Below are 57,671 nucleotides of genomic sequence, written 5' to 3' on the forward strand. Positions count from 1 at the left end.
GTTCGTTCTTAATTCCTCCGGAGATTTTTTTTTGTAGCCATTTTATGGGTTTTTAAAAGGTTAATGAAAACAAAGTTAATGAAACGGCGAATGGGAAAAGCTACCGGAGGTTTAGTTCAACCAGCTTTTCTCAGAATCGAAGAGGCATTTACCGCATCTTTTTCCGATGGAAAAACGGCTTTTATTCTATATTTCATGATTTCAATATTTTGACTTGGTGGAAGTTATGCTCTACCTACTAAAGCAAAAACCATGACAGTTTGCATTTGTTCAAAGATTTTGTGAGCATTTTAACGAAACAGTCAGAATTGGAACATTGTTTTTAAGTGCCGATCAGAGCGATTTTTAGATAGATGCAGAAATGGGTGTTAATCAAAATAGAGAATCGCTCCAAAAGTGGATTTGGAGCGATTCTGTGGAAGATATTTGAGTCAGGTTATTTTTTTATGAATTTACTGGTTGAAATGATTCCATTCCTGTCTGTCAATTCAATAATATAGTTACCTGATGTTAATTTTTCGGCATTGATTTTTTTGTCCGCAGATATACCTTCTGCCATCAATTGACCAGCCGCATTGAAAATGCGGTATCCTAATGCTCCGGTTTCATTACTCTGGATGTTCAATACATCTTTTACAGGGTTTGGATAAATCGCCGTTTTTGTTGTACTGTTTTCAGAAACAGCTAATTGTGTATTTTTAAGATTCAAGCTATAATCTTCAATTTGGCCGTATGAGATTGATGTACAGGCATTTGTTGGAACGGAGCTGAATTTCAGAATTACTCGCATTCTAACTGTTCCCGTAATCGCGGAAGCTGGAATTGTAATTGAACCTGAAACAGGTGAGGTTGTGGAACCAGACTTCGTCCAGGCTGTTTCTCCTGCATCGGTAAACACCCCATTATTATTCCAGTCTATAAACACTGCATATGCTTCGCTGTAATTGGTGCCCGGCCATTCCGGAGTAATTGTGATGGTATATGCCTGTCCTTTTGTGAGGTCTGTACTGATGTAGGAGAAGTCTTCGTAGCCATCAGTTCCGGTGCTGGTATTGTCAATCGTTCCGAATTGTACTCTCTTAATCCGTTCGTCGGCGGTACTGTTTGAATTGATATTGCAATAATTTGGAACATTCATAGTTGTGACATCTATCGCGTTGCTTGCTGCTGAAATATTGCTGTAAGGATCTTCCGCTTTAACAAAGAAGTTGTAAGTCGTATTTGGAGTAAGTCCGGACACTTTGTAACTGGTTTTATTTCCTGGCACGGAGCCTAACAAGATGTTGTCTTTGTAGATGGAATATTTCTCTATATCGTTTTCGTCATAGGAAGCGGTCCAGCTCAGAAGGGTTTGACTTCCGGTGGTATTAGAAGCGGAGAGGTTAGTTGGCACAGTAGGTGCAGTAGTATCCGGATTCGCCAAATATTTCGCCCCTAAACCAACTGCGTAAAATGCATCCTGAGTGGCTATTGCCTCCGCTGATTTTGCGCCAAACAGATCAATTGCAGACTGGATTCCAAAGTTTCGTGCAGCCATAAAGTCGGAATTTGCACCCAGGTAAGAGGTTTCCATGCGGTAAGCTATTTTCGCTGCTTTCTCCAGGGTGATCCCAGTGACACTATAACTTTTGCCCAAATCGTTGACTCCGGTTTTTCCTTCCGAAAGGATATAGAACCAGTGATTGATCACGCCGCTGTTTCTGTGTACCCCACAGTTGTCATTTGTGCTACTGTTCGGAGTTGCACAACCTTCTGCGGCGGTCGCAGGATACCAGTTAATTCCACGGTAGGTATCTGGCTGCGGAGTAAGCCCCGATTTTGGATTGCTCATTGATCTAAGATATTGTGGGGCAATCTTCACAATTTCCTCTCCGATTAACCAACGTTGTTTTGATGGCGCATAAGTATATTCCACGGCTGCTCCCCAAATATCAGAAAGTGCTTCATTCAATGCACCCGATTCTCTTTGATAAAGCAAATTTGCCGAACTGGAACAAACTCCGTGTCCCAATTCATGGCCGGTAACATCTAGAGCGGTGAGTGGTCGGAAAGTGCTTGCGCCGTCGCCGTAAATCATTTCTGATCCGGTCCAGCCTGCATTTTCGTAAGCATTGCTGTAATGAACATAGCTTCGCAGTAATGTCCCGTTATTGTCGTAACTGTTTCGGTTAAAGGTGTTTTTAAAATAATCGTATGTCTTTTCTACTCCCCAATGCGCGTCCAATGCGGCATTATCAAAAGCGGCATTATCAAATTCTGCAGCTGTCCAATTATTATCATTGTCGGTAAAATCAACACCATTGCTTAGCGTGGTGCCTTTTTTCATATTATAGGTTCTCACTCCATTTCCTCGAGTGGTATCCTGCAAAATGTAATTGGAACCGGAAAGAGTGGTTTCAATATTTTGATTTCCGCTGTATCTGGTCGCAGCTGTGCCCGCCACCAAAATTCGGGGAGCATTTGCTATGTTCTGATAGGGCTCAATAGTGATCGTTGATTTGGATTGATTGTCTGTGGAAGTATGGTTTGCATGCTTCATGATGGGATCCTTGGCTGCAATTTTACCACTCAATGCATCTACATAAATATATTCCCGGCTGATTGGGGTTATTGCATAAATATCGAATTTATAAACCAGCATCAAATTAAATTTTCCATCATCCTGTAAAATCGGAAGATAAACCAATTCTCCAGGTGGCTTTTTATATGCGTTATTGGCCATATAACCTGCGTCTTCCCACATGTATTTTTGGGCACCCACACTTTGAACTGCTAAGTTGAATGCGTCAGAAGCGGATATTTCCGGGCTCGAAGGAGCAGTATCACTGTGGTAGATTTCGCCATTCATACTAACCAGAGTTCCGTTTTTGAAATGCACATTATAAATTCCACCCTCTACCTTGATGTTTTTGAAATACAGCTGGTATTTCTCGTCACTGAATTTACCTGTAAAATCGGTATCAGATTGGATGAGTTTTAATTCTTGGTTTGCTTTAAGATGGAGGATTTCCGCGAAAAGGCTTTTGGTGGAAGACGGAGTAAGTCCCGAATTTGATTTAAAAACAACAAGGCTTGGCGTTCCGTCCTGGTTATTAATTTGCTTTTCTATTAACTGCTGCGCTGCGATTTGCCCATAAAATCCCAGCAAAATCCCTGCGACTCCCAGACTTAGTAATTGTTTTTTCATAAGGATTAATTATTAATTAGGTAAAATTAATAAAAAATGTGACCCTAATTTTCTATTTCAAAAATAATTTAATGAAAAACACATAAAATTGATAGTTGAAACGCTTTAATTACCCAAGTGATTGAGTCAGTATCTATAATTTGCTTTGGTCGAAAGTGTTGGTTTTATCTTCGATTTTGTAGCCTAATGCCTTTGCCAAAACCATGATGTGGTCTAGATTTTCCATCAGTTGTTTTTTGGCATCTGCCTTCAGTTTGGCTTGATCAACGGATTTGTAAGCGATGTCTTTGGCATTTTGCGTAATTCTTTTAAGTTCCTGTTCGTCAAAGCGGTTGAAGAACGAATCGTCCATTGAGTTGATCTCAACACTCGGTAGAATTTTGATTTCGGGATTCGGAAGTTCTCTGATAATCAGTTTTTTGTTCACAGAATCGACATCAATTTTCATTTTGTTCAGATCATAAGAAACTTGCGCAGTAGTTTTGGTGAAAGTAATGATGTTTTTTTCCGAAACGGGCAGGTGTGGACTTCCGAGCAACTGTGAGGTAATTTTAGTTTTCTGCATGTTTGAAAAGTCCTGTTCCAAAACTACCATTTTATTCATTTTCCGGATTTGGTTCATGATGATGTACACATCACTCTGAACTTTTTCATCATTTTTTTTGATGACGGTATTCCAAATGAAGAATAGAAACAGCATTGCAACTGCTCCTAAGAAGAATGTTTTAATAGATGCTCTGTTTTTCACTTATTTTAAGAGGTCCTTCAATGAAGCATTGTCTTTCTGCACAATTTCAAGCAAATCGCGCTCGAGCCAACCGGATTTTGGACTTTCAATAATCCTACCAATTTCCTTGCCGTATTTCTGTAAGATGATGGTGGGAACTTTCTGTATATTGAAAACGCCTTCCTCGCCGCTTGGAGATTCTTTTTTCCTGTTTACCGCGATGATGGTCATCCGTTTTTCAGGATATTTCAGTTCTTCCAATATTTTCATGAGTCTGGGAACTTCGCGGTGGCTGTCATCACACCATGTTCCCATCACCAAAGTGATGCTATAGGAACCGAGCTTTTTCTTTCTCAATTCAGAAAGTGCTTTTTGGTCAATGGCGTATTCATCATGTTCTTTCACATACCAGTCACTGTATGGAGCCTTCAAAAGTTGATTTTTTGTTTGGATTCCGAGTAACATTTTTCCATCATTGGTGGTGTCAACTTCGCGGTTAACGACTACTTTTTTTGCTTCACAAGATGACAGGATTAATAGAATTGCGGAAGCCGAAAAAATGGCTATGAAAATTTTCTTCATGATTGGCGTGGGTTGGACTTGTTAAATATGATCTAAAATAGACTTTAAATCTGCAGGGGAGTAGTGTATGTTTTTTAAAACTTTGTAATCTGACTTTCTGTGTACATTAATTTTTTTTCCAGAAACTTCCGATAATGCTTCAATTCCTTTTTCCTTATAGAACGCAATGGTTTCATCAGCTTCTTTTTGATTGGAGCAAGCTTTAGACATATTTGATCGTTGTACCTCATTAAAAAGTTCCTCGAATTTTTCGCCCAAACCGAATTCCAAAACTGCACCGCTCAAAACATATTGCAAATCACATAATGCATCTGCAACTTCCACGATGTCTTTGTCTGCGATGGCAAGCCTCAATTCATTTAATTCTTCTTGAAGGAGTGATACCCGCAATTCACACCTTTCTTTAGAAGGAATTTGTGGGGTTTCCAAAATCGGAGCGTTAAAGGTTTTGTGAAATTCTGCGACCTGATTCAGTGAATCTATCTTTTCCATTAAAAACTAAATTTAGGCAAATATAGAAAAATCGAATTAGAAGTGGCTGTGTAATCTTTTTGAAATCTTCTGATTCTGTATTCATTTAAAAAGTCACTCCAAAAAAGTTTTGGGATGGATTGTTTGTTAACAATCATAAATAGAAAAAGCACCGAAAATTTTCGATGCTCTTTCTTATGTCTTGACTGAACTTATTTCGAAATTTCCCTTCCAATTACTAATTTCTGAATTTCTGAAGTTCCTTCACCGATGGTGCAAAGCTTGGAATCTCGGTAATATTTTTCTGCAGGAAAATCTTTGGTGTAACCATATCCTCCAAAAATTTGAACCGCATTATTAGCAATTCTCACGCAAGCTTCTGATGCATATAGTTTCGCCATCGCGCCTTCTTTAGTCATTTTTTGTTTCGCATTTTTCAGGGTAGAAGCTCTGTGAATCAATAATTCAGCCGCATCAATTTCGGTAGCCATGTCTGCAAGCATAAAGTTGATCGCCTGAAATTGATTGATGGGTCTTCCGAACTGTTGTCTTTCCAAAGAATATTTCAGTGCAGCTTTATAGGCTCCTTTTGCAATTCCAAGACTCAATGCTGCAATGGAAATTCTTCCGCCGTCCAAAATTTTCATGGCCTGCTTGAAACCTTCACCAACTTCTCCTAAACGGTGGGAATCTGGAACCCGCACGTTATCAAAGATGAGTTCCGCGGTTTCCGAAGCGCGCATTCCTAATTTGTTCTCTTTTTTTCCGGAAGTGAAACCGGGCATTCCTTTTTCCAAAACGAATGCTGTAGAGTTATTTTTTGCACCTTTTTCCCCGGTTCTGGTCATCACCACGGCGATGTCTCCTGAAATTGCGTGGGTGATGAAGTTTTTAGCACCATTCAGAATCCATTCCTCACCATCTTTCACAGCAGTGGTGCTCATTCCGCCAGAATCGGATCCGGTGTTGTGTTCGGTGAGTCCCCATGCGCCGATCACTTTTCCTGTAGCTAATTGTGGAAGCCACTTGTTGCGCTGTTCTTCATTTCCAAATTCATAAATGTGATTGGTGCAAAGCGAATTATGTGCCGCCAAAGAAAGTCCTATAGAGGGATCAACTTGGGAGATTTCGTCCAGAATTGTAACATATTCATGATAGCTTAGTCCAGAACCACCATATTGCTCGGGAATTACAACTCCCATAAAACCCATTTCACCCAACTGGTGGAAGAGTTTCACCGGAAAAGTCTGACTTTCATCCCATTCCATAATGTGTGGGCGAATGTTTTTTTCCGCAAAATCACGTGCAGTATCTGCAATCATATCAAGGTTTTGGAGGGTATTGCTATTCATATTTATAATTTGGCTTCAAAGATAAATAAAATGTGGAAAAAAGTGGTTAATTGTTTGGCTGATTTTCGAATCAGTAATTTTTTAAGTATGAACGATTTCCGATTATGTTAAATTTAATTTAATTTTAAGTTATTCGTCAGAGTTAAGTTGTAATTTAGCGGCGAAAAAAACTTTAGTAATGAGAAAAGTTCTATATTTTATTTTTTTAATCCCTTTATTGGGGTTTTCTCAAATTCCTGCAGGGTATTATGATGGTACAGCAGGTTTAGCCGGTTATGCACTGAAATCCAAATTGCACGATATCATTTCCGCACATCAGATTAGTTGGCATTACAGTGATTTGCCAAGTATTTATAATCAGACAGATATTGATAGGTACTACGATTTTGATGCTTCTAACAATACCTATCTTTTGGATATTTATTCCTGCAATCCAGGCGGAACTACTGCTTATCATTATACCAATCAGCAGATGATCGGTTCGGCGAATGCTGAAGGTTTGGGTTGGAATCGGGAACACCAAATGCCGCAAAGTTCTTTCAACAGTAATTATCCGATGTATTCCGACCTGTTTTATGTGATCCCGACGGATGCCAGAATCAATCAATTGAGAAGTAATTACCCTTATGGAATTGGAGTTACAAGTCCCCCGTCGCAGGTTTATTATACGTTTACTAATGGCTCAAAACAAGCAAAAAACGCAACTCCAAATTCACCTTACACGGGGCGAGTTTATGAACCGCACAACGCTTTTAAAGGGGATATTGCGAGGAGTCTGCTTTATTATGTAGTGAGATATGAAGGGAAATTAAACTCCTTTAATTATTACAACGGTACTTCACCTGCAAACGACACCTCTCCTTTAGATGGGACCGAGGAAAAGGCTTATGAGGATTGGTACATTGCAATGCTTCTGCAATGGCATAACCAGGATCCGGTTTCCCAACGTGAGATTGACCGAAACAATAATGTTTATGCAGTGCAGGGAAACAGAAACCCATTTATTGACCATCCGGAATGGGTGAGTTTAATTTGGAATCAGACCCCGAGTACTGTTGCACCACAAGCGATTGCCGATCTGAACATTGCCCAAACGAGTGCCTATTTTGTAAAGCTCAATTGGACGCCTCTGTCGGATCCATCGGTTTTGGGATACAAAGTATATCAAAACGGAACTTATATCGGATACAGTAAAGGAAACTCATTTTATCCAGATCGATTGACCCCAGGAACTCTGTATAATTTCACGGTTAAAGCATACAATAATAATTATATGGAAGCTGCGGATAGTAATTTGGTTTCTGCCACTACTTTAGATACAGATATTTATGCGAAAGACTTGATGATTACCAAATATCTTGAAGGAACTTCAGATAACAAAGCCCTGGAAATCACAAATAAGACTGGACATCCAGTGAATTTAGATAATTACAGACTAAGCATCCAGTTTTATAGCGGAACTAACTACTATTTCCCGGCACCTTTTGAATTGGAAGGAGTTGTAGAAAACAATTCCACTTTTGTGGTATTGAATCCAAGGTCAACTTTCAGTTGCATCACCAATAGTCAGGCAAGATTCGTAACCGCGGCTCCACAGCTGACTTTTGATGGAAGTAATTATGTGGAGCTTCGCTACAAATCATCAACAGTAGATGCTGTGGGGACTTCTGGAGTCAATAATTTTTCCACATTAGGAAATCGTTCACTTTACCGAAATTCCACAGTAACTAATCCAGCGACATCATTTGATCTTACTGAGTGGACGCAATATCCCGTGAATTACTGTGATGGAATAGGGATTCTAGCAGTTTCCGATTCCAATCCTTCTGCAAAGAATGATATTAATGTTTATCCGAACCCGGTTGTAGGTTCCCAACTTTATTTGAATGGGAATCAGCTTTCATCCGTTCAAAAGGTGACCATACTTGATCTTTCTGGAAAAATTCTGAGACAGGAATCAAACCCTTTCAAAAATAAGAATTCCATCAGTGTGGAAGGTTTAGGTTCGGGGATCTACATTTTGAAAGTTGATGAAAATGCTTTCAAGTTTATCAAAAAATAAACTTCCAAACTTTTATACTGGTCAGCTTCTTCGGAAGCTGATTTTATTTTAGATAAAGTCGCATTTTGGCTTCATATTCAGGTTTTACTTTCATCGATCTGAAAAACTTGTTCTCGTTGGTGTAGGATATACGGTAATAGATGATTTTATCCGCATAGTATTTAAAGTAGGGGTGGCTTTTCAACCAAGATTCAGGCGCATCCATTAAACTGTATTTCTGAACCTGGTCTGTGTTCAGAGGGGATTGATTTACAAGCTTTTGCGCCAAATCCCTGTCGATATTGTAGGTTTCCAGAATCTGGTCCTTGTTGACAAAACCACCCAGTTTATTTCGGAAACCGATGAGACTCGCCGCAGATTTTTCGTCAAAGCCAAATTCAACCAATTGTTTGAAGGTGATTTCATTTAAGTTTGTTTTTGAGAAATCGGTTTTTTGATCGGTAGATTTGGTGGTGAAATTGTTGTTTGTACCGCTTGAAGAAGTTGGTTGAGCAATCATGCTTTCACTTTTCAAGACAATATATGGCTTCATTTCCTGAAACTTTTCACTGGAGATCACAAAACATCGCTCGATGTCATCCAAAGTTTTAAAACTTCCGCGCAAATTTCGATCCCGATAATTGATGATGACTTGTGCCTGTTTTTCAGAAAAGCCCAAATTTTTCCAGCCTTCCAAATCCGTTGTGTTCGGATCAAAGTTTTGGTAGATGATTTGTGCTTTTGCCGGCTTGAAATCAGGCTTTTGATAATTTGGTTTGGTAATGGCGAAGTTTTCCGGGGTTTTTCTGGGCAAAATCAAAAAGGGCTCCATCTTTTTGTAATTCTCGTCACTGATGATGAAGCAGGCTTTGAACTTTTCTTTGCTTATGAAACTTCCGCCCAGATAATTTCTGTAATTCAAGATTGCAATGGACTGATTCTCCGTGAAACCCATTTTCACAAAATCATCAACAGTAAAAAGATCGGGATTAAATTTACCGGGAATCCTTAATTCTTTTCTCGAATAGCGAGTTTTGTTGGAAGAATTGTCGTAATAATTTTTAGCATTAGCATTTGATTGGTGATGGCCATTGAAAGAAGGTGCAGTCTCAGGAAGTAGGATAAAAGCTTCAATTTCTGCGAATTTCTGCTCAGAAATAGCATAGCATTTCTTCAGTTGCTGCTTCGAAACAAAATTTCCTCCAACAATTGATTTGTATTTCAGGATGGTGGCGACTTGCCTGTCAGAGAAACCCATCGACTTCCATTCTGCTTCAGAGAGATTGTTTGGATTGAAATTTTTTAGCGTGACTTTTTCTGCCTCCAAATAGTTTATAGGTGCGGCATTTTCTTGCGGTTCTTCGGTCTTTTCGGCTTTGTTAAAATAGACCAATCCAGCAAAAAGAATCGCGCCGGAAGTTGCAAATCCGAAAAAGTAATTTTTAACAGCTGAAATTTGGAAATTGAGATTCATCGTAATAAGTTTTTACAAACTTATTTCAAAACTTAAAGATAATGAGTAGTGAAAACACCTTTTTCAAGTAGTGAAAACACTTATTTTTAAGGGGTGAAAACACTTATTTTTAAGGGGTGAAAACACGGATTGCTTTGCGCTAAAACACCTACTCCGGTTTTTCCACAAGGGAGTCTTTTAATTTTTGAAGCTCTGCCTTCACGAATTCCAGGCGGTCAATCATCGTGATGGTTTCGGAAATTTTCGAATTGGTCGTCAAAGCAATTCTGGCACCATCCAAGGTATAGCCTTTTTCTTTGACTAAATGGTAAATCATTTGGAGGTTTTTCAAATCTTCTGGTGTGAAATACCGGTTTCCTTTTTTATTTTTTTTGGGCTTAATGATCGGGAATTCCTGCTCCCAATACCGAATGAGCGAAGCATTTACATTAAACGCTTTTGCTACTTCACCGATAGAATAATAAAGTTTGTCCGGTAAATCGATTCTCACTTTCTGCCTTTAAAATTTGAAATTCAAAGATAGAAAATTTTGATCAAATTTTTCAGAATTTCTCTATCGATCAAAATCTAATCGAAATGTGTGGTAACTCAAATATTTTCAGTATTTTTGCACCACTTTTTGTGGGAGTATTTGGCAAAGCTTAAAACCTTAACAATTAACATCTTCCGTATTTTTCGAAAACCACATTCAGCCAATCATCGAAAAAGAAGGAATACAAATTTTTTATTTTATGTCTGAAACGACACACAAAGAAGAGGTTCTTTTGAACCAAAACGTAGCTCCAGAACAGTTTGACTGGGATTCTTTCGAATCTGGTCTAGATGCGGATGCAAGAAAAGAAAAAAGCGACCTGGAAGAAATCTACAACGGGTCACTGAAAAACTTGCATGACAACGATGTGCTTGTAGGAAAAGTGGTAAGACTTACCGACAAAGAAGCAATCGTGGACATCAACTTTAAATCTGAAGGAGTGATCTCTCTTAACGAATTCCGTTACAACCAAGGTTTAGCTGTTGGTGATGAGGTGGAAGTAATGGTGGACAGAAGAGAAGACAAATCCGGTCAGCTTCAGCTTTCCCACAAAAAAGCAAGAACGCTTAAAGCCTGGGATAAAGTGAATGAACTTCATGAAACAGGTGAAATCGTGAACGGATTCGTGAAATCTAGAACCAAAGGTGGTATGATCGTAGATGTACACGGAATCGAGGCTTTCTTGCCAGGTTCTCAAATCGACGTGAAGCCAATCAAAGATTACGATCAGTTTGTAGGAAAAACAATGGAATTCAAAGTGGTGAAAATCAACCCGGAATTCAAAAACGTTGTAGTTTCTCACAAGGCATTGATCGAAGCAGACTTAGAAGGTCAGAAAAAAGAAATTATCGCTCAGCTTGAAAAAGGTCAGGTTCTAGAGGGAACTGTGAAAAACATTACTTCTTACGGGGTGTTCATCGATTTAGGAGGTGTTGATGGTCTGATCCACATTACCGATCTTTCTTGGTCCAGAGTAAACCATCCATCAGAAATCCTTGAAGACGGACAGACTGTGAAAGTGGTTATTCTTGATTTCGATGATGAGAAAACAAGAATCCAATTGGGTATGAAGCAGCTGGAAGCACATCCGTGGGATGCACTTTCTGCTGATTTGAAAGTGGGTGACAAAGTAAAAGGGAAAGTAGTGGTTCTTGCTGATTACGGTGCTTTCGTAGAGGTTGCTCCAGGTGTGGAAGGATTGGTACACGTTTCTGAAATGTCTTGGTCAACCCACTTGAGAAGTGCGGGTGATTTCGTGAAAGTAGGAGATGAAATCGAAGCAGAAGTATTGACTTTGGATAGAGAAGACAGAAAAATTTCTTTGGGAATGAAGCAACTTACCCAAGATCCATGGGCAAATATCGAAACCAAATATCCAGTTGGTTCTAAACATGTTGGAACCGTAAGAAACTTTACCAACTTTGGAGTTTTCGTGGAATTGGAAGAAGGAATCGATGGTTTGATCTATATCTCTGATCTTTCTTGGACTAAGAAAATCAAGCATCCATCTGAATTTTGTGCGGTTGGTGATAAGTTAGATGTAGTGGTTCTAGAATTGGATACTGCTGCAAGAAGACTTTCATTGGGTCACAAACAGCTTCAAGAAAATCCTTGGGATAAATTTGAAACCAAATATGCTGAAGGAACAGTTCATGCAGGAAAAGCAACCGAAGTTTTCGACAAAGGAGCTCAGGTTCAGTTTGAAGATGTTGAGGTAGAAGCTTTCTGTCCTGCAAGATTGTTGGAAAAAGAAGACGGTTCCAAAATCAAAAAAGGAGAAGAAGCGAACTTCAAAGTGATCGAATTCAACAAGGAGTTCAAGAGAGTAGTGGTTTCACACACCGGAACTTTCAGAGACGAAGAAAAAAGAAATGTCAAAGAAGCAACGTCTAAACCGGCGGCAACTTCTGGCGAAGAAAAAACCACACTTGGTGACATCGACGCTTTGGCAGAACTGAAAAAGAAAATGGAAGGGAATTAAGTCCGGAAATTTTTAAAATAATGAGTCCACCATTGAAAAATGGTGGATTTTTTATTGCCTAATGTTGAGCTCTCAACCCAAAAATTCCTGATTATATCGTTTTCAATACCATATTTTCGGCGACCAATATTGCCAATTCAGAGTAATGCAACTTTTTCTGTTTTTTTAGTGTTAAAAATTCAAAAGATGTCAAAATAATTTATATATTCGAAGCCAAATAATTTATATACATGAGAAATAGAAATTTACCTTTGAAAATAGCAGCAGCCTGCTTTTTGTTTTCGATCGGAAATGCCAATGCGCAAGATTTCAAGTCTATTCTTCAGGGCCATCTTTCTGCGAAGAGCGGCATCCTGAAATCAGATTTGAAAGATTTTGAGATCACCAATGTTGATTATTCAGAATCGATGAAAGGAAATGTAATCGACTTCCAACAGTCTTATCAAGGAATTCCGATTTACAACGCTACCGGGAAATCATTGATCAAAAAAGACCAGATTTTTTATATTACTGAAGCTTTTGCCAAAACCTATGCCAATGTTTCATCTCCTAGCTCCGCGAGACCCGCTCAGGAAGTCTTCACGAAAATGGCTTCAAAGATCAACCTTAAAAACAGTTCGAGCTACACCGTACTCGGAATTAAGGATGCAGATTTAGACACTCCTTTCGTGAAAACCAGACCGATTTATTTTCAGACTGAAAATAATGACTTGAGGTTAGCTCAGGAGTTCGTTTTTCCTGAAACAGGAAGCAGTGCATACTGGCATATTCTGGCAGACGCAGTTACAGGAGAGATCTTAAGTAAAGAAAACTTGACGATTTCGTGTAGCTTTAGACATGATGCTTATCACCATGATTACTCTTCACACAATCCTGAAGGTTTCACGGTAGATTTTGCACATCAGTCCGCTCCAGAAATTTCTGCTCCAAAAGCTGCCACAGCTGCAGCTGCTTTAGATGCAACATACAGAGTTTTTCCATTGCCTGTTGAAAGTCCTATTCATGGCAATAGATCTTTGCTGACAAATCCATGGACTGATGTAGGAATTGTACCAAACGCGGTTACAGACGGTTGGCACACCGTTTCCGGAGGTTCCTTTGCGGGTTCCTATAATACTACCCGTGGAAATAATGTAATGGCTTATGAAGATAAGGCAAACATCAATGCTCCCGGTGCATATGCAGATGGTGGGGCAAACCGGCTTTTTGATTTTCCATTTGTGGCAAATGATACTGCCGGAAATCTTAATGCTGCCATTACCAATCTATTCTACATGAATAATAAAATGCACGACATTTTTTATTCATTGGGATTCACCGAAACCGCCAAAAACTTTCAGGCATTTAACTTCGGAAGAGGAGGTGCTCAGAATGACTACGTGATGGCGGAAGCTCAAGACGGAGGAGGAACAGATAATGCCAACTTCTCTACGCCAGCTGATGGTTCCAGAGGAAGAATGCAGATGTATCTTTGGAATCCATCCGTGATCCAAAGATTGTATTATAATACTCCAGCCGAAGCTGTCGGCAGAGAAACTGAAGCTTTAATCTCTACAACATTTGGACCGCAATTAACTGCGACTGGTGTTACGGCAGATGTAAAACTTTCTCCGGTACTTGATGCATGTTCACCACTTCCTGCAGGTTCACTTGCCGGTAAAATTGGATTAATTGAGAGAGGAACATGTGAATTCCAGGCAAAAGTGCAAGCAGCTCAAAATGCAGGTGCTGTTGCTGCGATTATCTACAGCTTGCCAGACTCTACTCCAACTTCGGGAATGGGTGGAACCAATCCTAATATCACAATCCCTTCTGTATTGATTCCAAATTCTGAAGGACTATATATGAAAGGACTCGTTAATGGTGGAACCACTGTAAATGTGACCTTGAAGTATGACCCAGCCGCTCAAAAATTCAGAGACGGAGATTTCGATAATGGAATCGTGGCACACGAGTATGGTCACGGAATTTCAACCAGACTGGTTGGATCTCTTAGCTCAAGTGCAAATAAAGAGCAAATGGGAGAGGGATGGTCTGATTTCTTTGCCTTAATGCTTACAAACAGACCTGGAGATAATGCTTCCGTTCCTAGAGGAATTGGTACTTATGCGATTTCAGAGCCAATTACTGGTGGTGGAATTCGCCCTGCACCTTATTCACCGGATCCTGGAGTAAATAACTATACTTATGATGATACCAACGGAATGGAGTACACCAACACATTGGGTCAGATTGTACCGGATGTACACTCTATTGGATTTGTTTGGGCTACAATGCTTTGGGATCTTCATTGGAAATATGTTGAAAAATATGGTTACGCATCCAATGTGATGGCCAACAAAAACAGTGGTAGCTATAAAGTATTGGAGCTGGTAACCAACGCACTGAAACTGACTCCAACTAACCCCGGATTCATTCAGGGAAGAAATGCGATCCTAGCTGCAGAAGCTGCAATTGCAGGAGTTCCGGGTGCTCCAACAGCTCCTGGTAATTTTGATCCTTTCGGTTTACATGGTGGACCAGATAAATGTATGATCATCAACGTGTTTGCGAAAAGAGGTTTAGGACTAAATGCTTCTGCAGGTTCGCCAACCAATATCAATGACCAGGTGGCAGATTTTGCAGAGGTTGATCCTAATGATCAGTCCATCTGTAAAGATTACACCTTGGCAACTGCTGAAACTGCTGTGAAAGATGCGATGAATATCTATCCAAACCCAGCTAAAAATGAATTCTTTATCAAAACTGGTAAAAATATTTCTGGTAAAGTATCCGTAGAAATCTATGACGCTTCCGGAAAACTGGTTTCAAATCAAAGAATCAATCCAACTGACGCAGTAAATACCCAGAATTTGACAAACGGGGTTTACATGGTGAAAGTTTCAGGAATGGGCGTGAACTATTCTTCCAAACTGATGATTAAAAAATAATTTTTAATTCATAACTTTATGACCGTCCAGTTTTCCTGGGCGGTTTTTTTATGGTAGATTTCAAAATAACAGCTGATGGGGTAGTCTCCAAGCAATTTCTTGATTTGAATATTGCGGCTTTTTCGGAAGCATCCATTTTTGTACAAAAATTACCCTACAAAAGAAATCAAAACAAAAATGACAGACTCTGTGTTTTTAAGGACAATGGCGGAACATGCGGCACCAAACACGCTTTGCTGAAAACATTGGCAAACGAAAACGGAGTGAAAGAATTAAAGCTATTTCTAGGAATTTTTAAAATGAACGCTTTGAACACTCCAAAAATATCCTGGGTTTTGGGGAAATATCATCTTTATGAAATGCCCGAAGCCCACAATTATTTAAAGTATAACAATGAAATCTTAGACTTCACCCGAAAAAACTCAAAACCTGAAGATTTCATTTCAGAATTCATAGAAGAGGTAGAAATTGAACCTGAACAGATTTCTGATTTCAAGGTGAAATACCATCAAATATTCATCGAAAGATATTTGAGCGAAAATCCTCAGATTCCGTTTGATATGTGGCGGTTCTGGGATATCCGGGAAGAATGTATTGAGGCGCTCCAAAAATGAAAAACCCACCAAATAAATCCGGTGGGTTTCTCTATTGTTGTTGTCTGAATTCTTATTTGTAAGAAGCGTCTTTGATTCTCGCTTTTTTACCTCTAAGGTTTCTGAAATAGTAGATTCTCGCTCTTCTCACTTTACCTCTTCTATCCACCACAATTTTCTGCAAAGCAGGCATGTTGATCGGGAAAACTCTCTCTACACCCACATCTCCGCTCATTTTTCTGATGGTGAAAGTTTTGGTAGCACCAGTTCCTCTCAACTGAATCACCACTCCTTTGAAGAACTGGGTTCTAGTTTTCTGGCCTTCTTTAATTTCGTAATACACGGTGATGGTGTCACCGGCTTTGAATTCTGGGAATTCGTTTTTCGTAATGTACTTGTCTTGTACGTACTTTAATAAATCCATTTTTTTATAAAAAATATTGGTCAAGCTAAGCAACATTCACGTCCTTCGTCAGAGGTTGGTTAACGGTCTGCAAAAATAAAACAATTTTTTCTCATGCACAACAACCGGGTAAAATTTTTCTTCCGTAATTGTCATTACGAAGATGAACAGTGAAGAAATCCCAAAAACGAACCGATCTTTTGAATTATCCACTATCATCAGAAAATCACTAAACCACTCCTTAATTCTCCCATACTCCAACCGATCATCGCGTGTCCCTCTCCATCGCTTAGCAAAAGCATGCTGATCTTTCCAGCCGCTCGGGTCGGGCTTTCCACTACAACAGCTCGTTCTACCCCCTAAAATCAGCGCTATTGCGGGGTTTCCATTTCAATCCCTCACGCTCGAAAACTGCATTAAATCAAGATCTTAGCATCAAGTCAAAGATTCCAAAAAAATCATTAAATTTAATAGCGAAAAAATTAAACAAAAAATGATCGATAAGAGAGTAAAAAACGCCGAAGAAGCCATCGCAGATATCAAAGACGGACAAACGCTCATGCTGGGTGGTTTTGGACTTTGCGGTATTCCTGAAAATTGCATCAACGCATTGGTAGCCAAGGAATTGAAGAATCTTACCTGTATTTCCAACAACGCCGGAGTTGACGATTTCGGACTAGGATTATTGTTGAAAAAACATCAGATCAAGAAAATGATCGCTTCCTACGTGGGCGAAAACGCTGAATTCGAAAGGCAGATGCTCACCGGCGAAATGGAAGTGGAACTCACACCGCAGGGAACTTTAGCAGAAAAATGCCGCGCCGCACAAGCCGGAATCCCTGCATTCTACACCCCAACAGGTTACGGAACTGAAGTCGCGGAAGGTAAAGAAGCCAGAGAATTCCATGGTAAAATGCATATATTGGAACATGCTTTTGATGCCGATTTCTCCATCGTAAAAGCATGGAAAGGTGACTACACCGGAAATTTGATCTTCAAAGGAACTGCAAGAAATTTTAACCTTCCAATGGCCGGAGCTGCAAAAATCACCATAGCTGAAGTGGAGGAACTAGTGGAACCAGGCGAACTGGATCCAAACGAAATCCACATTCCAGGAATTATGGTTCAGCGAATTTTCCAGGGTGAAAAATATGAGAAACGAATCGAGCGTGTAACCACAAGAAAAAGAGCAGAATAATGTTAACAAAAGAACAAATCGCGCAGCGAATTTCAAAAGAAGTCAAAGACCGTTACTATGTAAACCTCGGTATCGGAATTCCGACCCTGGTCGCAAACTATATCCCAGAAAACCTCTCAGTAGAGTTTCAAAGTGAAAACGGAATCCTTGGAATGGGGCCATTTCCTTACGAAGGTGAGGAAGATGCCGATCTCATTAATGCCGGAAAACAAACCATTACTTCACTTCCGGGAGCATCTTTTTTCGATTCTGCATTTAGTTTTGGGATGATCAGAAGCCAAAAAGTGGACTTAACTATTTTAGGCGCCATGGAGGTTTCAGAGCACGGCGATATTGCAAGCTGGAAAATTCCGGGAAAAATGGTGAAAGGAATGGGCGGAGCAATGGATTTGGTGGCTTCAGCACAAAACATTATCGTCGCAATGATGCATACCAATAAAGCAGGGGAGAGCAAAGTGTTGAAAAGCTGTACACTACCATTGACAGGGGTGAGATGCGTAAAAAAAATTGTTTCAGATTTGGCAGTCATGGAGGTAACCGAAAACGGACTGAAGCTTTTGGAAAGAGCACCGGGAGTTTCAGTGGAAGAGATCATCAAAGCAACGGAAGCAGAATTAATTATTCAGGGAGAGATTCCTGAAATGCAGCTATAGAAACAATCAAATCAAAATATATCCGATCCTTCTCAATTTTTTTGGGAAGGATTTTTTCTTTTTTCCGAAATTGTCTTAAGATAAAAAATAACCCGAAAGTGGTATTGTATAGTACTGAATCTTATGCGAATTTTGTTTTGTTGTAATAATATGATCACTAAAAATTTAAATTATGAAAAAAGTATTTTTTTTGCTGTCCATTATTTTTATCGTTTCGATGGTGAATGTCAGCTGTTTTGAAGACCTTTTCGGCAGAGATGATGAAGAAGTAAGTGCTCCTACTTCCACACAACTTCCGGGATATAATTTTACCTTTACTTGTCCTGCCGGATCCTCAAACACTGTTCCAATCCCAGCTGGAACCGCAAAATGTCAGAAGGCATATGAGTATTTCGCTAAAGTTTACGGCTGTAATGAGGCTGATTATTTTAATGCAGCTAACTGCAAAATGTGCAATGATTGTGGCATTGCAAATTATTGCACGGTCTGTAAATAGTGGAATTCACGAAATACCAAATCAAAATACAGAGTAATCCTTTCCAATTATTTGGAGAGGATTTTTTTTTTTGAAATTTTCTTGTCAGATCAGATAATTGTTATATCTTTATGATATCAAAATAATATCAATTAAAAAATAGAATCATGGAAAAAATCTTGAAACCAATGTCGGGATATCTCGCTTTAGTAATCTGCTTATTGCTTTTCGTGGCGGGGTTGTATTTCTTTATTAATGGAGTGGATCAAAACGCAACATTCGTTATTTTAGGAATTATATGCTTTGTTGCATTTGCCTTTTTTATAAAAGGTTTGATGATCATTAATCCGAATCACTCCCGAGTTCTTACATTTTTTGGAAAATATGTCGGCTCGGTGAAGGAAAATGGGTTGTTTTTCATCAACCCGTTTTACAGCTCGCTGAAAATTTCGCTGCGATCTGAAAACTTACAGGGGCAGACTTTAAAGGTGAACGACAAGATGGGAAACCCGATTGAAATTGGAGTCGTAATCGTGTGGAAAGTTGGCGATACTTACAAAGCCGCGTTTGATGTGGAGCGCTATATCGATTTCGTGAAAATGCAGAGCGAAGCGGCGGTTCGTCATTTGGCGATGAGTTTCCCTTATGACAATTTGGAAGACGATCACGCACCAATCACCTTAAGGGAAGGCGGTGAAAAAATCAATCAAATCTTGGAGAATGAATTGACAGAACGACTCAATAAAGCGGGAATTGTGATCCAAGAAGCCAGAATATCACATCTTGCATATGCATCTGAAATAGCGGGAGCAATGCTTCAAAGACAGCAAGCAACTGCGATTGTAGCGGCCAGAATCAAAATTGTGGAAGGTGCAGTCGGAATGGTAGATTTGGCTCTGAAAAAATTATCCCAGGAAAACATTGTGGAACTCGATGATGAGAGAAAGGCCGCGATGGTTTCCAACTTGATGGTCGTTCTTTGCGGTGAAAAAGCGGCGCAACCCATTTTGAACACAGGAACTTTGTATAATTAATAAATAATAGGGAAGAAGTGAGAATTCGGTGATCGCAAATTTGGAAATTTTTAATTTATTTTAAAATGTTTGCAGCTCCAAATTAATTTTCAAATCTTCATGCCTAATTAAATAGAACATTTTGGCAAAAAAAAGTTTTGTTTTACGGATTGACGAATCTACTTTCAAACTTTTGGAAAAGTGGGCAAATGATGAATTTCGCTCTGTAAATGGGCAAATCGAGTATCTTTTGCATGAAAACCTTGTAAGCTCCGGAAGAAAAAAGAAAGAAGTTCCAAAACAGGAACCCAAGAAAGAAAAATAATCAACGGCAGGAATCTCCTGCTGTTTTTTGTTATTTTTGATTCATGAAAAAATACAAAATCCAAAAATCACCTTTTGTGGTGCCTACCACAGACGGAAAACTTATCGAGGAAATCTGGGGAAATTCTACCGGAAACTCCAATATTTCCATTGCGCACATGGTTGCGCCAGCAAAATGGAGTGAACCATACCAAACTCCCGAATTTGACGAGTTCACCTATATCATCAAAGGAAAAAAGCAGTTTGAAATCGATGGTGAAATCATCACCCTGGAAAAAGGTCAAAGTATTTTGATCGAAAAAGGTGCGCGAATCCGCTATAGTAATCCGTTTTCAGAGGATTGTGAATACCTGGCGATTTGTATGCCGGCATTTTCCATGGATTTGGTGAATCGGGATGAAAATAAAGATTAGTTCCTTTCCATCAAAGTTATTCCCTTGTTGGCGACTTCGCGTTCAGTACGTTCAATTTTCTAATCATATTGCGGAATAGGCATAAACTTAATGCTCGAAATTTTTCGGATATACTGTGGTTATTTTTTCAGACAGATGGCAGTTTCGGTATCACCGTCCATTGAGAGGCAGATACAGAATTTGACCCCTAAAATGCTAGTTGCAAAATTTTTGTCCATTCCGTCAAAATTCCAGTCCCAGATTTCTCAAATCAGATTTCAAATTTCCGTTTTCGGTGACGTGCACGGTGGTAAAGCCAAGCGTTTTTGCCACCTCTATATTCTTGGCATTGTCGTCGATGAACACAGATTCTTCTGCTTTCAAATCATATCTTTTCATCAATACTGCCCAAATTTTTGGATCAGGTTTAATGAGTTTTTCAGCTCCTGAAACTACAATTTTGCCATTAAAAATCTTAAAGAAATCATAGTTTTCCAAAGCATAGGGAAAAGTTTCGGCTGACCAATTGGTTAATCCAAAAAGTTCATATCTGGAATTTTGCAGCATGCGCAGAACTTCTACATTTTTGGGCAGATCACTTCTTAGCATGGTAGTCCAGTTGTCATAGTAAGCACGTATTTCCCTTTCCCATTCAGGGAATTCCGCCACCAGAATTTCAGTTCCTTCCGCCAAACTTCTTCCGCGGTCCTGTTCGGCGTTCCATTCATCTGTTGCGATATTATTCAGGAAATATTCCATTTTTTCATCATCAGAAAAATAATCCCGGAAAAAATAGCGTGGATTCCAATCCATCACTACACCACCAAAATCGAAAATCACGTTCTTTATCGCTGGTTCTTTGATCATATCTTAAAATTTATGGCACATAAAATTCATATTGATTATCCGAAAATCTGGCAAAAATATGTTGCAAACCATTACTGAGAATAATTTCTTCAGCCCCGATCATGGAATTGTATCTGGCAGTTTGCTCGAAGGTTTTTTCGGTAAGTCTAATTTGTGGCGCTTTACATTCCACCAAAATCTTCGGCTGGGTTTTTTCGGTGATTAGCAAGTCGATTCTTTTCGTGGTTCCATGCAGCACAATTTTTTTTTCGAGGATTAAAGAAGAGAGATTTTTCCCTTTTTTCAAATGAAAATAGTGTATCCAATGTTGCCGAACCCATTCTTCGGGAGTGAGGTGCAGCCACGATTTTCGGACCAAGTCATAAATAAAAAACTTATCTTTGTCTGTCTTGATTTTAAAGTCAAAAGTATCCTCAAAGTTAAGTTTCGCGAGCTGCATGTATGAAAGAATTAGATTTAATCCTCAAAAATATTAAAAATAAAGAGTTATTGCCGATTTATTTTTTCCACGGCGAAGAACCTTTTTTTATGGATGTGGCGGTAAAGTCTTTTGAAAACGATGTTTTGACTGAAGATGAAAAGGCATTCAACCAAACCGTGGTGTATGGAAAAGACACCACATACTCCGAAGTGCTGTCTCTGGCGCGGCAATTTCCGATGATGGGCGATAAACAAGTGATTGTCCTCAAGGAAGCACAGGAAATCAAGCTCACAGAAAAAGAAGCCGAAGCTTTGAAAATCTATGCAGAAAATCCCGTAGATTCAACTATTTTGGTGATCGCGCATAAGTATAAAAAAGTTGATTCCAGAAAGGCTTTCGCGAAAATTTTGTCTAAGGAAAAAATGCTTTTCCTGAGTGATAAAATGAAGGATTATGAAGTTCCAAAATGGATCGATAGCGAAATCAAAAATCTTGGCTTAAAATCAAAACCCAGTATTCCGACTTTGCTTTCAGAATATCTCGGAACGGATTTATCCCGAATTTCCAACGAACTGAACAAACTGAAAATGATTCTGAAAGACAGTGAAATTCTGGATGAAAAAGTGATTGAAGCGCATATCGGCATCAGCAAAGATTTCAATGTGTTTGAATTAATCAAGGCTTTGGGAAAAAAAGATGAAGCGGCTGCATTCAAAATTGCGTATTATATTGGAAAAACCCCCAAGCAAAATCCATTTGTAATGATGATCGGAAATCTTTACAACTTCTTTTCAAACCTGGTTGTTTTCCACACCATGATCGGTCAAAATCCCCAGGTTGTGGCATCAACGCTTGGAATAAATCCCTATTTTATCAAAGATTATACTGAAGCGGCAAGAAATTATAATCTGAAACACGCTACCCGGATTATCTCCATCTTAAGGGAAATCGATTTGAAAAATAAAGGATTAGGCGCGATCAACATGGACGAAAGCGAGCTATTGAAAGAACTGACCTATAAAATTTTGAACGTAGATAAAATTAAGGTAAAGCTGTAAATCTATATTTTCTTCGGATCATAAAAGAAAATCAGTTTCTTCTTCGCCTTTTCAAAATCAGACCATGAATCGGTATCCACCTGGAAACCAGCGACTCCGCAAGTTGGAAACATGAAAATATCATCTGACATCATGTTGGCAAAGTTTGAAATCCCGTTGTTGTGGGAAAACATCGCCACCGAGTCCAAATGATCATCCAGCCCGTAAATTACGGATTCAAAATTGTGTTCAGACGGATTATAGAGTTTTTGCTCTTGAATGATTTCAATATTAAAGATTTGGTTGAAGATTTTGCAGGTATTTAATGCGCGCACTGCAGGACTCGACACAAATTTCTGGATTTCGATATTATTTTCTTTCATGAATCTGGACATCTTCACCGCGTCTTCCCAACCTTTTTCAGCAAGTGGTCTGTCAAAATCTTCTGTATCTTCGGGCCAGTCGCTTTTTGCATGGCGCACCAAAATAAGTGTCTTCATCCGTTTTTAAATTTGAAAAAATAAAATTAAATAAAAAAAGGAGAAGTTGGGTCCTTCTCCCTTTAATTAAGAAAATATTAAGATTAATTGAAATTAATGATCACTTTCATCGCTTTCTCTCTTGCCGCATTTCCGAAAACATCATAAGCCTTCATCATATCTGCAAAATCAAATCGGTGAGAAACCAGTTTTTCAGGTTTCAATTTTTTGCTTTCCACATTTTTCAGGAGCATTGGAGTCGTACTGGTGCAAACCAATCCGGTGGTGATCGTCACATTTCGAATCCAAAGCTCCTCGATGTGCAGTTCCACAGGTTTCCCGTGAACTCCTACGTTTGCGAGATGAGCTCCAGGTTTCAAAATTTTCTGGCAAATATCAAATGTTGCTGGAATTCCCACTGCTTCAATGGCTACATCCACACCTTCTGGTCCTGCAATTTTTTTAATATTTTCTACCACATTTCCCTCACTACTGTTGACAAGGTCTGTAGCGCCAAAATCTTTCGAAAGATCAAGTCTTTGCTGGTCAAGATCCACCATGATAATTTTGGCTGGTGCAAAAAACTGAGCAGTCAACAAAGCTGCAAATCCTACAGGACCTGCGCCAATAATGGCCACGGTGTCTCCAGGATTTACTTTTCCGTTCAGAACTCCGATTTCAAATCCGGTAGGCAAAATATCGCTCAGCATTACTGCGCCTTCCTCATCCACGTCGTTTTTTAGATGGTAAAGCGAATTGTCAGCATGTGGAATCCGCACATATTCAGCTTGGGTACCATCAATCAGGTGACCCAAAATCCAGCCGCCATCAGTACAGTGTGCATAGAGTTGTTTCTTGCAATTATCGCATTTTCCGCAGGAGGTCACGCAGGAAATAAGTACTTTGTCACCTTTCTTAAAATTGCTCACTGCGCTTCCAATTTCTTCCACGATTCCCACGCCTTCGTGTCCCAGAATTCTTCCGGGAGTCACAGCGGGTACATCTCCTTTCAGGATGTGCAGATCTGTTCCGCAAATGGTTGATTTCACCATTTTCACAATCGCATCGGTCGGTTGTGTGATCTCCGGCATCTGACATTCTGCCAATTCTTTTTGTCCGGGTCCTTTAAATACTAATGCTTTCATCTCCATCGATTTTTTAAATTATACAAATTTTGCTTCATTAAAGTTAGTAAAACTCCATTCGATATGGCTGATTTGCAGATTGATAAATATCATCATTTTCAAAATTTTGTGAGCGAAGACAAATATTTGTAAATTTGCATGCTATGGGAAAAATAATGGCGGTTGATTATGGGAAGAAGCGGTGCGGAATTGCGGTTACCGATGATTTGCAGATCATCGCAAGTGGATTAGAAACCGTTTCCACGGATGTCATTTTTGATTTTTTGAAAAAATATTTTTCTGAAAATCAGGTGGATTCCGTCGTAATTGGACTTCCTGTAGATTTAAAGGGAAATTTGTCTGAGGTGGAAACCGACATTCAAAAATTCATTTTGACATTCAAAATCGAATTTCCGGAGGTGATGGTGCACCGTCTCGATGAACGATTTACTTCAAAGATGGCATCATTCTTTATCTCACAAAGCGGAAAGAGTAAAAAGAAAAGGGAAGATAAGGCATTAATCGACAAAGTGAGTGCTACCATTATCTTGCAGAATTTTTTAGAGCAAAAACAAAAATGATATTACCAATTAGAGCTTTTGGCGATTCCGTATTGAGGAAACACTGCCACGAAATCGATAAAGATTACCCGCAATTGCAGGAACTGATTTCAAATATGTTTGAAACCATGGGTTCTGCAAACGGAATCGGTTTGGCCGCTCCGCAAATCGGTTTGGACATTCGATTGTTTATCGCGGATTTGTCACCACTTGCCGAGGACGAAGACTATGCGGAACTTGCCGATGAGTTCAAGAAATTTAAGAAAGTCTTCATCAACGCCAAAATTTTGGAGGAAACCGGTGAAGAATGGAAGTTCAATGAAGGTTGTCTCTCTATTCCCGATGTTCGCGAAGACGTGAAACGAAAAGAAACCGTGAAGATTGAATATTTCGACGAGAACTTCGTGAAACATACCGATACTTTTTCAGATATGAGAGCCAGAGTCATCCAACATGAATATGACCATATCGAGGGAATTCTCTTTACCGACCATTTAAGTTCACTGAAGAAGAAATTGGTCAAAGGAAAATTGTCCAAAATTTCGCATGGCGACATTTCGGTGAACTATAAAATGCGATTTCCAAAATAATCAGCAAAACAAAAACAAATAATATCAAACAAAAAATAGAAAAATGCAGTTAGAAAAAATAATTTCAATTTCCGGGAAACCAGGACTTTTCAAATTAGTTTCACAGTTGAAAAACGGATTTATCATCGAAGACGTTTTGACCAAAAAGAAGGGGAGTATCTCTAATTCCTCACAGGTGAGTTTGCTGGACAATATCGCGATGTTCACTTTTGATAAGGAGGTTCCTTTGTTTGACGTTTTTGAGAATGTGGCAAAAAAATCGGAATACAAAGAAACGATTTCGCATAAATCTTCAGATGCGGAATTAAGAACTTTTATGCTCGAAGTATTGCCGGATTATGATACGGAGCGGGTTTATGTTTCGGATATCAAAAAATTGGCTCAGTGGTACAATATATTGCACAAAGCGGGTTACATCACGCCGGAAAGTTTTGTAAAGGCTGAAGAACCGGTGTCTGAAGAAGCTGAAACGGCAACTGAAGAGAAAGCCGAAAAGAAAACTTCCGCGAAAAAATCCGCAGCAAAAGCAGACAAACCGGCAGCTCCAAAAGTGAAAGCATCCACTTCCTCTGCGAAATCTGCGCCAAAAAGCACGCATAGAAAACAAGGATAGGATTTTTTTGCGTTAAAAATTAAATTTAAAATTGCACAACTTTGCCAAAGTTCCGAACTTTGGCAAAGTTTTTTTACGCATGAACACCAAAGCCCAAAAACTTGAAGCCTTTTCCCAACTTTTAGACATTATGGATGAACTCCGGGAGAAATGTCCGTGGGATCAGAAACAGACTTTCGAAACCCTTCGGCATTTGACTTTAGAGGAAGTTTATGAACTTTCAGACGCTCTGCTCTCGGAGGACTTGCCGGAAATCAAAAAAGAACTCGGGGATGTTTTGCTGCATTTGGTTTTCTATGCCAAAATCGGTTCTGAAAAAGGGAGTTTCGATATTGCTGATGTCATCAGTTCCTTGAACGAAAAGCTGATTTTCCGGCATCCGCATATTTACGGGGATGTAGAAGTTCAGGATGAGGAAGAAGTAAAACAAAATTGGGAAAAACTGAAGCTGAAAGAAGGCAATAAATCGGTTTTGTCAGGAGTTTCCAAGGGAACGCCGAGTATGGTTAAAGCCTTCAGAATACAGGAAAAAGTCAAAGGAATCGGGTTTGAATTTCACAATGCTGAAGACGCTTGGAAAAAAGTTGATGAAGAACTCGCAGAATTTCACCGGGAAACAGATTGGGAAAAAAAGGAGACGGAGTTGGGTGACGTTTTCTTTTCGTTAGTCAATTATGCCCGTATTTTAGGGATAAATCCCGATACCGCCTTGGAGAAAACCAACAATAAATTCATTTCCCGTTTTCAAAAAATGGAAAAATTGGCATCGGAACGAAATTTAAACCTTTCCGAAATGCCTTTAGAGGAAATGGATTTGCTATGGGAAGAAGCAAAGAAAATGGACAAGTAAAAAAACTTTAGAATTGGGATTTGCTTATCCTTTTTAGATGACTGCATTTCGCGGAGTCGCATGAAATTTTTAAATACAACTTGAAAAAAGCATTTTATCACCGGTTAAATCGCCACCTGGAATCTTTCCTGGAAATCCGGAAAACGGAGAGATTATGGCATTTCCCTTTCCTTGCGGGGATCTGTGTGGGATTATGTCTTTTCGCAGGTTGGTATTTTGACCAACCGGTTTATGGGAATATTTCAAGTCTCGGAGCGCTTACTATTCTTTATTTTACCCATTCTTCATTAGAAAAAAGGATTATTCACCTCATCGTTGCAGCGTTTGGAATGACCTTCGCGTTTATGATTGGGCTGGTTTTCAGCTTTAACCCGTGGATTAGTGCGCTTTCATTGGCGTTCATCACTTTTCTCGCACATTTGGTCACATCCTGGTTTGATATTCCGCCGCCCCGAAATTTCTTTTTTATCATGGTGGCCGCAGTGGCTACAAATATTAAATTCAACATGGAAATGCTTCCATTTCGGGTTGGTGTTTTCGCGATGGGAGCGATGCTTTCAGTACTGCTGGCTTTTTTCTATTCGGTTTTCATCGCCAAAAAAGTGGTGGACCTGCCAAAACGAAGAGTTTCCAGAAAGAGGCGATATACGAAGACAGTTGAGAGCAGCATTTTAGCAATCACTTTATTCATCGCAATTCTAGTGGGTTACTCAGTGGATGCAAGCAGTCCTTACTGGATTCCTGTTTCTGCATTGGCGGTTTTGCAGGGAAAGGATCTCACTCATACCTCGCAACGAAATCTGCACCGTATTTTGGGAACATTCCTGGGAATTGGACTTACCTGGATCATCCTTGCCGCTGAACCAAATGCGCTGGCTCTGGTTTTCATCATTGGATCTTTGCAATTTATCATTGAACTTTTGGTGGTGCGGAATTACCTTTTGGCAGCCATCTTTATCACTCCGATGACGATTCTCTTGGTGGAATCCGCCGGAGGAAACCATTTTGACATGAATGTGGTCATGAATGCACGTTTGATAGATACTGTAATTGGCAGCTTGATCGGATCATTTGCAGGTTGGATTCTTCATCACAACGGGATTATTTCGAATCTGGAGAAAAAATTCCGGAGTACCGAAATCACTTTCCGCAGAAAATAAAAAGCACCTCTTTCGAAGTGCTTCCTCTCGTATTGTTGGAATCCATGATGAATGGGAACAATATCATTCAAAATAGGTATGGTACTTTGCCATCGAATTGTCTAAAACAGCGATGGTTTGTTCCGCTTCTTCTTTGTTGGCGGCATTTTTGAGTTGGTTGATGAATTGAAGATGATCATTTAACCAAACATGTAGAACATCGTGTGATTTTCCGGTCATGGTGCAACTTTGCACGAGTTTGTCGTTTGCAGAAGCCAGATTTGCGGCAAGCTTTTGGTAGTCACCTTTCGCATGGTCATAATTTTTTAAGAGTTTTTCCTGTTCGTTAATGAAAGGCAGCATTTCTGCATTGGTTTTCCACTTTTTACCGTTGTCTAATTCCAAGGTTGCTCCTTCTGTGGAATGTTCAGCAGTTGTGGCGTGTTCATCGGAAGTTGCGTGATGGTCGTGGTTTTCTGCCACCTGTTCAGTTGTCGTGGTGTTTTCCACATTTTCGGCCTGTTCATTTTTTTTCTCACAAGAAGCCACGATAGCGACTGCCATGATCGCTGGAATAAATAGTCTTTTCATTTTTTAAAGATTTTATTAAAAGTTAAAATTAAGGTTAAAGTAAGTAAAGTTCTGAATCCTAATGCATAAATGGTTTTCTGCTCATACAGCCCATTTGCATCGATTCGCTGCCACAATCCTAAGCATGCCAAAATGAGAAGAAGCAAGGCCACAGCAAGGGGTTTCATGACCCAATTTTTTTTGGTGGCAATTGCATAAGCGGAAAACAAATAAAGTAATCCGCAAATAAAATTGATCTGAACCACTATTGGTACATAATTTCCCTCTTTCGCTCTCATTCCGAACAGGTCGAAAATTACGGAACCACCAACGATGACAGTCATCAAACCAAAAATCATCAATACGGAAAGGTAGATTTTTCTGCTCATGATACACGCTTTAATCGGCTCATTGCAAGTTAGTTAAATTATAATTTAAAAACAATTTAAAGTGTTTTTCTTCGGATTTTTTGTATGACGTTTCAGAGATTCTCGAAGTTACTGCATCCATAAAAAAAATCCCTACGACCGATTAGCGGAAAGTGGGGTGGAAATTTGCGAAAATCCAAATTTCGATGCTCTTAACCATCAATTTGTTTTCCTATACCTCAAAACGGCCCAGATTATCGCTACAACACCCATTAAAATAATCACTAAAAAATGTCGATATAAGTCAGAGAAGCCACTGTTTTTCAAGATGATGAGGCGTATTGCATCTGCACCATAGGTTACCGGATTTACATGCGCAATGTATTTTGCCCAATTGGTCATGCTTTCTATCGGCGTGAAAAGTCCACTCATCAGAATGAAAATCATCATAAAGAAGAATACCACAAACATAGCTTGTTGCTGTGTTTCGCTATAGACGGAGACCAAAAGTCCCAATCCTAAAAGGGTGATGAGATATATCGACACGAAAAGGTAGAGTAGAATCAACGAACCCTGCATTTCGATGCCGTAAACAAAAATTGTTACCAGAAGTCCGATCGTGAATGCCACCATTGCCAAGATCCAGAACGGGATGAGTTTTCCGAGGATAAAATCACGTTTTTTGATTGGTGAAACGTTGATTTGTTCGATGGTGCCAATTTCTTTTTCCTGAACGATGTTTAAGGCCGCTAAATAGCCGCCAATCAGCGTTACAAGAAATGCAAGAATTCCCGGAACGAGCGACAAACGGTAATTGTAATGTTCATTGAACCAGAATATTGGTATGATTTCCAGTCCTGAATTTTTCTTGGCGAATTCCATTTCTGGCTTGTTCATGACCTGTATCTGCTGATTGAAATCCTGCAGTATCTGCGCAAGATAGCTTCCGGAAAGTCCTGCTTTTGTGCCGTTTATCGCATTAATTGCCAAAAGGATTTTTTCATTTTTTTCACGAACTAAATTTTTCTCGAAATTATTTGGGATCTCCAGGATGAGGTCCGCTTTTTCACGTTCTATTTCGCTATAGGCACTCGGATAATTTTCGCCATAATAAGTGATCTTGAAATAACCGGAAGCAGTCACTTTTCTTAAGAGTTCACGGGAATAGGTGGATTTGTCGTGATCCACCACAGCTATTTTTACATCCTTGATTTCATAACTTGCCGCCAATGGCAATACGATCAGTTGAACCACCGGCATCACGAAAATTATGGCCAATATCGCCTTATTCCTAAAAATCTGTAGGAATTCTTTTCGGATCAATATGGATAAAGTTCTGAACATGATTCGTTTTATTTTTAATTTCTGAATGCTTTCAACTCAAAGGATTCCTGGTCTTCTTGCAAACAGGCTTTTTGGTCCCGGAAATTTTTTGAATTCTTTTCTTCCATCATTCAAGTCGTATCTTAAATTTTTTTACGGCAATCATGAATAATAAACCCGTCATTGCCGATAAAATGGCGGTGTGCTTCCAAATAACCTCGATGCCGGTACCTTTGATCATAATGTTTTTAACGATTTCATAGTACCATTTTGAAGGCAACACATTGGCAATGACTTGCAACGGAACCGGCATGTTTTCAATCGGAAACATAAATCCGCTCAACATCACCGTTGGAAGCATGGTCCCGACAAGCGAAATCAGCATGGCATTCTGCTGGGAATCTGTCAGAATCGAAATCAGAATTCCTATCAATAAATTTGTGATAATAAATAAAACGCTCAGTGAAAAAAGCAGGAGCAGACTCCCGTGAATAGGCAGTTCGAGAAGTGTGACACTTACCAGAACTATGGATGCCAAAATCAGCACCGACATCAGAAAATACGGAATCGTTTTTCCCAGGATGATTACCCAGGGTTTCATGGGTGATACCAGCAAAACTTCCATGGTTCCGGTTTCTTTTTCGCGAACGATGGCGATGGCGGTCATTAAAACGCAAATAATCAGGAGGATTAGTGCCATTACTCCGGGAACAAAATTCGGTGCGCCTTTCAATTGCGGATTGTAGAGCATCCGGATTTCGGGCTGAACTCCTGAAGCTGATGATATGATGTTTTGTCCGTAATAATCCAGAATAATATTGTTCATAAAATTAAGGATTTGGTTTGCATGGTTGATGTCTGTTCCGTCCGTAATCAGCTGCATTTGAGTTTTACTCCCCGCTACAAGGTTTTCTGAAAATTTGTTGGGAATGACCAGAATCATCTTTATTTTTCCTGTTCTGAAGGCGTCTTCTGCTTCATTAATGGATTTCAGATCCTTCTCCACATCAAAGTATTGATTTGAATTGATTTGGGAAATCAGAGCAATGGAGTTTTGTGTTTTGTCCAGATCCAAAATTCCGATCCCTGTATTTTTTACCTCGGTGCTCAATGCGTAACCAAATAGCAAAACCTGCACAATCGGCATTCCGAAAAGGATGAGTAAAGTCCTTCTGTCACGCAAAATGTGATAGAATTCTTTTTGCACAAAGGTGAATAACTGTTTCATATCTTGCTAATGAGCACCCTGTCTTTAAAATGGGAAAGAGTTTTGGCAAATCATTTATTTTTTCTTCATCTGTTTTTATAAAAGTCTTCCTTTAGGGCTTTAGGCGCTTATTCGTTCCGTTTCGCACCTCTCGCCAAATGGTAAAACACCTCATCCATATGATCACTGTCAAACTGTTTTTTAAGGTTCGAAGGCGTGTTGAGTGCCGCAATTTTTCCGTCTACCATGATGGAAACACGGTCGCAATATTCTGCTTCATCCATGTAATGGGTGGTGATGAAGACGGTGATTCCATTTTCTGCTGCGTCATAAATCATGCTCCAGAACTGACGTCTCGTCACGGGATCCACGCCACCAGTTGGTTCGTCCAGAAAAACAATTTCCGGGTTATGGAAAATCGCCACCGAAAAGGCCAGTTTCTGTTTCCAGCCGAGTGGAAGTTCGGAAACCAGTTTGTTCTTTTCATTTTCCATCCTGAGTTCTTGGATGAGTTCATCCCTTTTTTCTCTTAGCGTTTTTCTGTCGACTCCGTAGATTCCCCCAAAGAAATCCAGATTTTCTTTCACGGTCAGATTTCCATAAAGCGAAAATTTCTGGCTCATATATCCAATGTTTTTCTTGATGGATTCGGTTTCTTTGTACACGTCAAATCCTGCCACAGTAGCGGTTCCGGAAGTTGGAACTGAAAGTCCGCAGAACATCCTCATCGCAGTGGTTTTTCCGGCACCGTTCGCTCCCAGAAATCCAAAAATTTCCCCTTTTTTTACTTCGAAACTGATGTGGTCCACCGCGGTAAAGTCTCCAAAAGTTTTGGTAATATTTTCGGCTTTTATGGCAATCCCCCTTTCTCCCAAAGGGGGAATTGTGTTTAATGCGTGAATGTTTTTCTCATTAGTCATTTCTTGCTCCTATTTTTGCCCATAAATTTCTTTATTTCTTCTAGAAAGTTTTAGGGAACTTCTGATTTTAACGGCATAATAATCTTATAAAACAATCTTCTATGGTTGCATTGATCGGATTGATTTCAATATTTTCAAGGCCTTTTTCCTTTAAAAACTCTTCAATGTTTTTTGGATTAAAGCCGCCATTATTATCGCTGGTCAGATGTACAAATTCACCGAAAGCATAGACGTTCTTCTTGAGTTCAAAGTTTTCTAAAACCTTCAAGACCTCGGAAGTTCTTCCTGCCTTCACTTCAAAAAGTAAATCAGGGAAAGAGTTGCTCATGTTTTCCGGGGTTTCAATCTGCAGTATTTTTCCGTTTTGGATCAAGGCAATCCGGTCACACAATGCGGCTTCGTCCATGTATGGAGTTGCTACTACCATGGTGATTCCTAGATTTTTTAGGCGTTTTAGCATTTCCCAAAATTCTTTTCTGGAAACGGGATCAACCCCTGTAGTGGGTTCATCCAAAAAAAGGACTTTCGGTTGGTGAATCAGGGCACAACTCAATGCCAGTTTCTGTTTCATTCCGCCTGAAAGTTTGCCTGCTTTTCGGTCTTTGAACGGTTCAATCTGGATGTAAATATCTTTAATCAATTCATAATTTTCCGCTACAGTCGTATTGAAAACACTGGCGAAAAATTGCAGATTTTCTTCCACTGACAAATCCTGATACAGGGAGAATCTTCCCGGCATATATCCCAGAATTTTTCTGATTTCCTTATAATCTTTCACCATATCAAAACCTTCGATGGTTGCCGAACCTTGATCTGGCAGTAAAACCGTTGTCAACATGCGAAAAATAGAAGTTTTTCCAGCACCATCGGGACCGATCAATCCGAAGATTTCGCCCTTTTTCACACTGAAGCTCACATCATCTACTGCAAGAATTTTTTCTGCTTTCTTGCCGTAAGATTTGCTGAGGTTATTGACGATGATTGATTTCATCTTTATTTTTTCTTATTGCTGCAATTATTCCCTTCAGGTCCTTAACGCATTTGGAAAATTTCCTTATAGAAGTCGTCGCCGTCTGAACTATTCTTGATAAGATCCTTGCTAATGATCTGTCCGAAATTATCTTCGGATTTTCTAAAACTTCACGTCGCCATACATCCCAATTTTCAGATAACCATCGTTTTTTACATGGATTTTCGCTGCGTAAACAAGGTTGGCCCTTTCATTTTTAGTCTGAATGGTTTTCGGGGTAAACTCGGCTTTGGGACTAATCCAGTAAACGGTTCCGGGAAGTTCCTTGGTTTTCCCGTCTCCGGAATCGATGAGGATTTTCAACTGTTGTCCGGTTTTTATTTTTGCCAATTGGTCACCGGTGATGAAGGTTTTCAAAGTCATCACATCCAGATTTGCGATTTTGAAAATCGGTTTTCCGATGGTTGCAAATTCCCCGGCATTGGAGTATTTCGTTAAAACCATTCCTGAAATCGGACTTTCGATGGCATTGTTTTTCAATTGTTCATCAATTTGTGCCACCCTTTTTTCGGTTGGTTTTCTTTCGCTTAAAACGGCACGGTTTTGAATGGACACATTCTGTTTTGTCGCGTTGATTTGTTGACCCAAAGTCGAAATCTGGGTTTGTGCTGCCACAATCTGTTTTTGGATCACGTCCACTTGCCCATTTGCATCATCGAGTTGTTTTTTTGTGGCTGCATCGGCCTTTACCAGATTTGCTGTTCGGTTTCTTTCTCGTACCGCATTTTGCAGTTGTTCCTGCAAAACGGAAATATTGGCTTTTTGAGAATTGATCTGGGATTGCAAAACCTGGATTTGTGGCATCGCAGAACCCGTCTTTTCCTCAATGGCACCGATGCTCGCTTCAACCCGTTCCTTTTCAAGTTCGACACTTTTCGGGTCGATGATTCCCACTTTTTGCTTGGCGGAAAGCTGCATTCCTTCTTCCAAATTAAGTTCCAGGATGGTTCCGTTGGCTTTCGCGGTGACCATTACTTCATCAGCTTCGAAAGTTCCGGAAGCATCGTAATCGTTTGCTGGATTTTTGCAGGAAAAAATGGCGAGGAGTGAGGAAAGCAGGATTAATTTTTTCATAGCGACGTATTTTTCAATCACAAATTTTGGCTAGTGGCTCTTAATTATTCAGTTGTGCTTTCAGATTATACTGAGTCAGCAAAAACTGGATTTCGTGTAGTATTTTTTGGTTTTTCGCCCGGTCCAGTTCGTTCACTTCACGCAGGTAATCGCTGGTAGTGATCACGCCGTTTTCGAGTTGGGCAAGTGACGCGTTTTTGATGCTTTCGCGGAGCGAAATTAATTCGAGGTCTTTATCGATCAGTTTTTCAATCTTAGCAAGTTCATTGTTATTCTGAATGGTTTGAAACTGTTGATTGAAAAGGAATTTCTCCCGTTGAACTTCAATTTCTTGCATTTGAATGTCGAGTAGTGCCCTTTCATTTTTTTGGGTATAAAATCCAGAAATTGGAATATTCAGGCGAACACCACCGATGTAGAACACGTCAAATTCATTTTTTAGCATATTGAAACCCGGTTTCCCATAACCACCTTGGGCAAAAGCTCCAAGTTTAGGAAGGTTTTTAGAGTTGATGATGGATTTTTGGGTTTCTAAAGCGTTTTTCTGCAGGTCAAACAATTTCAGTTCGGCACGCTTGTTTTGATTTTCGACTAAAATTTTTTCCGGTTTTTGAAGTTTTACATTTTCGTTCAATGGATTATTGATGAATAGCGAAAGCATATCCAGAAAACTTTTTTTGATATTCTGCAATTCAATCTGTTTTTGCTCCAAATTGATCAGTTGCGCCTTTAGAACATCAACATTACTTCGAAGAATTGTGCCGTTTTTTAATTTTGATTCTGCATTTTTCAGGGCATTTTGGATATCGTTTTTAGTAAGTTCTGTCTGTTCGATCTGTTCATCGGTTTGCAAAGCGCCAAAATAGATTTGGTTGATTCTCTCTTCCAGCTGATCGGTTTCGATTTCTGTTTTCTGCATTTCAATTTGGGAATTGATTTCGGCTATTTTCTTTTGTTTGGAAATCATTCCGCCGTCGTAAATCGTTTGTTGCACGTCAGCAAATACTTTGTATTGGTCTTTGCTTACAGGTTCAATCGTCAAATTGGGCAATTTTATGGGAAGTTCGGTTACCTCATTCTGATAAGTTGCCTGTGCAACCATACTGATTTGCGGGAGCCAGCCTTTGTTGGCGTTTTCTATGCTGTATTGCCTGGATTTCGCAATCAAATCGTGACGTTTTATCAAAGGATAATTCTTTTTGGCTAAAGAATACGTTTCTTCTATAGTCAAGGTTTGTCCGCTGATCGCGAAGGAGAGGAAAACGAAGATGTATTTTAAATTTTTCATGATATAATTGCCATGAATGCGGGAGTTTTTACGATAATTTCCTTTTCAGCCGTCTATTTTCTTTTCTCTATTTTCTAAGCTCTAACTTGAGAGCATTGATTTCATCCAGACCGGGATCAAAGTTTTACGGTCTCTTACAAACGCCTGGAAATCTTGGTCATTCATCAGATCAAATCCGGAAATAATTGGTCGTGCTACGAACGGAAATATCGTCATACCCAAAAAATTAAATAACAGGTGGAATGGATTGATATCCGGTTTTCTTTCTTTGATTTGCTTGATGATGACCGAGTTTTTTAAGATCTTTTCAATAGGCAGCAGTGATTTCACGTCTGAATTCTTTTTCTGAATTTCGCTGATGACAAACAGGGGAAGATTTGGGTTTTTAGACAAAATTTCAAAATACTTCTGACTCGCCAAATCAATTTTTTCATCGAGTGTAGTATTTTCATTGGTAATAATTGGGAGAATCTGCCCGAAAAGCAAAACGATTTTTACCTTCATCACTTGATCGAAAAGTTTTGCCTTGCTTCTGAAATAATAATTCAATAAGGCCAGGTTGATTCCGGCTTCGTCGGCTATATCTCTGGTCCGTGTTCCAGAAAACCCCTTTTCGGTAAAGACTTTGGAAGCTGCGAGAAGAATTTTATCTTCCGTGGAAATTTCTTGGTTTTCCATTCATTCAGTTTTGAGGTATCAAAGATACAATTAAAATTATGATTTAAACAAAATATTTAATCATATGATTAAATTATTTTGAGGTCCAAAAAAAAGCAGTCCGTATAAGAACTGCTTGATATTTTGCTTAAATTAATTTGTTACAATCCAAACTGTCTTGCAAAGAGATCCGGAAAAATACCGATTGCAATCAGTGCAGCCACGATGAAAACTGCAACGATATTGTAGGTCAAAGTCACTTTCTCCGTCGTCTTGAAACTACTGTCTTTCGGGAAAAACATCGCCATGATAATTCTCAAATAGTAAGCTATGGACAGTGCAGAACCAAGAACGCCCACCAATACCAGGAATGGTGCTTGTTCGATCGCCTGTGCGAAAATCGAGAATTTCCCCATGAATCCTGCTGTTAAAGGAATTCCCGCCATGGACAGTAATGAAATAGTCGCAGTAACCGCTAAAATGGGTTCAGTGTATCCCAATCCGCTAAAAGCATTATAGGAAGTTTCCCGTTTCAGTTTTTCCACCCAGATCAGGCACATCATCACACCAACGGTTGCCAATGAATAGGCGAATAGGTAAAATGCGAGATTATAGGCAGAGAGGCTGTTTATTCCGAAGAAAATCAACGCGATATAACCAACATGGGAAACGGAAGAGTAGGCCAACATTCTTTTGGCATTGCTCTGTGCAAGTCCCAATACATTCGCCAATAACAGAGTGATGATAATGAGCACTCCGATAATGTTGATCCATTCTGCGATGATTCCTGCGAATCCAATCGTCATGATTTTAAAGAATGCATAGAATGCGGAGGTTTTCACCACGGTCATCATAAAGATAGTGATCAGCGATGGCGAACCTTGGTAAACATCGGGACTCCACATGTGAAATGGCGCCATGGAAGTTTTGAAAGCCAAAGCGCAAAGAATAAGGATTGCACCCATGGTGAACATCAGGTCTTTCGTATTTGCGATTCCGAATTCGTAGACTTTGTACAGATCGAAGCTTCCTGAACTGCCGTAAACCAAAGCGATTCCTAATAGCAAGAATCCTGTTGCGAAAGCACCCATTAGGAAATATTTGATGGAAGCTTCGTTCGAACGAAGGTCGGTCTTGTTTGCTCCCGCCAAAACATAAAGCGGAATGGAAAGGATTTCTACGCCTAAAAATAAGGTCACCAAATTCTGGTAGCCAAACAGTACAATTCCACCGCAAAGCGAAAACAGCATTAACGCATAAAGTTCCGATTGGTGGCTTCTGTGGTTACTGAATGCGAATCCGCCCAAAAAGAAAAGCAAAAGCGTGATGACGATTGAGATTTTGGTGAACAAAGCTGTATTGGCACCAAAATCAAACATGGAAAGGTATTGTTTAAAGAACTCGCAATCCGGAAGATAACTCACATAAAATGCGATGAGTAGTCCCAAAATACCAATATACCTTGAAAATTTCCCCTTTTCAAAAACGCCCGCAAACAAGGCGGCAATCGCGGTAAGGAATACAATAATTAATACGCTCATTGAGTTGAATATTTTTGTTTGGAATTGTTTTTAGGTTTCAGGTTTGTCTGCTGGCAGATAGATTTGAAGTGACCAATTCCTAAATTTTTTAATGTCTTTATAATTATAAGTTGATACAAATCATTATCAATATTCCATGGGAATGCAGAATAATATTTGTAAGTCTATTCTCTTTTCTTTAAATTCTATTTAACCATTGATGAGTAAATAAACTTCAAAGGCTCATGTACCATTTCAATAATCGGCTGTGGGAAAAGTCCCAGCAGTATGACGAATGCAACCAAACTGGCCAATACCGAAAACTCCACATTTGATAAATCTCGGACTGATGACAGGATCCCTGTGTCACCTTCGCCAAACATCGCCTTTCCATAAAATCTGAAAAGATAAACTGATGAGAAAATCATGGTTGTACCACCGATTACTGCCGCAATCACACTATAATCAAAAATGGACTTAATCAAAATGAATTCGCCCACAAATCCATTGGTAGCAGGAAGCGCGATGGCTCCCAATAATATCACCATAAAAAGTACAGCGAATTTCGGAGCGACTCTTGCCAATCCGCCCATTTGCCGAATGTCTCTAGTTTTGAATCTTTTATAAAGTATATCGCAGCAGTAGAAAAGTCCTACTACGTTGATTCCGTGTGCAAAAGCTTGAACCATGGCACCTTCTCCACCTGAAATGGTAAAAGTTCCCTCCATGGTCAAAATCGCAGAAGCAATGATTCCCGCCGTCATTAAACCAACGTGTGAAAGGGAAGAGTAGGCAACCAATCTCTTGGAATCATTTTGAATGATCGCGATCAGTGCGCCATGAACCACACCGATAATCGCCAAAACCAGTACGATTTGTCCGGAAATTCCGAGAACCGGTTCAGGTGCAATTGGCAGCAAATACCTCAATAATCCGTAAACCGCCATCTTGAGCATAATTCCAGAAAGTAGCATTGAGCCTTGTGTAGGTGAATAGGTGTAGGTATCAGCTTGCCAGGAATGGAAAGGGAAGATCGGCAGTTTCACCGCAAATGCGAAGAAAATGAACCAGAAAATTACCGTCTGTTCCATAGAATTCAAATTTGCATTGTATAAGTCAGTCAGTTCAAATGAAGCGGACTTGGTGTACACGTAGATTAATCCCAGCAACATGAACAGTGATCCTACAAAAGTATAGACAAAGAACTTGGTGGTGAAATGGATCTTCTTGCTTTCCTGTCCCCAAATTCCGGCAATCAACCAGATGGGAATCAAAGTGATTTCCCAGAAAAGGTAGAACAACAGTCCGTCATAAGCAGTGAAAACACCGATTAATCCAAACTGCATCAACAGCATTAAACCATAATAGCTATTTCTGTAACCCGGTTTTTCGTTAAATGAAGAAAGAATGATCAATACCGACAAAATATTGGTCAGCAAAAGCAACAGCATGCTCATTCCGTCAATTCCCAAATGCAGGTTACTCTTGATGAATGTGGACCAAGGATAGTTGATCTCGTACTGTAAAACTCCATCAACAGTCGGCTTGAAATCGAAACTTGAAAGCATGAAGAATGTGAGAAGCATTTCAGCCAATGCAATTCCCAATGCCAAGAATTTACTTGCGGGATTCTTCCACGCGAACACCAACAACGAACCTACAAGAGGTAACAGCAGTAATGTTAATAACAGATACGACATTTATTATTGTAATATAAAGTTAACAAATAAAATGATTCCGATTGCCAAAGACATGATGAGGACATAATTTTCCACATTTCCGTTTTGGATCCTTTTGGCGGCTCTTCCCGAATCTTCAGCTCCCCAACCGATGAATTCCACAAACTTATTGAGAATTCCCTTGTCGAACATATTTCCACCGATTCCGAGTCCTTCCACAAACTTCACGAAAGTAGCGTTATAGAATTCGTCTAAAAGCAGTTTTCTGTTCGAAAGTCTTTCCCAGCCTGTATATTTGGAATCTTCAAGAGCCATTTTACCTTTTTTCACGTAGATATTTCTTACGATAAACCAAACGGTGAAAAACATGAGGACCGTCAAAGTCAATAGAATCAATTCAGTATTCAATGCCACCTCCGGAAGTTCTACATCGTAAACGTAGATTGACTTTAACCATTGGTCGAGTTTCGCCCAACTTCCGTGTCCGATAAAATGCGGAAGATTGATGAAACCACCGATTAAGGATAAAATTGCAAGAACAACTAAAGGCAAAGTCATATTCAAAGGACTTTCATGAATGTGTTTTTCCTGCTCTTTCGTTCCACGGAACTCACCGTAGAAAGTAAGAAAGTAGGCACGGAACATATAAATCGCCGTCAAAGTGGCAACAAGGAAGAGAATAGCCCAAAGAATCGGGCTTCTTCCATAAGTACTCGCTAAAATTTCATCTTTGGAAATCATCCCCGAGAAGAATGGAAATCCAGAAATCGCCAATGTTCCGATAAGGAAAGTGATATGGGTAATCTTAATTTTATCTTTTAAACCACCCATCAATCTCATATCCTGTTCACCGCTCATCGCGTGAATCACCGAACCGGAACCGAGGAATAAAAGGGCTTTAAAAAATGCATGGGTCATCAGGTGGAACATTGCCACTGTATAGGCTCCAACTCCCACTGCCACAAACATAAAACCTAATTGTGAAACGGTGGAGTAGGCAAGAACCTTTTTAATATCGTTTTGTCTCAATCCAATAAATGCAGCGACCAAAGCGGTTAAAAGCCCGATGAAAAGAATTCCGTCCATCGTGGTTGGTGCCAAAGAATAAAGGAAATTAGAACGAACGCAAAGATAAACCCCTGCAGTAACCATCGTCGCAGCGTGGATCAATGCAGAAACTGGAGTGGGTCCGGCCATTGCATCCGGAAGCCATGTGAATAAAGGAATCTGTGCAGATTTCCCTACGGCTCCGATGAACAAACTCGCTGTGATGAAAATAATGATAGGTGAGTCTAACTGAAATTTCGAAGAATTTTGAGCTACAGAAAGATAATCCACCGCATTGGTGTGATAAGCGATCAAACAAACCCCGATGATGAAAGCAAGGTCACCAATTCTGTTCATGATGAATGCTTTTCTACCGGCTGCTCCATATTCCTGGTTTTTGTACCAGAAACCAATGAGCAGGTAAGAACATAATCCAACACCTTCCCAACCGATGAACATGATCAGATAATTGCTTCCCATCACCAAAAGCAGCATGGAAACTATAAACAGGTTCAGATAAGAGAAAAACCGGTGAAAGCCTTTGTCAGTCCACATATAGCCAATAGAGTAAAGGTGGATCAAAGCTCCGATTCCGGTGATAATCAGCATCATCATCAAAGACAGTTGGTCAATGTGAAAAGCAAAATTGACCTGAATTCCATTTACCCTGAACCACTCAAAAAGCCGAACGATTTTCGGTGGGGTATCTGCATCAAACTTCAAGAAGATACTTAAAGAAAGACAGAAAGAAACAAAAACCACCAAAGTAGAAACTGCTCCTACCAAGGATTTCGGCAGGTTTTTTCCAAACAATCCGCTGAACAAAAATCCCAGCAATGGCAAAAGTATAATTGCGTAAACTAAATTTTCCATCCGTTATTTATCCTCTTAATTTATTAAAAATACTCACATCCACTGATTTGGTGTTTCGGTACATCATCGCGATGATGGCTAATCCTACCGCCACTTCCGCAGCAGCTACCACCATGATAAAGAAGACCAGAATCTGCCCGTTTCCATCGCCTTTATAGCTTGAAAAAGCCGCGAGCAAAAGATTCACAGAATTCAGCATCAACTCTACACAACCCAAAATGATGATGGCGTTTTTTCGAATTAATACTCCCAATACTCCCAAACTGAAAAGAACCGAACACAGAATAAGGAAATATTCCAGCGGAACAGTCTGAATAAATGAACTAACTTCTCCCATAATTCTACAAATCTTTTTTACCGATTAAAACTGCACCCACGATTCCAGCCAAAATAAGCAGTGAAGCCAATTCGAAAGGAAGGACATACTCGTTAAACAAAAGTCTTCCCAAGTTCTTGGTCAGACCCACGCTTCCGTCTATGTTTCCGGCGACAGTCCCTAACTTTATTCCTCTGAAAGCACCAAGAATTCCCACCAAAAGCAATCCCGCAGAAAAAACTCCGATGAACTTCATCAGGTTCTGCTTTTTGCCTTCATTTTCTTTTTTCAGATTCAGCATCATCAAAATATAAAGGAATAACACCATGATTGCACCGGTGTAAACGATGATCTGCACAATTCCCAGGAACTGTGCGTTCAGCAAGATATACATTGCCGAGATCGAAAACATAGTAGCAATCAGCCCTAAAATGGCATATAACGGATTTCTGGCAAATACAAAATAAACGGCACTTGCAACTGCGCAAAATGCGACAAAGAAAAATAACAGCTGTTCCATCTATTTCAGTGATTTTTTTTCCAATGATTCTCTCTGCAACTGGGTTTGTCTGTCGGAAACATTGATCCGCTCATTGATTTTTTCAACCAGTTTGTCTTTTCCATACACAAAACTACCACGGTTTTCTTCCACCGGAACCAGTCTGTCTGTGAGGTAAATCGCAGATTTCGGGCAAGCTTCTTCACACAATCCGCAGAAAATGCAACGCAGCATATTGATTTCGTAAACCGAAGCATATTTTTCTTCCCGGTAGAGATCCATTTCGTCTTTGGTACGCTCTGCAGCGGTCATCGTAATCGCTTCTGCAGGACAAATCACTGCACAAAGTCCACAAGCGGTACACCTTTCGCGGCCTTCATCGTCACGTTTCAACACGTGGAGTCCACGCCAAACTTTCACTCTCGGCCGAACCTCTTCAGGATACTGAATCGTGGCAACACCGTCTCCAAAAACCGATTTCGCGGCGTGGCGCATCGTAATTCCCATCCCTTTCAGGACCGCAGGAATATAGAGCCGCTCACCAAACGTCATCTTCTTGTTGGAAACCACTTTTGATCTATCTGTTAATTTCATTTTCAGAAATATATTTTAATTTTTATATTATTCAAAATTCACTACCATGATTTTCCCCTCGCAAAAGGGTAAGAATTAGTGAATTTTTTAAAAATTTTCCTCCCTTTAGTGTTGGGGAAAAGAAAATTTCCATTTCATTATTTTATTTATTGGGAGCAACACGCGGCTCGCTTCTTTTCAAGTCCGGTCCCGCTTTCCACTATATCTTTTTTAGCGATTCCGCTTCGCTCCATCACCAAAAAAGGATGCCGTTGCAATCGGGGCTAAAAAAGTTCTGTCGTTCTTCTTTTCGAGGTACAATTTTAAATCTACCTTTAGGCAGACAGGCCTCAAATATACTTTTAAGCCACGTAATGATGATACGCCAAAATGATTGCTGCCGTCAACATCAGATTCAGCAATGCGAATGGGAGCAACTTTTTCCAACCCAAATGCATCAACTGGTCATATCTGAATCTCGGCAAGGTCCATCTTATCCACATGAATACTAAAATTCCAAAGAAAGTCTTGGTCAGGAACGACACGATGGTCAGGATTCCTGCCGCATTTTCTCCCCAATTTTCGGTTACCCAGTCAATTCCCGGGAAATTATATCCCCCGAAGAACAACACCGTAATCAAAGCACTGGAAATAAACATGTTCACGTATTCCCCAAACATATAAAGACCCAGTTTCATGGATGAATATTCGGTGTGGTAACCGTTGACCAACTCATTTTCACATTCCGGCAAATCGAAAGGTGCACGGTTTGTTTCTGCCAAAGCCGCTACAAAAAAGATGATGAAAGCCAATGGCTGGTAAAAAATATTCCAGTTCAGTCCTGAAATTTCCGGGATAATTCCCCAGATTTTTCCATGGGTTTGCTGCTCGACTATCACTTTCAAATCCAGTGAACCAGACATCATGATGATTGCCAGCAAAGACAATCCCATCGCCAATTCATAAGAAATCATCTGTGAACTTGCACGGATCGCCCCAATGAGGGAAAACTTGTTATTGGAAGCCCAACCTCCGAGCAAAATTCCGTACACACCAATGGAAACCATTCCAATGAGGAACAAAACTCCGATATCGATATTCGCAACCTGCAAGTCGAAAGAGGTTCCGCCAATATTAAGGGTTTTTCCCCAAGGAATTACCGCACCGGTAATCAGTGAAATAAACATCACCAGTGAGGGGCCGATCACGAAAAGGAATTTTTCAGCCTGTGCAGGAGTGAAGTCTTCTTTGAAGAAAAACTTTCCACCATCTGCAAGCGGCTGCAAAATCCCGAATGGTCCGGATCTGTTCGGCCCGATTCTGTCTTGCATGATGGCTGCAACTTTTCTTTCTGCCCACGTGGAATATGCGGCAACGGTGAGTGCCAATAAAAATAGCGCGAGAACCAGTATGATCTTAAAAGTGATTAATTCCATTATTTTAAAAATTGACTTTTCAGTCGGTCATTACATCAATAAAAAATTTTCGTCGATTCCTTTTCGAGATTTCTCTTCGTCTTTCGGACTGAGTTCTTTGGCGTCCGGATTATTGAGCATAGAAATCATGTTTTCCGGTTTTTCGTAGTGATTTAGTGAGATCACAGAATGTCGGTCGATATGTCTTGGACCTTCTACAGTCCATAGTTTCAGGTCTTTTTTATGGAAACGGCAGTCATTGCAGATCCAATCCTGCACCTCGTCAAATTGGTCTTTTCTTGCGGTGACACGGATTACTTCGTCGCCTTTCATCCAAAGAACTGCTTTTCCGGAGCACTTGTCGCATTCGCAGTGGGCGTTCATCGGTTTGGTGAACCAAACTCTGCTCGCGAAACGGGAAGTTCTGTCCGTTAAAGCTCCAACCGGGCAAACGTCAATCACGTTTCCGATAAAATCGTTTTCCAGAGCTTTATTTAGATAAGTGGAAATCTCTGCATGATCTCCTCTGAACAAAATTCCGTGTTCTCTTTCCTCAGTCAATTGGTTGGCTGCCAAAACACATCTCGCACAGAGAATACATCGGTTCATATTCAATTTGATGTATGGACCAATATCTTCAGGTTCGAAGGTTCTTCTGGTAAACTCAGTTCTGGTTTCTTCCAAACCGTGAACGTAGCCCAAATCCTGTAAATGACATTCTCCGGCCTGATCGCAAACAGGGCAATCGAGTGGGTGATTGATCAGCAAGAATTCGGTGACTCCTTCTCGGGCATCCAACACTCTTTCGGAAGTGCTGTTTTTTATTTCCATCCCGTCCATAACAGTTGTCCGGCAACTTGCCACCAGTTTCGGCATGGGTCTCGGATCTGCTTCCGAACCTTTCGAAACTTCTACCAAGCAGGTTCGGCATCTTCCGCCGCTTCCTTCCAGGGGTTTGTAATAGCACATTGCAGGTGGAACAGATTTTCCGCCGATTTGTCTGGCTGCCTCCAGAATGGAGGTTCCTGGATCCACTTCGGTGGTCTGTCCGTCTATTGTTACTTTGAATTTTTTAACTTCTTCGCTCATATCTCTTGGCTTTTAGCTTACAGCTTATTGCTTTTGGCTTAAATTATTTCTTTGTGTTAAAGGTATATCCAATACCTCCCATAATTTGTCCGAACATGAAATCCTGACTGGCTTTGTCGGGTTTATTGTTCAGTGTGGTTTTGATATCCGGCATATTGATATAACCTGCTTTTACTTCCACTCTTGCCAGAAAATGTTTCCAGAATACTGCATTGATGCTGGTTCTTAAATCTACTCCAAATCCGGCAACATGAAAACGGTCGCTTCTTTCATTTCCGAAAAGTTTCACATTGCTTTTTGGAAACATAATTCCTAATCCTCCACCATAACTCCAAACAATATCTACGTTTTTATTATTGGAGATGGACTGGTATTTTTCGAGCCCTAAGTTCTCATAATTGAGTCCGTCTGTATGTTCAAAAGTAAGGAATTTTTCATCAGCCAGATTGACTTGTCCGTTTTGAACCATTCCTGCATAAACCGGATCGGATATATTTCCTGAAAACTTTACCGTCTGGTCCTGATCCATCACATATTTCATGTGGTCTATTCCCAAAACGAGTGCTAAATTATCCTTGATAAAATATCCCAGTCTGAAATTGTACTGTGTTACGGTAAACCAAGCTGGATCGAAATATACCAAACCGAACTTCGTGGGGCGATCATGTGCAACCACATTTTCTAGCTTGAAATCATATCCATTTCCTGAAAAACGGATGTCTGAATTGGTGAACGCTCCTCTGTTCCAGCCATAAAAGACAAATATTTGTCCTTTTTTGGTCAATGGACTCTTTACTTCCTTGTATTGTTCAGGTTTTACTGAGTTTTCGTTTTGCGCGAATGTGAAAAATAAACCTCCACACATGATCAAGACTGCGAAAAATTTCTTCATATATTCTTAGGGTCGAACTCTCTTTGCTCTATTTTTTCTATTCCGCAATTATTCTGCTTTTGCTGCCACCGGAATCGGGTCTGCATAATTGGCCAAACCATAATTTCTGGTCAGGCATTCTGGATTATTGATATGCCATTCAAACTCGTCACGGAAATGTCTAATTGCCGCTGCAACCGGCCATGCTGCTGCATCACCAAGTGGACAGATCGTGTTTCCTTCAATTTTTCTTTGCACATCCCATAGTAAATCAATATCGGCAGAGGTTCCTTCGCCACTTTCAATTTTCTTTAAGATTTTATACATCCACGGAGTTCCTTCACGGCATGGAGTACATTGACCGCAACTTTCGTGAGCATAAAATCTGGATAAGGTCATGGTGTGTTCCACGATACATTGGTCTTCATCCAGTACTTCAAAACCACCTGAACCCATCATGGTTCCCGTCGCGAAACCACCGTCTGCAAGGGATTCATAATTCATGTATCTAGGTTCACCGTTGATGGTTTTCAACAGGAGATTGGCCGGAAGAATTGGCACAGAGCTTCCTCCCGGAATACAGGCTTTCAGTTTTTTGCCATTCGGAATTCCTCCACAGTATTCATCGGAGTAGATGAATTCTTCCACGGTAATCGTCATGTCGATTTCGTAAACACCTGGTTTGTTGATATTTCCACAAGCGGAAATAAGTTTAGTCCCGGTAGAACGGCCAACGCCAATTTTAGCATATTCAGCTCCGGTAATGTTGATAATCGGAACTACAGCGGCAATAGTTTCCACGTTGTTTACCACTGTCGGGCAAGCCCAAAGTCCTTTCACCGCAGGGAATGGAGGTTTTAGCCTAGGGTTACCTCTTTTTCCTTCCAGGGATTCCAGCAGTGCGGTTTCCTCACCGCAGATGTAGGCACCGGCTCCTCTCTGCACATAGATTTCCAGATCATATCCGGTTCCGAGAATATTTTTTCCAAGGAAACCGTTTTTCTTGGCCTCATCAATGGCTTCTTCCAAAATATCCGGAATCCACGAATACTCACCACGAATGTAGATGTAAGAGGTATTTGCGCCCAATGCAAAGGAGGAAATAATCATTCCTTCGATCAAAAGGTGGGGAATGAACTCCATCAGATATCTGTCCTTGAAGGTTCCGGGTTCGGATTCGTCGGCGTTTACGACCAGATATCTTGGAACGCCTTCTGGTTTTGCCAAAAAACTCCATTTCAATCCTGTTGGGAAACCAGCACCACCACGACCTCGAAGTCCGGAAGTTTTCACTTCTTCCACTACCGCTTCCGGCGTCATTTTCAGTGATTTTTCTACCGCTTCATAACCGCCCTGTTTGCGGTAAACGTCGAAATAGCGGATTCCCTCTATGTGGGCGTCTTTAAGTAAAAGTTTTTTACTCATTTTATTGATGCTTATGGCAATTGGCTCGCGATCTTGATCGGTTTGGCTTCTTGCTTTATATTATCTTATTTTGATTCAAATATTCTTAATCCAGCTTCATCGCTCCCTGTCTGCAGAGATCCAGGATTTCGTCCACTTTTTCTGTGGTCAGATTTTCATGGTAGAATTTTCCTAACTGAAGCATCGGTGCATATCCACAAGCTCCGAGACATTCTGCAGGCTTCAAGGTGAAAAGTCCGTCTTCAGTGGTTTCTCCGTCTTTAATATTGAGTTTTGTTCGGATATGGTCTAAGATTTTCTCACTTCCCCTCGTCAAACAAGGTCCGGTTCTGCAAACTTCCAAAACATATTTTCCAACGGGCTGCATGTTGAACATGGTGTAGAAAGTCGCTACTTCATAGACCTCGATGGGTTTGATGCGCAACACTTCCGCCACGTAGTCCATCACGGGAACATCCAGCCAGCCTCCAAATTCCTTTTGTGCCAAATGAAGTACAGGAATCAAAGCAGATTTTTGTTTCCCTTCAGGATATCTTTTGATAATCGTATGAACTTTTTCTAAAGTTTCTGGTTTAAAAGCAATTGTTTCGCTCATTTTATTTTAGATTATGGAACAAAGTGGAAAGAAACTGGGCTTATAACTTTGTTCAAATTTTATTGATGGTAAAATAGAGTCTCTGCTCATTTTTGCTCAATTGTTTATTATGCGTCTAATTCTCCTGCGATCACATTCAAACTACTCAAAGTGACCACTGCATCAGAGATTACCGAACCCGTGATCATTTCAGGATATGCTTGATAGTAAATGAAGCAAGGTCTTCGGAAATGAAGTCTGTATGGGCTTCTGCCTCCATCGCTTACTAAATAGAACCCCAGTTCTCCATTTCCTCCTTCTACAGCATGGTAAACTTCTCCTTTAGGAACTTTTGTTTCACCCATTACGATTTTGAAGTGGTAAATCAGGGCCTCCATTTTTGTGTAAACATCTGCTTTTTCAGGAAGATAGAATTCTGGTACCTCTGCATGGAATGGACCTTCTGGCAGATTATCTAATGCCTGTTGAATTATTTTCAAAGATTCCCAAATTTCCTGTTGGCGCACCATAAATCTGTCATAAGTATCGCCTGAAGTTCCCACAGGGATGATGAAATCGAAATCTTCGTAAGAAGAGTAGGGCTCAGCAACTCGAACGTCATAATCTACACCTGCCGCACGGAGATTGGGACCTGAAAAACCGTAACTTAAAGCACGTTCCCCAGAGATGGCACCTACGCCAATTGTTCTATCCATGAAGATTCGGTTTCTTTCAAGCAAGGCGCTGAAATCCTGAAATCTTGCGGGGAATTCTTTCAGGAAAGTTCTCAGAAGTTCGTGGAATTTGGGAGTGAAATCTCTCTCAAAACCCCCGATTCTGCCCATATTGGTGGTCAGTCTGCCCCCGCAAACCTGTTCGTACATGTCATAGATTCGTTCCCTATCCTGAAAAGTCCAGGTAAATCCTGTCAATGCACCGGTATCCACACCGATTACGGAATTACAAACCAAATGGTCTGCAATTCTGGCAAGTTCCATCATGATCACCCGCATATACTGCACCCGCTTTGGAATCTCAACTCCCAACAGTTTCTCTACCGTCATTTGCCAACCGATATTGTTAATCGGTGCTGAACAGTAGTTCATCCGGTCGGTCAAGGTGGTAATCTGCGTGAAGTATCTTCTTTCTGCGATTTTTTCGAAGGCACGGTGAATATAACCCACGGTTTGCTCGGAATGCAGGATTTTTTCACCATCCATGGTGAGGATATTCTGGAAGATTCCGTGCGTTGCAGGGTGGGTTGGTCCCAAATTGAGGGTGTAGAGTTGACCGTCAATCTGTTCTTTAGACTCGTGCTGGTTCAATATGTTTGAGAGTGCGTTGTCTTTCATAATTGCTATTGGCTTTTTGCTATTGGCTTCCTGTAAGTGAGCAGAAGCTATTTGCATCTTTATCTTCCGAACATTGTATCGTCTTTATCGGTTCTGGTTCCGTCTTCCAATGGGTATTCCTTCAAAAGTGGATGATAGCCGAGTTCAGGATCGTTCAGAATTATTCTTAAATCAGGGTGCCCTTTAAATTTGATACCGTAGAAGTCAAAAGTTTCCCTTTCCATCCAGTTTGCCGCTGCGTATAAATCAGTCAGCGTATCTGCTTCTGCATTTTCTTTCGGCATGAAAGTTTTCAGTCGGATTCTGTGATTGTCCACGAGATTATGGAGGTGATAGATGACTCCCAATTCCTTTTCCGGCATTTCCGGATGATGGATTCCACAGATATCGGTCAAATACATATAGTTCAGACTGCTATCTTTCAGGTGATGGATCACTTTTTTGATATCCTCTTTCTTGATTTCCAAGGTCAGAAACCCATACGGTTCGGAACTTGAAATCACAGACTCCGGAAATTCTCTATTGATGGCCTCTAGGACAAAACTATTGGTAAATTCCATGAAATTAATTGATGTTGAAAGATTCCAGTAATTCTTGATATTGCGGAAGATCGCGTCTCCTTAAGCTTTCACTTTGCGAAAGCGCCTGGATCTGCATGAATCCTTCCAAAATTTGCTCAGGTCTTGGCGGACACCCCGGAACGTACACATCCACAGGAATTACCTTGTCGATTCCCTGTAACACAGAGTAAGAATCGAAAATTCCTCCACTGGAAGCACATGCGCCCACTGCGATTACCCATTTCGGTTCAGCCATCTGTGTGTAAACTTCCTTAAGGATGGGTCCTAATTTTTTCGAGATTGTTCCGCAAACCATTAACACGTCGGCTTGTCTTGGAGAGAAACTCATTCTCTCACCCCCGAATCTTGCCAGGTCATAGTTCGGAGCCATGGTGGCCATGAACTCGATTCCGCAACAAGATGTGGCAAAAGGAAGTGGCCAGAGTGAGTATGAACGCGCCATACCGATCAAACTGCTGAGTTTTGTGGCAAAGAATCCTTCACCTTCTAAACCCGGAGGAGCGGGTGCGTTTGTATTTATTTTAGGTAAATCTGACATTGTACTAAAGTTTAAATTTAAAAAAAAAACTGAAATTGATTTTGAATCCGAAATATTATTTATTCCAATCCAAAGCGCCACGTTTCAATACATAGAAGAATCCCACAAAGAAAATGGAGACGAAAGTCAAAACCGCCATGAAGCCGGCTAATCCGAATTCCTTGAAGTTCACCGCATAAGGATAAAAGAACACGATTTCAATATCGAAAAGTACGAAAAGCACAGCGGTAAGGAAGTATCTGATGGAAAACGGCGTTCGGGCATCTCCCTCACTTTCAATCCCACATTCGAAGTTTTTGTTTTTTTCAATGGTGGTGTCCTTTTGTCGCGGTCCCAAATAATGAGCGCCCAAAAGCGAAATTCCAACAAAACCCAGTGCAACAAGAGCCTGAATCATTATGTAGCCGTAATCTGCATGTGAAATCATATCTTAGTCTTTACTAATCTGCAAATTTAGTCAATTACTATTTAAGCAAGAAATTTAAGTCCTTTAAAAACGGTTGAAATTGGACACTATTTGCAATTTAGAATTTTTAAAAATAAATAATACTATTGCCAAAATCCTAATTTTTATGGGTTTATTTTATAGATTTATCATCTTCATTTTTCGCCGCATTTTTCAGCTTTTTCAACAGTACAAATGCCATGTAGCCTATGTACAGAAAAAGGAAACTTGCAAAAAGAATATTAATGATCGTATTTAATCTTTCATCTGCAACCCGGAAAAATTGGTTGTAGATGATAAATATCATGATCATTCCGATGTAGAGGTAGAGTTGCCGTTTCATAATCTTGCAGGAGGTTTTAAGTTCGGTATTAAATTGAATTCAGCATGTCTGGTTATGTTAAGACAAAATTGGATGGAATGGTGATCCACTGATCCAAAAGTATAGCATTAATTATTTACCGACATAGAATATGTTCGTCTTCGCTTATGGTTCACTGGTTCATAATCCTGCCAAAGAAGCTGCACGCTCTTGTTTTCCTCAAGTTCGGGATTGGTTTCAGCGAATTGGATTCCCATTTTACTGAACCGCTCGAAAATTTCTTTAAAAATGATTGCAGTCACTCCTCTTCTTTGGTAATCCGGATGGATTCCGATGAGATAGAAGTTGGCACGGTCGTTCTTTTTCCCGGCCTGCAAAAAATGCCACCAACCAAACGGAAAAAGCTTCCCGTTCGCTTTCTGCAAAGCTTTGGAATAGGAAGGCATGGTGATGGCAAACGAAATCAGCTGCTGATTTTCGTCTTCCACGCAGATGATGTAGTTTTTGTTGATGAATGGGAAATATTTCTCTTTGTAGGTTTGCTTCTCTTCCTCTGAAATAGGGGTATATGTGGAAAGCGAACTGTAGGTTCTATCCAATAACTCAAACATGGAATCCACGAGTGGCAGAATTTCAGACTTCTTTTTAAATTTGATGACCTTCAGTCTGTATTTCTGTGCGATTAAATCGCTGAATTTCACTATCTTTTCCGGAAGCGTTTCCGGGAATTTCATTTCGAACTCCACCCATTCTTTTTCTTTGACTAAACCGATTCTTTCTAAATGTTCAGGATAATAGTCGAAGTTGTAAAGTCCGATCATGGTTGCCAATTTGTCATAACCGCAAGTCAACATGCCCGCTTTGTCCAGATTGGTGAAGCCCATCGGTCCTTCAATCTTTGGAATATTATTTTCCCTGGCAAAATTGATTGCGGTATCCAATAATTTTTTGGAAACTTTAAAATCGTTAATAAAATCCAACCAACCAAAACGCACCTTGCTGATTCCCAATTCCTTTTCCTCTTTTCGGTTAATGATTACGGCAATTCTTCCGACTACTTTTCCATCCTGCACCGCGAGATATTTCTTCGCTTCAGAATAGGCTAGAGCGGGATTTTCTTTTGGATTCCAAACCTTTTTTTCGTCAATAATTAATGGTGGAACGTAATATTGGTTATTTTTATAAAGTTCCATCGGAAATCTGATGAATTTTTTTAATTCACCGGCATCTTTTACTTCAATTACAACTATTTCAGACATCTGTTTAGATTTGAATTAACAAAGATAAATATCTCAAGGAACATGCGAAACTTTGGCACGCTATTTACTTGTAAAAAGGCAATTTATTTAAAACTAAAAAAGAGGAAATGGGAAGTTATTATTTAATTATTGGGGTGATTTTCATCGTCAGTATGATTGTTCAAAACCGTTTGAAGTCGAAATTCGCTTACTATTCGCAGGTGCAGTTGCAAAACGGAATGTCGGGAAAGGAAATTGCCGAAAAAATGTTGAGAGACAACAATATCAATGATGTTCAGGTGATTTCCGTACCGGGAAGACTGACTGATCATTACAATCCAGCCGATAAAACGGTGAATCTTTCAGAAGAAGTATATATGCAGAGAAATGCCGCAGCAGCAGCTGTTGCAGCACACGAATGTGGACATGCCGTGCAGCATGCAGTTGGGTATTCCATGCTGCAGCTCCGGTCGAAAATGGTTCCGATCGTGAATATATCATCCAGATTATTGCAGTTTGTTTTGATGGCAGGTATTCTGGTCATGGCATCCAGCGGAAATAAAACGCTTTTGACCATTGGAGTTGTTCTTTTTGCGGTGACCACTTTGTTTGCGTTCGTGACTTTGCCGGTGGAATATGACGCAAGTAACCGAGCGCTGAAATGGCTGGAAACCTCGGGAACATTAGGGAGAAGTGAGCATGACGCGGCACAGGATTCTTTGAAATGGGCGGCAAGAACTTACGTCGTTGCAGCTCTGGGTTCACTGGCGCAGTTGATTTATTTCGCTTCTATGCTAAGTGGAAGACGGGATTAAAAATAGAGAAAATCATTGTGGGGTAATTTATAGAATTTGTAAATTACCCTTTATTTTTTTACATATATTATGAAAGCAACCTCTCAGAATATTCTTGATGTCGATCGCCATTTCTCAATTAATTGTTGCGGAAAACTGGTGAATCTGGATGCTCCGAAAATCATGGGGATTCTGAATCTGACTCCGGATTCCTTCTCTGATGGTGGAAGGTTTGATGACGAAAAGTCAGCGTTGGTTCACGCCGAACAAATGGTGAAAGAAGGAGCCCACATTATAGATATCGGGCCACAGTCAACGAGACCAAATGCGGAATTTTTAAGCCCTCAGGAAGAAATTCGCAGAATTGGAAATATGATTTCTATCATTAAGAAAGAGTTTCCAGAAGTTTTGATATCCCTGGATACTTTTTATGCAGAGGTCGTGAAATTCGGTTTCGATCAGGGAATCGACATTGTGAACGATATTTCCGGCGGAAATTATGATGATAAAATGTTCGAAACAGTAGGAGAGACTGGGCTTCCCTATATTCTGATGCATGTCAATCCAACCTACCCATCGATGCACGAAAAGCTGATCGAGGAAGACGTGATCTTAAACATCAACAGATATTTTTCCGGTAAAGTGCTTCAATTGCAGGAAACTGGAGTGAAGGATATCATTTTGGACCCCGGTTTCGGATTTGGAAAAACCGTGGCACAAAATCACCAAACGATGGACGAACTGGAGTTTGTCGGGTTTGGAAAAATGCCTTTATTGGTGGGAATCTCCCGAAAATCGTTCATTTATAAACCGCTGGGTAAATCACCTTTGGAAATCAATGAAGAAACACAGCGGCTTCATAAAAAAGCGTTACAAAAAGGAGCAAAAATTCTTCGTGTGCATGATGTGGCTGAAACCTTTAAGACCATTCGCGATTTTGAAAATTCAGGGCTCTAAATCAGCTGCTCCATACTGGAAGTAGCTTTGTTTTTTTCGTATTGCTCCAATTTTTCGCGGACCCATCTCAATAAAATGGGTGCCAGATAAATCAAGGCGACACCGATCAGTTTTTTCTTCCAACCAGCACCATATAGATTTTTCTTGGCATAATTTCCGACGAATGCAACCGCGCTCATCTTGAGTGCGTTTTCGATCATGTTCGCACCGGCATCGCTTTTGACAAAACCAAAAATGTCGTGTTTGTTCATAAAATAATCCTTGATGGAATTCGAAATCTCTTTCACTATTTTTCCGGTATCCAGCGAGACTTTTGTTTCGCCGCCCGGCTCGGTTTCCTCTTTCAGGAATGGATCGGTAAAACCTTTGGTCAAAACGCTTAAGCTTTCTTTAGTATTTTCGAAAGTCAGTAAATCTTCCATTTCGGCTACCTCCTTTTTTAAGAGTGCCTTTTTTCTTCGTAATTCCTCTAATCCGCTGTATCTTGTTCCCATTATTTTAATCGTTTAAAGATTCCAGGATTTTGTTGGCCACTTGTTCTTTGATGGATTTTCTGCGCCAAAAAAGAACCAACAAAATCAACAAATAAAATGCTGCCACGATTAGAATCCCGTAGCCATAATTGTCCAAATATTCGCCAATGAGGAATCCGATTCCGAAAAGTAGCAGTATCACAAAAAACAATGCACTGAAAGCGGTCAAAACCAAAAAAGCCAATGCGCCGATCAAGGTGACCGATTTTTCGGTTACTTCCATTTTAAGAAGATCTGCTCTTTTTATGGCATAATCTTTTATAAGGTGAAGCATAATATTTTTTTTAAAATTACAAAAAAAGGAACTTATTTCGCAAAGTTCCTTTCTATTTCTAATGAATAAAACGGAATCCTATTATGATTTCAGTCCGTCTAATTCTGTTTCCACGTCTTTCACGACTTCGGCAGTTTTCGCCACTGCTTGATCCTTGTATCTGTCATAGCCTTCTTTCACGGTAGAAGCCACGTTTTTAGCGGTTTCTTTCACTTGTGCAGAGAGGGTTTGATAGTTATCCTTCACCTTTTCAGAGAGGTCCTGGTATTGAGCCTTTGCTTTCTCAGTGGTTTTTCCGTATTGGTCAACCGCCTGATCTTTTAAATCGTTGGCTTTCTTTTTGATTTTCTTTCTGGTTTCTTTACCTTCTTCTGGAGCATAAAGCATTCCCAGAACTACACCTGCTGCTGCACCTGCAAGTAAACCTGCCAAAACGCCAGCTGCGTTATTTCTTTTTTTAGACATTTTTAGATATTTTTATTGTTAATAGTTAAGTAATTGTGTTTTTTGATTTCCTCCTAAAGTTACAATTAATATACCATTTAAAAAAAAGAAATTCATAAAAAAATGTTAAAAGTCATCAATATAGGAAAGAATCAGTTCAATGGTCTGGTTTTTATTGAGGTGGGTATTGTCAATCAAAATGGCATCATCGGCTTTCCTTAAAGGTGCCACTTCTCTTTCACTATCTGTTTTATCTCTGGAAATCAGGTTTTCTCTCACGGTTTTTTCATCGGTTTGGATGCCTAAATTGGTGAGTTCCAAAAATCTTCTGTTGGTTCTTTCTTCCACACTTGCGGTGAGAAAAAATTTGTAGTCCGCATTGGGCAAAACCACGGTCCCGATATCTCTTCCGTCTAAGATTACGCCACCTTGCGCTGCAATCGAACGCTGGGTTTCCATCAGGAAGTCGCGGACTTCTTTTTGAGCGGCAATCCAACTTACGTTTGCAGAAACCTCATTGGTCCTGATTTCTTTTGAAATGTCTTTTCCATTAAGAAAAAGGACCAGGTCATCACCGATCTGTTTAAACTCGAGTTTGATTTGCTTTAGATTCTTAATGAAAGCTTGAAGATTGATTTCACCCGATTCGTTTTGGCAGCAAGTGTTCGCAAAATAAGTCACGCCTCGGTAAAGCGCGCCCGTGTCCATGTGCACCAAACCCAATTTTTTTGCGATCACTTTGGAAATCGAACTTTTCCCGGTGCTCGAATAACCGTCAATGGCGATTACAGGTTTTCTCATACCGCAAATTTCCTGAAATTTTTTGGAATGTGAAAGCTTAAAATGTTGTTGAAAATTAAGAAAAAATTCGGTTTCTTCAGCTGACCGTTTTGATCTATCTGCGGTTTCCGCCGAGTTCAATCAGATCCATGGCAATCCCAAACATATTCAGATTGGCTGAATTATGGTATCTTACGTGTGCATAATCAAATTTGAAGTAGGAAATCTTAATCCCAAAACCAGCAGAAAGCCCGGCAAAACTGCGTTGGTCAATGACGGCGAGTTCATTTCCACGCTTGACATTGTAACCCAACCTCACATTGAAAGACTGTCCCGGAAAAAGTTCTGCCCCGAAAGAGAAATGGTCGGCTATTTTTCGGAGTTTGCTGATCGGTTGCCCATTGTTATCGTAGTCCTGTGAAATGTCGTATTGCTGCAAATCGTGCGCGGTAATGGTAAATGCCAAAGGAAAATCGTCCAAAATTCTGGTGTAGCCCAAATCCACCCGAAATGCTACCGTTTCGCGAACTCCATTATAAGGTTTGAACTGATACCCGAAGTTCCTGAAAACCAAAGCCACTGTTTCATTGCTTTGTGCATTGTGGTAAGTAACACCTGCGGTTCCCACTACCGCCATCGAAGTATAATTGTCGATTTTTGAAGTCACGAAATTCACGCCACCACCAATGGTGAAATCTTCATCAAATTGGTAAGCGTAGCTTGCTCCGATAGAGGCATCCATGGCAGAAAACGCTCCATTCGTCACCGCACTTTCATCGGTTCTCGGCATGTTTCCATAATCCATGTATTTCGCATTGAAGCCGATCAGATGGCCTTCAGATAGGTCGCGGACATAAGACAGCGTACCATAGTTGGTTCCGGCAAGATAAGACGCATAGTTGAGAGAAACCATCTTGTCCTGCTCCAGATTCATCAAACCGGGATTGGTTCCAGAAAAGGCTACGTCATAATCACGCACAGAAACCGCATCACCACCCAAAGCCGCCTGTCTCGCAGAAACGGGAGTGTTCAGGAAGGGATAGACATTTGTTCCCACCTGAGAAAACAGAAAGGAAGAACAGGAGAG

At 40.2% G+C, this 57,671-nt stretch carries 61 protein-coding genes (1 of these 61 running past the window's edge); 18 read left to right on the forward strand and 43 right to left on the reverse strand.

What is annotated here, in order from left to right; genetic code table 11:
* Positions 1–436: 436 nt before the first annotated feature.
* The 5 genes from L0951_RS12600 to L0951_RS12620 all read right to left on the reverse strand — a co-directional run bounded on the left by L0951_RS12600 (position 437) and on the right by L0951_RS12620 (position 6,319).
* Entirely contained in the window at positions 437–3,187 is a 2,751-nt protein-coding gene (locus tag L0951_RS12600) for a M4 family metallopeptidase (RefSeq protein WP_234111614.1), read from the reverse strand.
* 133 nt (positions 3,188–3,320) lie between these two features.
* A complete protein-coding gene (locus L0951_RS12605; RefSeq protein ID WP_234111615.1) occupies positions 3,321–3,935 on the reverse strand; it encodes a DUF4230 domain-containing protein in 615 nt (204 codons plus the stop codon).
* Positions 3,936–4,496: a TlpA family protein disulfide reductase gene (locus tag L0951_RS12610; RefSeq protein ID WP_234111616.1), complete on the reverse strand. Its 561-nt coding sequence runs from the start codon at positions 4,494–4,496 to the stop codon at positions 3,936–3,938.
* Between the two features lie 21 nt (positions 4,497–4,517).
* The gene (locus L0951_RS12615; protein ID WP_234111617.1) at positions 4,518–4,988 is read right to left on the reverse strand and encodes a nucleoside triphosphate pyrophosphohydrolase family protein; all 471 of its coding nucleotides are present in this window, start codon (positions 4,986–4,988) and stop codon (positions 4,518–4,520) included.
* Between the two features lie 191 nt (positions 4,989–5,179).
* Positions 5,180–6,319, reverse strand: a complete 1,140-nt coding sequence (locus L0951_RS12620) for an acyl-CoA dehydrogenase family protein (RefSeq protein WP_234111618.1) — start codon at positions 6,317–6,319, stop codon at positions 5,180–5,182.
* A 178-nt stretch (positions 6,320–6,497) separates the two neighbouring features.
* Here L0951_RS12620 and L0951_RS12625 point away from each other — a divergent pair, with 178 nt between their 5' ends.
* Positions 6,498–8,381 carry an endonuclease gene (locus L0951_RS12625; protein ID WP_234111619.1) on the forward strand — a complete coding sequence of 628 codons (1,884 nt, stop codon included), beginning with the start codon at positions 6,498–6,500 and terminating at the stop codon, positions 8,379–8,381.
* 43 nt (positions 8,382–8,424) lie between these two features.
* Here the strand turns inward: L0951_RS12625 and L0951_RS12630 are convergent, their stop codons facing one another.
* Together L0951_RS12630 and L0951_RS12635 are read right to left on the reverse strand one after the other, a co-directional pair.
* Positions 8,425–9,834 carry a helix-hairpin-helix domain-containing protein gene (locus tag L0951_RS12630; protein WP_234111620.1) on the reverse strand — a complete coding sequence of 470 codons (1,410 nt, stop codon included), beginning with the start codon at positions 9,832–9,834 and terminating at the stop codon, positions 8,425–8,427.
* A gap of 148 nt (positions 9,835–9,982) precedes the next feature.
* Positions 9,983–10,324, reverse strand: a complete 342-nt coding sequence (locus L0951_RS12635; RefSeq protein WP_234111621.1) for a MerR family transcriptional regulator — start codon at positions 10,322–10,324, stop codon at positions 9,983–9,985.
* A gap of 241 nt (positions 10,325–10,565) precedes the next feature.
* Here L0951_RS12635 and rpsA point away from each other — a divergent pair, with 241 nt between their 5' ends.
* The 3 genes from rpsA to L0951_RS12650 all read left to right on the forward strand — a co-directional run bounded on the left by rpsA (position 10,566) and on the right by L0951_RS12650 (position 15,891).
* Positions 10,566–12,347: a 30S ribosomal protein S1 gene (rpsA, locus tag L0951_RS12640; protein WP_234111622.1), complete on the forward strand. Its 1,782-nt coding sequence runs from the start codon at positions 10,566–10,568 to the stop codon at positions 12,345–12,347.
* 230 nt (positions 12,348–12,577) lie between these two features.
* On the forward strand, positions 12,578–15,277 hold the full coding sequence (locus L0951_RS12645) for a T9SS-dependent M36 family metallopeptidase (protein ID WP_234111623.1): 2,700 nt from the start codon (positions 12,578–12,580) through the stop codon (positions 15,275–15,277).
* A 50-nt stretch (positions 15,278–15,327) separates the two neighbouring features.
* Complete coding sequence (locus L0951_RS12650) at positions 15,328–15,891, forward strand: hypothetical protein (protein WP_234111624.1); 564 nt, start codon at positions 15,328–15,330, stop codon at positions 15,889–15,891.
* Positions 15,892–15,943: 52 nt separating this feature from the next.
* Here L0951_RS12650 and rplS read toward each other — a convergent pair whose 3' ends face one another.
* On the reverse strand, positions 15,944–16,294 hold the full coding sequence (gene rplS / locus L0951_RS12655; RefSeq protein WP_048498292.1) for a 50S ribosomal protein L19: 351 nt from the start codon (positions 16,292–16,294) through the stop codon (positions 15,944–15,946).
* 472 nt (positions 16,295–16,766) lie between these two features.
* Here rplS and L0951_RS12660 point away from each other — a divergent pair, with 472 nt between their 5' ends.
* The 6 genes from L0951_RS12660 to L0951_RS12685 all read left to right on the forward strand — a co-directional run bounded on the left by L0951_RS12660 (position 16,767) and on the right by L0951_RS12685 (position 20,349).
* Positions 16,767–17,471 (forward strand): CoA transferase subunit A, encoded by a 705-nt coding sequence (locus L0951_RS12660; protein WP_234111625.1) that lies wholly within the window; start codon positions 16,767–16,769, stop codon positions 17,469–17,471.
* Entirely contained in the window at positions 17,471–18,124 is a 654-nt protein-coding gene (locus L0951_RS12665; protein ID WP_234111626.1) for a CoA transferase subunit B, read from the forward strand. The genes L0951_RS12660 and L0951_RS12665 overlap by 1 nt, the downstream gene beginning before the upstream one ends.
* A 172-nt stretch (positions 18,125–18,296) precedes the next feature.
* Entirely contained in the window at positions 18,297–18,620 is a 324-nt protein-coding gene (locus L0951_RS12670) for a hypothetical protein (RefSeq protein WP_234111627.1), read from the forward strand.
* A gap of 146 nt (positions 18,621–18,766) precedes the next feature.
* Positions 18,767–19,633, forward strand: a complete 867-nt coding sequence (locus L0951_RS12675) for an SPFH domain-containing protein (protein WP_234111628.1) — start codon at positions 18,767–18,769, stop codon at positions 19,631–19,633.
* Between the two features lie 118 nt (positions 19,634–19,751).
* Complete coding sequence (locus L0951_RS12680; RefSeq protein WP_234111674.1) at positions 19,752–19,937, forward strand: Arc family DNA binding domain-containing protein; 186 nt, start codon at positions 19,752–19,754, stop codon at positions 19,935–19,937.
* Between the two features lie 43 nt (positions 19,938–19,980).
* Positions 19,981–20,349: a cupin domain-containing protein gene (locus L0951_RS12685; protein WP_234111629.1), complete on the forward strand. Its 369-nt coding sequence runs from the start codon at positions 19,981–19,983 to the stop codon at positions 20,347–20,349.
* 222 nt (positions 20,350–20,571) lie between these two features.
* Here the strand turns inward: L0951_RS12685 and L0951_RS12690 are convergent, their stop codons facing one another.
* Both L0951_RS12690 and L0951_RS12695 read right to left on the reverse strand, forming a co-directional pair.
* Complete coding sequence (locus tag L0951_RS12690) at positions 20,572–21,195, reverse strand: HAD family hydrolase (RefSeq protein WP_234111630.1); 624 nt, start codon at positions 21,193–21,195, stop codon at positions 20,572–20,574.
* Between the two features lie 10 nt (positions 21,196–21,205).
* Entirely contained in the window at positions 21,206–21,634 is a 429-nt protein-coding gene (locus tag L0951_RS12695; RefSeq protein ID WP_234111631.1) for a type I restriction enzyme HsdR N-terminal domain-containing protein, read from the reverse strand.
* Positions 21,635–21,636: 2 nt separating this feature from the next.
* On the opposite strand from L0951_RS12695, the gene holA reads away from it, so the two are divergent.
* A complete protein-coding gene (gene holA, locus L0951_RS12700) occupies positions 21,637–22,674 on the forward strand; it encodes a DNA polymerase III subunit delta (protein WP_234111632.1) in 1,038 nt (345 codons plus the stop codon).
* A 2-nt stretch (positions 22,675–22,676) separates the two neighbouring features.
* Here holA and L0951_RS12705 read toward each other — a convergent pair whose 3' ends face one another.
* Positions 22,677–23,153, reverse strand: a complete 477-nt coding sequence (locus tag L0951_RS12705) for a SixA phosphatase family protein (RefSeq protein WP_234111633.1) — start codon at positions 23,151–23,153, stop codon at positions 22,677–22,679.
* Between the two features lie 83 nt (positions 23,154–23,236).
* Complete coding sequence (locus L0951_RS12710; RefSeq protein WP_234111634.1) at positions 23,237–24,277, reverse strand: zinc-dependent alcohol dehydrogenase family protein; 1,041 nt, start codon at positions 24,275–24,277, stop codon at positions 23,237–23,239.
* Between the two features lie 143 nt (positions 24,278–24,420).
* Here L0951_RS12710 and ruvX point away from each other — a divergent pair, with 143 nt between their 5' ends.
* From ruvX to L0951_RS12735, 5 genes are all read left to right on the forward strand, one after another.
* Positions 24,421–24,837 carry a Holliday junction resolvase RuvX gene (gene ruvX, locus L0951_RS12715; RefSeq protein ID WP_234111635.1) on the forward strand — a complete coding sequence of 139 codons (417 nt, stop codon included), beginning with the start codon at positions 24,421–24,423 and terminating at the stop codon, positions 24,835–24,837.
* On the forward strand, positions 24,834–25,406 hold the full coding sequence (gene def / locus L0951_RS12720) for a peptide deformylase (RefSeq protein WP_234111636.1): 573 nt from the start codon (positions 24,834–24,836) through the stop codon (positions 25,404–25,406). Before ruvX ends, def begins: the two co-directional genes overlap by 4 nt.
* A gap of 43 nt (positions 25,407–25,449) precedes the next feature.
* Entirely contained in the window at positions 25,450–26,019 is a 570-nt protein-coding gene (locus L0951_RS12725; RefSeq protein WP_234111637.1) for a DUF5606 domain-containing protein, read from the forward strand.
* A 79-nt stretch (positions 26,020–26,098) separates the two neighbouring features.
* Positions 26,099–26,869, forward strand: a complete 771-nt coding sequence (gene mazG / locus L0951_RS12730; protein WP_234111638.1) for a nucleoside triphosphate pyrophosphohydrolase — start codon at positions 26,099–26,101, stop codon at positions 26,867–26,869.
* Positions 26,870–26,949: 80 nt separating this feature from the next.
* The gene (locus tag L0951_RS12735) at positions 26,950–28,029 is read left to right on the forward strand and encodes an FUSC family protein (protein WP_234111639.1); all 1,080 of its coding nucleotides are present in this window, start codon (positions 26,950–26,952) and stop codon (positions 28,027–28,029) included.
* A 63-nt stretch (positions 28,030–28,092) separates the two neighbouring features.
* Here L0951_RS12735 and L0951_RS12740 read toward each other — a convergent pair whose 3' ends face one another.
* The 26 genes from L0951_RS12740 to L0951_RS12865 all read right to left on the reverse strand — a co-directional run bounded on the left by L0951_RS12740 (position 28,093) and on the right by L0951_RS12865 (position 52,823).
* Positions 28,093–28,599: a hypothetical protein gene (locus tag L0951_RS12740; RefSeq protein WP_234111640.1), complete on the reverse strand. Its 507-nt coding sequence runs from the start codon at positions 28,597–28,599 to the stop codon at positions 28,093–28,095.
* Positions 28,596–28,967 carry a hypothetical protein gene (locus L0951_RS12745; RefSeq protein WP_234111641.1) on the reverse strand — a complete coding sequence of 124 codons (372 nt, stop codon included), beginning with the start codon at positions 28,965–28,967 and terminating at the stop codon, positions 28,596–28,598. Before L0951_RS12745 ends, L0951_RS12740 begins: the two co-directional genes overlap by 4 nt.
* 198 nt (positions 28,968–29,165) lie before the next feature.
* Positions 29,166–30,290 (reverse strand): ABC transporter permease, encoded by a 1,125-nt coding sequence (locus L0951_RS12750; RefSeq protein ID WP_234111642.1) that lies wholly within the window; start codon positions 30,288–30,290, stop codon positions 29,166–29,168.
* Positions 30,291–30,396: 106 nt separating this feature from the next.
* On the reverse strand, positions 30,397–31,497 hold the full coding sequence (locus L0951_RS12755; RefSeq protein ID WP_234111643.1) for an ABC transporter permease: 1,101 nt from the start codon (positions 31,495–31,497) through the stop codon (positions 30,397–30,399).
* Between the two features lie 107 nt (positions 31,498–31,604).
* Positions 31,605–32,396 carry an ABC transporter ATP-binding protein gene (locus L0951_RS12760; protein ID WP_234111644.1) on the reverse strand — a complete coding sequence of 264 codons (792 nt, stop codon included), beginning with the start codon at positions 32,394–32,396 and terminating at the stop codon, positions 31,605–31,607.
* A 67-nt stretch (positions 32,397–32,463) separates the two neighbouring features.
* On the reverse strand, positions 32,464–33,387 hold the full coding sequence (locus tag L0951_RS12765; protein WP_234111645.1) for an ABC transporter ATP-binding protein: 924 nt from the start codon (positions 33,385–33,387) through the stop codon (positions 32,464–32,466).
* Between the two features lie 141 nt (positions 33,388–33,528).
* Positions 33,529–34,500 (reverse strand): HlyD family secretion protein, encoded by a 972-nt coding sequence (locus L0951_RS12770; protein WP_234111646.1) that lies wholly within the window; start codon positions 34,498–34,500, stop codon positions 33,529–33,531.
* Positions 34,501–34,540: 40 nt separating this feature from the next.
* Positions 34,541–35,788 (reverse strand): TolC family protein, encoded by a 1,248-nt coding sequence (locus L0951_RS12775; RefSeq protein WP_234111647.1) that lies wholly within the window; start codon positions 35,786–35,788, stop codon positions 34,541–34,543.
* An 81-nt stretch (positions 35,789–35,869) separates the two neighbouring features.
* Positions 35,870–36,466: a TetR/AcrR family transcriptional regulator gene (locus L0951_RS12780; RefSeq protein WP_234111648.1), complete on the reverse strand. Its 597-nt coding sequence runs from the start codon at positions 36,464–36,466 to the stop codon at positions 35,870–35,872.
* A gap of 140 nt (positions 36,467–36,606) precedes the next feature.
* Positions 36,607–37,986: an NADH-quinone oxidoreductase subunit N gene (locus tag L0951_RS12785; protein ID WP_234111649.1), complete on the reverse strand. Its 1,380-nt coding sequence runs from the start codon at positions 37,984–37,986 to the stop codon at positions 36,607–36,609.
* Positions 37,987–38,171: 185 nt separating this feature from the next.
* Positions 38,172–39,665, reverse strand: a complete 1,494-nt coding sequence (locus L0951_RS12790) for a NuoM family protein (protein WP_234111650.1) — start codon at positions 39,663–39,665, stop codon at positions 38,172–38,174.
* A gap of 3 nt (positions 39,666–39,668) precedes the next feature.
* Complete coding sequence (gene nuoL / locus L0951_RS12795; protein ID WP_234111651.1) at positions 39,669–41,564, reverse strand: NADH-quinone oxidoreductase subunit L; 1,896 nt, start codon at positions 41,562–41,564, stop codon at positions 39,669–39,671.
* Between the two features lie 7 nt (positions 41,565–41,571).
* Entirely contained in the window at positions 41,572–41,901 is a 330-nt protein-coding gene (nuoK, locus tag L0951_RS12800) for an NADH-quinone oxidoreductase subunit NuoK (RefSeq protein ID WP_048498184.1), read from the reverse strand.
* Between the two features lie 4 nt (positions 41,902–41,905).
* Entirely contained in the window at positions 41,906–42,400 is a 495-nt protein-coding gene (locus L0951_RS12805; protein ID WP_234111652.1) for an NADH-quinone oxidoreductase subunit J, read from the reverse strand.
* The gene (locus tag L0951_RS12810) at positions 42,401–42,973 is read right to left on the reverse strand and encodes a NuoI/complex I 23 kDa subunit family protein (protein ID WP_234111653.1); all 573 of its coding nucleotides are present in this window, start codon (positions 42,971–42,973) and stop codon (positions 42,401–42,403) included.
* A gap of 341 nt (positions 42,974–43,314) precedes the next feature.
* The gene (nuoH, locus tag L0951_RS12815; RefSeq protein ID WP_234111654.1) at positions 43,315–44,388 is read right to left on the reverse strand and encodes an NADH-quinone oxidoreductase subunit NuoH; all 1,074 of its coding nucleotides are present in this window, start codon (positions 44,386–44,388) and stop codon (positions 43,315–43,317) included.
* A gap of 30 nt (positions 44,389–44,418) precedes the next feature.
* Entirely contained in the window at positions 44,419–45,456 is a 1,038-nt protein-coding gene (locus tag L0951_RS12820; RefSeq protein ID WP_234111655.1) for a 2Fe-2S iron-sulfur cluster-binding protein, read from the reverse strand.
* 43 nt (positions 45,457–45,499) lie between these two features.
* Positions 45,500–46,348, reverse strand: coding sequence for a hypothetical protein (locus L0951_RS12825; RefSeq protein WP_234111656.1), 849 nt, complete (start codon positions 46,346–46,348; stop codon positions 45,500–45,502).
* A 48-nt stretch (positions 46,349–46,396) separates the two neighbouring features.
* The gene (gene nuoF / locus L0951_RS12830) at positions 46,397–47,752 is read right to left on the reverse strand and encodes an NADH-quinone oxidoreductase subunit NuoF (protein WP_234111657.1); all 1,356 of its coding nucleotides are present in this window, start codon (positions 47,750–47,752) and stop codon (positions 46,397–46,399) included.
* A gap of 85 nt (positions 47,753–47,837) precedes the next feature.
* On the reverse strand, positions 47,838–48,347 hold the full coding sequence (gene nuoE / locus L0951_RS12835; RefSeq protein WP_234111658.1) for a complex I 24 kDa subunit family protein: 510 nt from the start codon (positions 48,345–48,347) through the stop codon (positions 47,838–47,840).
* A 107-nt stretch (positions 48,348–48,454) separates the two neighbouring features.
* Positions 48,455–49,678, reverse strand: coding sequence for an NADH dehydrogenase (quinone) subunit D (gene nuoD, locus L0951_RS12840; RefSeq protein ID WP_234111659.1), 1,224 nt, complete (start codon positions 49,676–49,678; stop codon positions 48,455–48,457).
* A gap of 59 nt (positions 49,679–49,737) precedes the next feature.
* Positions 49,738–50,238, reverse strand: coding sequence for an NADH-quinone oxidoreductase subunit C (locus L0951_RS12845; RefSeq protein ID WP_234111660.1), 501 nt, complete (start codon positions 50,236–50,238; stop codon positions 49,738–49,740).
* Positions 50,239–50,242: 4 nt separating this feature from the next.
* Positions 50,243–50,797, reverse strand: a complete 555-nt coding sequence (locus L0951_RS12850; RefSeq protein WP_234111661.1) for an NADH-quinone oxidoreductase subunit B — start codon at positions 50,795–50,797, stop codon at positions 50,243–50,245.
* A gap of 55 nt (positions 50,798–50,852) precedes the next feature.
* Positions 50,853–51,224, reverse strand: coding sequence for an NADH-quinone oxidoreductase subunit A (locus tag L0951_RS12855; protein WP_234111662.1), 372 nt, complete (start codon positions 51,222–51,224; stop codon positions 50,853–50,855).
* A 151-nt stretch (positions 51,225–51,375) separates the two neighbouring features.
* Positions 51,376–51,585, reverse strand: coding sequence for a hypothetical protein (locus tag L0951_RS12860; RefSeq protein ID WP_234111663.1), 210 nt, complete (start codon positions 51,583–51,585; stop codon positions 51,376–51,378).
* Positions 51,586–51,692: 107 nt separating this feature from the next.
* On the reverse strand, positions 51,693–52,823 hold the full coding sequence (locus L0951_RS12865; RefSeq protein ID WP_234111664.1) for a GNAT family N-acetyltransferase: 1,131 nt from the start codon (positions 52,821–52,823) through the stop codon (positions 51,693–51,695).
* Between the two features lie 107 nt (positions 52,824–52,930).
* Between L0951_RS12865 and L0951_RS12870 the strand changes: the two genes are divergently transcribed.
* A complete protein-coding gene (locus L0951_RS12870; protein WP_234111665.1) occupies positions 52,931–53,617 on the forward strand; it encodes a zinc metallopeptidase in 687 nt (228 codons plus the stop codon).
* A gap of 69 nt (positions 53,618–53,686) precedes the next feature.
* Positions 53,687–54,553, forward strand: coding sequence for a dihydropteroate synthase (gene folP, locus L0951_RS12875; protein WP_234111666.1), 867 nt, complete (start codon positions 53,687–53,689; stop codon positions 54,551–54,553).
* Here folP and L0951_RS12880 read toward each other — a convergent pair.
* The 5 genes from L0951_RS12880 to porQ form a co-directional block, all read right to left on the reverse strand.
* Complete coding sequence (locus tag L0951_RS12880; RefSeq protein ID WP_234111667.1) at positions 54,550–55,047, reverse strand: phosphoribosyl-ATP pyrophosphatase; 498 nt, start codon at positions 55,045–55,047, stop codon at positions 54,550–54,552. The two genes, folP and L0951_RS12880, sit on opposite strands and share 4 nt — an antisense overlap.
* Positions 55,048–55,051: 4 nt before the next feature.
* Positions 55,052–55,360, reverse strand: a complete 309-nt coding sequence (locus L0951_RS12885) for a phage holin family protein (RefSeq protein ID WP_234111668.1) — start codon at positions 55,358–55,360, stop codon at positions 55,052–55,054.
* A gap of 81 nt (positions 55,361–55,441) precedes the next feature.
* Positions 55,442–55,825 carry a YtxH domain-containing protein gene (locus tag L0951_RS12890; RefSeq protein ID WP_234111669.1) on the reverse strand — a complete coding sequence of 128 codons (384 nt, stop codon included), beginning with the start codon at positions 55,823–55,825 and terminating at the stop codon, positions 55,442–55,444.
* A gap of 105 nt (positions 55,826–55,930) precedes the next feature.
* Entirely contained in the window at positions 55,931–56,605 is a 675-nt protein-coding gene (gene cmk / locus L0951_RS12895; RefSeq protein WP_234111670.1) for a (d)CMP kinase, read from the reverse strand.
* Between the two features lie 94 nt (positions 56,606–56,699).
* On the reverse strand, positions 56,700–57,671 hold the 3' portion of the coding sequence (porQ, locus tag L0951_RS12900; RefSeq protein WP_234111671.1) for a type IX secretion system protein PorQ. It continues 27 nt past the right edge of the window; the window shows 972 of its 999 coding nt (coding positions 28–999); its start codon lies beyond the right edge, outside the window; the stop codon is at positions 56,700–56,702.

It is taken from the genome of Chryseobacterium sp. R2A-55, from assembly GCF_021401085.1.
In the GTDB taxonomy this organism is placed as follows: Bacteria; Bacteroidota; Bacteroidia; order Flavobacteriales; family Weeksellaceae; genus Kaistella.

Coding starts and splice junctions, on each gene's coding strand:
- L0951_RS12600 (WP_234111614.1), bottom strand. CDS start 3,187: ATGAAAAAACAATTACTAAGTCTGGGAGTCGCAGGGATTTTGCTGGGA.
- L0951_RS12610 (WP_234111616.1), bottom strand. CDS start 4,496: ATGAAGAAAATTTTCATAGCCATTTTTTCGGCTTCCGCAATTCTATTA.
- L0951_RS12615 (WP_234111617.1), bottom strand. CDS start 4,988: ATGGAAAAGATAGATTCACTGAATCAGGTCGCAGAATTTCACAAAACC.
- L0951_RS12620 (WP_234111618.1), bottom strand. CDS start 6,319: ATGAATAGCAATACCCTCCAAAACCTTGATATGATTGCAGATACTGCA.
- L0951_RS12625 (WP_234111619.1), top strand. CDS start 6,498: ATGAGAAAAGTTCTATATTTTATTTTTTTAATCCCTTTATTGGGGTTT.
- L0951_RS12630 (WP_234111620.1), bottom strand. CDS start 9,834: ATGAATCTCAATTTCCAAATTTCAGCTGTTAAAAATTACTTTTTCGGA.
- rpsA (WP_234111622.1), top strand. CDS start 10,566: ATGTCTGAAACGACACACAAAGAAGAGGTTCTTTTGAACCAAAACGTA.
- L0951_RS12645 (WP_234111623.1), top strand. CDS start 12,578: ATGAGAAATAGAAATTTACCTTTGAAAATAGCAGCAGCCTGCTTTTTG.
- L0951_RS12650 (WP_234111624.1), top strand. CDS start 15,328: ATGGTAGATTTCAAAATAACAGCTGATGGGGTAGTCTCCAAGCAATTT.
- rplS (WP_048498292.1), bottom strand. CDS start 16,294: ATGGATTTATTAAAGTACGTACAAGACAAGTACATTACGAAAAACGAA.
- L0951_RS12660 (WP_234111625.1), top strand. CDS start 16,767: ATGATCGATAAGAGAGTAAAAAACGCCGAAGAAGCCATCGCAGATATC.
- L0951_RS12665 (WP_234111626.1), top strand. CDS start 17,471: ATGTTAACAAAAGAACAAATCGCGCAGCGAATTTCAAAAGAAGTCAAA.
- L0951_RS12670 (WP_234111627.1), top strand. CDS start 18,297: ATGAAAAAAGTATTTTTTTTGCTGTCCATTATTTTTATCGTTTCGATG.
- L0951_RS12675 (WP_234111628.1), top strand. CDS start 18,767: ATGGAAAAAATCTTGAAACCAATGTCGGGATATCTCGCTTTAGTAATC.
- L0951_RS12685 (WP_234111629.1), top strand. CDS start 19,981: ATGAAAAAATACAAAATCCAAAAATCACCTTTTGTGGTGCCTACCACA.
- L0951_RS12690 (WP_234111630.1), bottom strand. CDS start 21,195: ATGATCAAAGAACCAGCGATAAAGAACGTGATTTTCGATTTTGGTGGT.
- L0951_RS12695 (WP_234111631.1), bottom strand. CDS start 21,634: ATGCAGCTCGCGAAACTTAACTTTGAGGATACTTTTGACTTTAAAATC.
- holA (WP_234111632.1), top strand. CDS start 21,637: ATGAAAGAATTAGATTTAATCCTCAAAAATATTAAAAATAAAGAGTTA.
- L0951_RS12705 (WP_234111633.1), bottom strand. CDS start 23,153: ATGAAGACACTTATTTTGGTGCGCCATGCAAAAAGCGACTGGCCCGAA.
- L0951_RS12710 (WP_234111634.1), bottom strand. CDS start 24,277: ATGAAAGCATTAGTATTTAAAGGACCCGGACAAAAAGAATTGGCAGAA.
- ruvX (WP_234111635.1), top strand. CDS start 24,421: ATGGGAAAAATAATGGCGGTTGATTATGGGAAGAAGCGGTGCGGAATT.
- def (WP_234111636.1), top strand. CDS start 24,834: ATGATATTACCAATTAGAGCTTTTGGCGATTCCGTATTGAGGAAACAC.
- L0951_RS12725 (WP_234111637.1), top strand. CDS start 25,450: ATGCAGTTAGAAAAAATAATTTCAATTTCCGGGAAACCAGGACTTTTC.
- mazG (WP_234111638.1), top strand. CDS start 26,099: ATGAACACCAAAGCCCAAAAACTTGAAGCCTTTTCCCAACTTTTAGAC.
- L0951_RS12740 (WP_234111640.1), bottom strand. CDS start 28,599: ATGAAAAGACTATTTATTCCAGCGATCATGGCAGTCGCTATCGTGGCT.
- L0951_RS12745 (WP_234111641.1), bottom strand. CDS start 28,967: ATGAGCAGAAAAATCTACCTTTCCGTATTGATGATTTTTGGTTTGATG.
- L0951_RS12750 (WP_234111642.1), bottom strand. CDS start 30,290: ATGTTCAGAACTTTATCCATATTGATCCGAAAAGAATTCCTACAGATT.
- L0951_RS12755 (WP_234111643.1), bottom strand. CDS start 31,497: ATGAAACAGTTATTCACCTTTGTGCAAAAAGAATTCTATCACATTTTG.
- L0951_RS12760 (WP_234111644.1), bottom strand. CDS start 32,396: ATGACTAATGAGAAAAACATTCACGCATTAAACACAATTCCCCCTTTG.
- L0951_RS12765 (WP_234111645.1), bottom strand. CDS start 33,387: ATGAAATCAATCATCGTCAATAACCTCAGCAAATCTTACGGCAAGAAA.
- L0951_RS12770 (WP_234111646.1), bottom strand. CDS start 34,500: ATGAAAAAATTAATCCTGCTTTCCTCACTCCTCGCCATTTTTTCCTGC.
- L0951_RS12775 (WP_234111647.1), bottom strand. CDS start 35,788: ATGAAAAATTTAAAATACATCTTCGTTTTCCTCTCCTTCGCGATCAGC.
- L0951_RS12780 (WP_234111648.1), bottom strand. CDS start 36,466: ATGGAAAACCAAGAAATTTCCACGGAAGATAAAATTCTTCTCGCAGCT.
- L0951_RS12785 (WP_234111649.1), bottom strand. CDS start 37,986: ATGAGCGTATTAATTATTGTATTCCTTACCGCGATTGCCGCCTTGTTT.
- L0951_RS12790 (WP_234111650.1), bottom strand. CDS start 39,665: ATGTCGTATCTGTTATTAACATTACTGCTGTTACCTCTTGTAGGTTCG.
- nuoL (WP_234111651.1), bottom strand. CDS start 41,564: ATGGAAAATTTAGTTTACGCAATTATACTTTTGCCATTGCTGGGATTT.
- nuoK (WP_048498184.1), bottom strand. CDS start 41,901: ATGGGAGAAGTTAGTTCATTTATTCAGACTGTTCCGCTGGAATATTTC.
- L0951_RS12805 (WP_234111652.1), bottom strand. CDS start 42,400: ATGGAACAGCTGTTATTTTTCTTTGTCGCATTTTGCGCAGTTGCAAGT.
- L0951_RS12810 (WP_234111653.1), bottom strand. CDS start 42,973: ATGAAATTAACAGATAGATCAAAAGTGGTTTCCAACAAGAAGATGACG.
- nuoH (WP_234111654.1), bottom strand. CDS start 44,388: ATGGAATTAATCACTTTTAAGATCATACTGGTTCTCGCGCTATTTTTA.
- L0951_RS12820 (WP_234111655.1), bottom strand. CDS start 45,456: ATGAGCGAAGAAGTTAAAAAATTCAAAGTAACAATAGACGGACAGACC.
- L0951_RS12825 (WP_234111656.1), bottom strand. CDS start 46,348: ATGAAGAAATTTTTCGCAGTCTTGATCATGTGTGGAGGTTTATTTTTC.
- nuoF (WP_234111657.1), bottom strand. CDS start 47,752: ATGAGTAAAAAACTTTTACTTAAAGACGCCCACATAGAGGGAATCCGC.
- nuoE (WP_234111658.1), bottom strand. CDS start 48,347: ATGAGCGAAACAATTGCTTTTAAACCAGAAACTTTAGAAAAAGTTCAT.
- nuoD (WP_234111659.1), bottom strand. CDS start 49,678: ATGAAAGACAACGCACTCTCAAACATATTGAACCAGCACGAGTCTAAA.
- L0951_RS12845 (WP_234111660.1), bottom strand. CDS start 50,238: ATGGAATTTACCAATAGTTTTGTCCTAGAGGCCATCAATAGAGAATTT.
- L0951_RS12850 (WP_234111661.1), bottom strand. CDS start 50,797: ATGTCAGATTTACCTAAAATAAATACAAACGCACCCGCTCCTCCGGGT.
- L0951_RS12855 (WP_234111662.1), bottom strand. CDS start 51,224: ATGATTTCACATGCAGATTACGGCTACATAATGATTCAGGCTCTTGTT.
- L0951_RS12860 (WP_234111663.1), bottom strand. CDS start 51,585: ATGAAACGGCAACTCTACCTCTACATCGGAATGATCATGATATTTATC.
- L0951_RS12865 (WP_234111664.1), bottom strand. CDS start 52,823: ATGTCTGAAATAGTTGTAATTGAAGTAAAAGATGCCGGTGAATTAAAA.
- L0951_RS12870 (WP_234111665.1), top strand. CDS start 52,931: ATGGGAAGTTATTATTTAATTATTGGGGTGATTTTCATCGTCAGTATG.
- folP (WP_234111666.1), top strand. CDS start 53,687: ATGAAAGCAACCTCTCAGAATATTCTTGATGTCGATCGCCATTTCTCA.
- L0951_RS12880 (WP_234111667.1), bottom strand. CDS start 55,047: ATGGGAACAAGATACAGCGGATTAGAGGAATTACGAAGAAAAAAGGCA.
- L0951_RS12885 (WP_234111668.1), bottom strand. CDS start 55,360: ATGCTTCACCTTATAAAAGATTATGCCATAAAAAGAGCAGATCTTCTT.
- L0951_RS12890 (WP_234111669.1), bottom strand. CDS start 55,825: ATGTCTAAAAAAAGAAATAACGCAGCTGGCGTTTTGGCAGGTTTACTT.
- cmk (WP_234111670.1), bottom strand. CDS start 56,605: ATGAGAAAACCTGTAATCGCCATTGACGGTTATTCGAGCACCGGGAAA.